This window comes from Parabacteroides hominis, from assembly GCF_014287585.1.
Lineage (GTDB): Bacteria > Bacteroidota > Bacteroidia > Bacteroidales > Tannerellaceae > Parabacteroides > Parabacteroides hominis.
This window is the reverse complement of record NZ_JACOOJ010000030.1, coordinates 1-57671: the sequence shown is the minus strand read 5'-3', so window position 1 is coordinate 57671 and position 57671 is coordinate 1. Positions and strand designations below refer to the sequence as shown.

The following is a 57671-nucleotide window of genomic DNA, read 5'->3' as shown; positions in this document are numbered from 1 at the left end:
ATTGCTACTAAAAGTGCTGCTCCAAGTATACGCTTTTTCATTTTCGTATTTTGTTTTATCTTTTTCGATTCAGTAAATTCCTTATCTTTGCTCATCCTTTTTTGAAGCATCAAGATAGTCGAATGATGTACTGAACTTGCATCATTCTGTTTTGTCTGGTTTATATTACCATCATACACCTCCTTTCTAAGGGGTTTCGGGGAGCTTGCCGTCGTAGTTTCTGAGGCTTTTCAGGCAGGCTCCCTTTCGTTCAATTACTGAACTTGCCCTCTTATTTTTACTTTGACAGGACTTGCTGTGTTACATTTAATTGTGACGATTTCATCGAAGAAGCCTGTGTCTTTCGGTGTCATCCTGACTTCAATACGAAGCCGCTCTCCCGGCTTCGCTGGGCGTTTGTCATAGTTTGCAGTCGTACAACCGCAAGTGGTACTGATATCCAATATGACAAGGGGATTGTCTCCCGTGTTTTCTATTTCAAAAACAGCCGTTTTCTCTTCGGATTTCGAAAATGCGCCGAAGTCTACTTCGCTGTTTATGACTTTTGCCGTCGTTTTGATCCGGTCGCGATCCTGCGATGTTTTCCCGGTAATCTGTTTCAAATATAAATCTTTAACGGCCAAGTTATGCACCGGATTGCCAATCACTTTCACTTTGTTTTCCCGGTCTAACAGGAATGTCTGAAATGTAATATCTTGTGGAAATTTGTTCAACTTGTCCAATCGGCTGTCCCGATCGATACAGACCGGACGGTCGAAGTTGTCGCGTTTCAGGATGTATCGCAACTCTTTGTCGTCTTTCGACTGGAAGACGAAGATGAACGGGATGTTGCTGTTTGTTGTCGAATCGACATGGGCGATCAATTCTTTCCATTTCGGCAGTTGTAATTTGCAACTGGTGCAACCTGTTGAATCGACATAAATCAACACTTTATATTCTGCATCGGGTATCCGGTATTCCACCTGTTCGGTTACGAAACGGGTGAAAGCCATATCCTGCGGAAACACGATCTCTTTTCCTTGCCATTCCTGAACCAGACGGGCAAATTGATCTTTCTTATCTTCTTTACAAGAGGTTAACAAAAAGAATATAGATAATATGTATAACAGTGGTTTCATCTATTGTTATATTTTAAATTCCATGATCGGCTCGTCACTTTCTACACATGTGGCGATGATTGTCTTTGTTTTTTCGTTTATATCGATTCCGTATATGGGTTTATCTAAGGTGTATTTTTGTATGGGATTTCCTTTCAGGTCGAATACATATATATAACGTCCTCCGTCTTCCGGCTTTTCACCTCGTTGGTGAGAAGCTAATTTATCCTTGAAATGTACACCTTGGAATACACTGTAAATGTGTTGGTCTGTGACAACAATATCGCTGAATCCCATAATTCCGGTAGGGAAGCCTTCGCCTTTTACATTTTTAAATTGGGGTTCACCGTTTGGACCGTATAATACGGTATGGGTATTTTCTTTGGTGTTGTATATTTCGATGGATTCTCCTAATTGAGTGACCATTGCCAATATACCATTATGAGGGTTGTAATCAATAAAGCTACGCCATGCCTGGGCCAATGCCGGACGATTTTCCGATGCAAAATCTTTTTCAGAGGGGATTTTACCGATGCTTTTGATAGGTTTACCACTGTAGTCGACTTGCCAGTAGCGGTGTTCGCCTAAATAGTCTGGGATCAGAAAACAGGAGTCTGTAGCATAAAAATCCAATGAACGAATCAGTTTTTTATCTAATGGTATAACTTCCTGTCTTGTTGCCGAGCGGTTTTCAACAGAGATAGCCCAGCGTGATATTTGCATTTTGTTTGCATCGAGGGCATATATTGAATCGGGTGAATTGAATTGAAATGTTTCAGCAGAAAGCATTTCTTCCGGCCCTTCTCCCCGTTTTCCGAAAGAAACGATATGTTTCCAATTAGGGTATGTGAAAGCATGAAAATAGTAATCGGCATTATGCAAATCCATTACAATAGCCATACTGTCTTTAGCCGCTACCCGGAATGGGTAGCGGAAAAGAGCAGTATCCAGTTCGATAACCCGCGCACTTATTGCCTTTTCATTGGGAAAAGTTGAATATCGGGGATAGTAAGTACCGGGGGAATCGGTACAGGAGATTATCGCACTGATACCTATTAATAATATGTATGCAAAACGTTTCATGGTTATTCTAAACTGTACCCTGAAATTTTGTATTCAACATGGTAACCTCGGCAATCAACAGAACCTCTGCCGAAACAATCGGTATTCCCTTCGTCCTCGCCATTGGCCAATGCCTCAATGTTCTGAAATGCCAACTGGTTTAAAGCCATTGTTTCACGGTTGTTCAACAAACAGTAGGCTGCCAATAAACAGCTTACTGTGAAAATCAGTTTTAATAGTGTTTTCTTTTTCATGACTGTATTTTTTTATTTCTGCAAAAGTAATCCATAAGGTCTAAAAACAACTCATGAAATCTGGAAACACTTTGATGTTTCCGCTAAATATTTCCGAAATGTTTCCAGTGTACTGATTCTGATCGCTTATTTTTACTATTTTTGTTCTATAAATGAAGCGGAGATGAAAAAGAACAGGCCAATTATTATTCTTTTAGTAATGCTGATTTTAACAGTGTTGGTTGTGTTTTTGTCTTGTCGGTATGTTACACAAGTCAAAAATGGGCAGATTTTAAAAACTGTTTATCTCTTTAATCTGGCTACTGATAAGGAAAAAGAGCTTACGCAGTCGGAGTTTGTTTCCTTTTCGGAATCAAATGTTAGTCCTTCTTCATCTGTCATTATCGAAACTGAAAAAGGAAAAGCCATATATAAAAGAGATGAGAAGACGGATAGTCTCACATTGTCTCATAGAAGGGAGTGGAATTACCAGATGTACTTAGCCTTTAAAAATCCTAATCGTGCCTTTACCCTTGACAGTCTTTTTCAAGAAGAATTAAAAAATGAGAACATAGTCGCTCAGACTGCTGTCTCTTTTTTCCAAGGTGACAGCCTTGTCAGTTGCTCGAATGAATCATTATGCCAGGCAGGAATTGCTTTAGATCCTCTTGTCTTTGGAGCAGAGCATGATCCGAGGCAAATAAAATTACAGGCGTATGTTCTGTTTCCCTGTTCCTATTTGATTAGTCAGCTGCCTTTAATCTGGGGGTTGATATTATTATGGCTTGTTCCTGTTATATTCATGTATATATGGCAACGGCACAAAAGGGTGGAGTATAAAGTAGTCGTTAATCCTGTTACACCAATACCGGCAATGATCTCTTCGGATGCATCGGAGTGGATAGAGATAGCGCCGGATGTCTTTTTCAATAAGAAAACGAGAGGACTAAAAGACCGGGATCATGAAGTTTGCTTGACGAGAAACCAATCACTCGCTTTTACCTGCTTTTTAGAAGCACCGGATCATACTGTCAGTTACCACGTTTTTTGTAAAGAGGTGTTAGGGCGGCCTTTGAACGAAGATAAATCGACAGAAGAAAATAAGAAGTTGAATCAAGCGATAAGGAAATCTATGGCCCAAACAATTCAGCGTATGCGAAAAGATTTGAAGGATTTTCCGGGGTTGTCAATCGAAAATACTTCCGGTTTGTGTTATCGGCTGAATATTAAAAATTCATTCTCCTAATCCGAGATGCGATCCTAAAGAAGCCTGAGAAACAGGATTTTTTCATTATTTAAAATATATGTTAAAGCATACAATATCCCCTGCTAAAATAAGAATATTAGACACAGGCTTGTATCTCAGCATTTTACCAAACGCCTTGTTTCTTAAAAAATATTACCCCCGCGTGTAATTTGAAAAATATGGGGTAGAAAATCAAAATAGATGCGGTAGAGTTTCGATTTGGACCAATGGGTATTAAGACAAACCGCACAATAAGGGATGGAATGACAATAAGTTTTATTTTTAAGAGAAACCGACCGGACACTGAACCGGTAAAAATACCGGAGAAAGCCTGGGGATATTGTAAAAAACGCCTATAGAAACAAGAAAAAAGCTGTCAAAACCACCTTTCCAAAAGGTCTCTCCAGCAGCGTCAAAAAACATTTCCAGAGGTGTTTTCCGTGAGGTGCGCAGAAAATTTCCGTGGCGACCGTCTTCATTGCTCTGAAGTGCGCAGTTCACCCTGCATGAAGACGGTCGTCATGGCAACGAAGACGGTCGCCAGCGCGATGAAGACGGTCGTCACGGGAAAGGGCTGCCGGATCCCCTGAGACCGGGCTCTTTATACGCTCCATATTCCTGTACCATCCCCAAGCCGGACCCGGATATTCGACTCTCCGGAAGTTAAGGTTTACCGGATTGTCAGGGAAAACAAGATCCGGATTGACAAAAACACATGTACCGGAAACGAACCGCGCAGACGTGCTGCCTGCACGTCACAAAATGTTCCGGCCCGCTTACAAAAAGACACCCCGAAAAGGTTCGGTTTTCGGGGTGAAATAGGAAAAACAGGGGTTATTGTAAAATCCGCATCATCCTTTTCAGAAGATTCCTCCCTTATACATATCGTTGAAGTTCGTATGTTGCCCTTCCAACTTCTGAGCTTCGTCGCCTTCGGGGTTCAGTTCGATGGATTTTTTCAGGTCTTCGAAGGCGCCTTCCTTGTCGCCTTTCAGGTTCTTGGCGCGGCCCCGCTCGGCGTATGCTTTGCCGAAATCGGGTTTCAGGTCGATCGCTTCGTCAAAGAAAGTGATGGCTTCGTCCAGACGTTCCTGCGTGATCAGGAGCTGGCCGACGAGCAGCGTCGCTTCGTCATTGAACGGATTCAGCTCCAACACATTCTGGTAATCGGCCGCAGCAGCGTCGATATTACCCATCGCTTCATGGATACGGCCTCTCAACAGGTAGGACGTTTCTTCTTCCGGAGCCAACACGATTGCTTTTTCCACATCGGGAAGCGCTTCGGTTGCCTGTTTCATCGACAGCAATATCTGGGCACGCATCAGATAGGCATCCGTGAAATCTTCTTTCAGGGTTATCGCTTTCGTCAGGTCGGCAATAGCCCCCAGCGGATCGGAAGTCGTCCGCTTCGCCTTTCCCATCAGGAACCAGGCCAGATGGTTCGCCTCTTCCAGTTCAAGAATATGCCGGCAATCGGCAATCACATCCACATCTTTGTCCAGCATGAAAAGCACGCTCACCCTTGTCAGAAGCGTATTGATATGGTCCGGTTCAAGCTCCACCATGCGGTTCAGCACTTCGAGCGCTTCATCCGCCTTATTCGCCGTCGTATAGGCGGCAACCAGATAAGTCATTGTCTCGAAGTCTTCCTGCAGGTTCAACGCTTCGGTAAAACATTTAATGGCATACGCCACCTGGCCTATTTTCTGGGCGCGCACGCCGTCGTATTTCAGAATATCGAATTTTTTCTGATCGTTCTTGCTTTTTTCTTCTTCGGGCGTCGCAGCCTTGGAGGAAGAGAATAGTGATTTAAAGAAGTTTCCCATGATTTAATTACAAATTGTTTTCAGGGAGGCAAAGATACGAAAAATCCGAACCTTTTTCATATTTTTTATGAAGAATCTATAAGTGAATTTCGGACATTTTTCTAATTTTGTACCAGAATTTTTAACTTGGGAGAGATTGTGCCAGCCACACCAACCGCACGCTTTCCCGTCAATTAATGAGTATGGAAAACTTAGAAACTGGACTTTTGTTAATGGTTGTAGGAATGACCACTGTTTTTGCAATCCTGCTGATCGTTATCAATCTTGGGAAGGGCCTGATCGTACTGGTAAACAAATATGCGCCCGAAGAGACTCTTGTAAAAAAACAAGTAGCAACACAAAGACAAGTGGTTACATCCACACCGGTTGCCGGCATTACGAACCAGACTACCGCCGCTATCGTATCGGCCGTTAGTGTCATGACCGGCGGAAAAGGGAAAGTCGTTAAGATCGAGAAATTATAAGAGTACTTATACATATATTATATCATGAAAAGAGAAATCAAATTTAGTTTGGTCTTCCGTGACATGTGGCAATCTGCCGGAAAATATGTCCCCACCGTAGACCAGCTAACACGGGTAGCGCCAGCCATTATCGAGATGGGCTGCTTCGCCCGCGTAGAGACCAATGGCGGAGGATTCGAACAAGTTAATTTATTATTCGGCGAAAACCCAAACAGAGCCGTACGCGAATGGACGAAACCGTTCCACGAAGCCGGCATACAAACCCACATGCTGGACCGTGCGTTGAACGGCCTGCGCATGAGTCCCGTGCCTGACGACGTTCGCCAGTTATTCTACCAGGTAAAGAAAGCACAGGGAACAGATATCGCCCGTACATTCTGCGGACTGAACGATGTCCGCAACATTGCTCCTTCCATCAAATACGCGAAAGCGGCAGGGATGATCTCGCAATGCTCGTTGTGCATCACCCACTCTCCTATCCATACGGTCGAATACTACACCAAGATGGCAATGGAACTGATCGAACTGGGGGCAGACGAAATCTGCATCAAGGACATGGCCGGCATCGGCCGCCCGCATTCCTTAGGGCAGATCGTCGCGAACATCAAAGCCAAGCATCCGGAAATCCCGGTCCAGTACCACAGCCATGCCGGTCCCGGATTCAACGTGGCTTCGATCCTGGAAGTATGCAACGCCGGTTGCGATTACATCGACGTAGGCATGGAACCGCTTTCATGGGGCACAGGCCATGCGGACTTGCTGACCGTGCAGGCGATGTTGAAAGACGCCGGTTACAAAGTGCCGGAAATCAACATGGAGGCTTATATGAAAGTCCGCAGCCTGATCCAGGAGTTCATGGATGACTTCCTCGGCTTGTACATCAGCCCGAAGAACCGCCTGATGAATTCGTTGCTGATCGGCCCGGGACTGCCGGGCGGCATGATGGGAAGCCTCATGTCCGATCTCGAAAAGAACCTGGAGACAATCAACAAGAGCAATATCAAGAACAACAAGCCGCTCATGAGCCAGGACCAGTTGTTGATCAAGCTGTTCGACGAAGTGGCATACGTCTGGCCGCGCGTCGGCTATCCTCCATTGGTTACGCCGTTCAGCCAGTATGTCAAGAACCTGGCGCTTATGAACGTGATGCAGATGGAAAAAGGGAAAGCCCGCTGGAGCATGATCGCCGACGATATCTGGGACATGATCTTAGGCAAGGCCGGACGCCTGCCGGGACCGTTAGCCCCCGAAATCATCGAAAAAGCGAAAGCCGAAGGACGCAAATTCTTCGAAGGGAACCCGCAGGACAACTATCCTGACGCGCTCGACAAGTATCGCAAACTGATGAACGAGAAGCAATGGGAAACAGGCGAAGACGACGAAGAACTGTTTGAATACGCCATGCACCCGGCACAATACGAAGCCTATCGTTCGGGAAAAGCCAAAGTGGAATTCAAAGCCGACGTAGCCAAGAAAAGATCTGAAAAACAGACGGCTGCACACCCGGCTGCCACTCCTGCCGCATCCGCACCGGCTGCCCCTGCCAGCGTAACAATGGCTATGCCGACAACACCGCAAGTAATGACTGTCGACGTAAACGGTCAAGCCTACAAGGTTACCGTCGCATTCGGAGATACAACAAATGCCGCCCCGGCAGAAACACAGGCTGCTCCTGCTGCCACATCCGCCCCCGCTGCCGCTCCGGCCGGTTCCGGCAAAGAAGTGCTCTCGCCGCTGGAAGGTAAATTCTTCCTGGTGAAAGGAGCTTCCGACACGCCTGTAAAAGTGGGAGATGTCGTAAAGGAAGGCGATGTGCTTTGCTATGTGGAAGCCATGAAGACATATAATGCCGTACGTGCTGAATTCGGCGGGACAGTCACTGCGATCTGCTTAGCTGCCGGTGACGCGGTTTCTGAAGATGACGTATTAATGACGATACAGGAATGAACGAGATATTTCAAAATCTGTATGAGATGACTGCGTTCAGCAATATCATTGCTGAACCGCAGTTTCTGATCATGTATGCCATTGCGTTCATACTGCTTTATTTAGGTATAAAAAAACAGTATGAACCGTTATTGCTCGTACCGATCGCATTCGGCGTGTTGCTTGCCAACTTCCCCGGAGGCGATATGGGTGTGATACAGGCTGACGAAAACGGCCTGATCAACGTGCATGGCGTCATGAAGAACATCTGGGAAATGCCGCTTCATGACATTGCGCATGAGTTGGGGCTGATGAACTTCATCTACTACATGCTGATCAAGACCGGGTTCCTTCCTCCTATCATCTTTATGGGTGTGGGAGCATTGACGGATTTCGGGCCGATGCTGCGCAACCTTCGCTTGTCCATCTTCGGAGCGGCTGCCCAGTTGGGTATTTTCACCGTGCTGCTGGTTGCCATCCTGATGGGATTCACTCCTAAGGAAGCAGCTTCTTTAGGTATTATCGGAGGCGCGGACGGACCGACCGCCATCTTCACGACCATCAAACTGGCTCCGCACCTGTTAGGGCCGATCGCCATTGCCGCTTATTCGTATATGGCGCTGGTTCCGGTCATCATCCCGTTGGTAGTCAAACTGTTTTGTTCGAAGAAAGAACTGTCCATCAATATGAAGGAGCAGGAAAAGAAATACCCGTCCACGACGGAGATCAAGAACCTGCGCGTCCTGAAGATCATCTTCCCGATTGTGGTGACTACGGTCGTGGCCCTGTTCGTCCCGAGCGCGGTTCCTTTGATCGGCATGTTGATGTTCGGTAACCTGGTAAAGGAGATCGGAACCAATACATTCCGCCTGTTCGATGCTGCTTCGAACAGCATTATGAACGCAGCGACCATCTTCTTAGGATTATCGGTCGGTGCAACCATGACGGCCGAAGCATTCCTGAACTTCACGACAATCGGCATCGTGGTCGGAGGCTTCCTTGCGTTCGCCCTTTCCATTGCAGGCGGTATCTTCTTCGTCAAGCTATTCAACCTCTTTACGAAGAAAAAGATCAATCCGCTGATCGGAGCGACCGGGCTGAGCGCCGTACCGATGGCTTCCCGCGTCGCAAATGAAATCGCACTGAAATACGATCCCAAGAACCATGTACTTCAATATTGCATGGCCAGCAACATTTCCGGCGTTATCGGTTCTGCCGTAGCCGCCGGCGTATTGATCTCATTCTTAGGATAATTTCAAACACGGATTATATTCAGGCACGGATTTCACGGATTTACACGGATAAATTTATTTTCTTTCCGCGTTTTCCGTGAAATCCGTGCTTAATTTAACATCTACCTGCAAATTATTTGCTTCCGAATGCTGTAATCCCAAAATATTTACTTTAATTTGTGACTTGATATAGGATACATTTATCCTTTTCTTAAATGCGATTGAATATGAAGGACACTCACGAAGCTAATTTGCCTGTTGAAGAAAACGGCAAATTGGAAGAAACTAAAGCTCCGGAAACAACACCGGAAAACACGGCGGAAGAAGTTGTAACAAACGAAACACCGGATGTCGAAGTTGCAGCAGAAGAAACATCTGAAGCAGAAGTCAAAACAGACGAAGCTGCGGCAGGTGAAGAGACTGTTGCGGCTGCGGGGAAATTGTCGAAAGAAGAAATTCTGGAGAAACTGACCGGTTTGGTCGGAGCGGCAGCAGACGCGACGCGCAACGAGGTGGAAGCACTCAAACAGGCTTATTACAAACTCCACCGGAGCGAAGTGGACGAATTGAAGAAAGCATTCCTTACTGCCGGTGGCGAAGAAAAGGATTTTGTTGCCCCCGAAGATGAAACAGAAAACAAGATCAAAGAACTGCTCAACGTCTACAAAGAAAAACGAGCTGCTATCCTTGCCGAAGAAGAACGGGTTAAGGCAGCCAATTATGCGTTGAAACTCCAACTGATCGACCAGCTGAAAGTTCTGACCGAAAGCCAGGAAGATTTCAACAAACTATATAACGACTTCAAAGACATCCAGCAGAGATGGAAAGAAGTGAAAGCCGTTCCACAGGAGCATGTCAGCGAACTGTGGAAGAACTATCAGATATATAGCGAGAAGTTCTATGACATCATCAAGATAAACAACCAGTTCCGCGATTACGACTTCAAGAAGAACCTGGAGATGAAAACGGCTCTTTGCGAAACCGTTGAGAAACTGCAAACAGAACCGGATGTCGTATCCGCTTTCCACCAACTTCAGAAACTGCACCAGCAATGGCGCGAGATCGGGCCGGTAGCGAAAGACCTGCGCGAAGACCTGTGGACCCGCTTCAAAACAGCCTCCACGCTCATCAACAAACGCCACCAGGAACATTTCGAAGGCCTGAAAGCGAAAGAGCAGGAAAACCTGGAAGCGAAGACTGCGATCTGCGAACAGATAGAAAACATCGATTATGCCGCCCTGAAGTCATTCAGAGATTGGGAAGAAAAGAACAAGGAAGTAATTGCCTTGCAGGACAAATGGAAAACAATCGGCTTCGCCCCGAAGAAATCGAACGTGAAGATATTCGAACGTTTCCGTGCTGCCTGCGACGTTTACTTCAACCGTAAAAGCGAATTCTACAAGAATATAAAGGACGGGATGGAAAAGAATCTCGAACTAAAAAAAGCCTTGTGTGAAAAAGCCGAAGCATTGAAAGACAGTACGGATTGGAAGAGCACGACCGAAAAGATGATCGCTTTACAAAAAGAATGGAAGACGATCGGCTCGGTAGCCCGCAAACATTCCGATGCAGTCTGGAAACGTTTCATCTCGGCTTGCGACTATTTCTTCGAACAAAAGAACAAGAATGTATCTTCGCAAAAGAGCGTGGAACAAACGAACCTAACAGCTAAAAAAGCTTTGATTGAAAAGATCAATGCAATCGACGAAGCTGACCACGACGAAGCACTCGCTACTCTGAAAGGATGTATGGCAGAATGGAATACGATCGGCCACGTTCCTTTCAAAGAGAAAGACCGGATTTACAAGGAGTATCACGAAGCAGTCGACAAACAGTTCGACCGCCTCAAAGTCGACCAGAACGACCGTAAGATGCAGACTTTCCGCAGTAACCTCAACGACATGAGCAGCGGCGAACGGGGCAAAGGCAAACTCTACGGCGAACGGGAAAAACTGATGCGCATGTACGAACGGATGAAGAACGAACTTCAAACTTACGAAAACAACATCGGGTTCCTGAGCATCTCCTCCAAAGGCGGCGGCGGCTTACTCAAAGAGATGGAACGCAAGATCGATAAACTAAAAGACGAAATGGCACTCATTATTAAAAAGATTGATGCCATCGACGAAAACCTCGAATAAAACGGCAAAATTCCGTAAATCGATCGATATATTTTAGGCACGGATTACACGGACTTACACGGAAAAGAAAAGAAATTGATCCGTGTAAATCCGTGTAATCCGTGTCTAAATCATATATATATTATATACATATAGCATGAAACCTAAAATACATTTCTTTAATCCAGGACACGAAACCGCCATACTACAAGGCTCTGAAAATTACACTCCGCCTGCAAACGTGCAAAGGATGATCAGGGAGTTATCCTATCTTCCTGCCTGGTACGCGGACCCGGAGGATTTTGTTTTTACGGAAGAGATCACTTCACCGCGTTTCTTCTCTTTACAACCAAAGGAGTTCAGGCCGTTTGCCAAGCTGATCTCCAGCAAGGAGATCGAAAAGCAGAAGGATAGCCTGCCCGAAATGCAGGCTGCTCCCTGGGGACTTTCTCCGCATAGCCATTCCCTTTTTGAAAAGCTCCGGAAAAGCGGCAACCTGAATCTTGCCATCCCTGAATGGAAAGAAGAATATACCCGGTTGACAAGCCGCCGGACAGCAGCCGAATGTCTGGATAAGATACGGGAACTTCTGCCTGACATGGATGTGCCGGTATCACCTAAATTCTGCAAAAAAGTGAGGGAAGTGGAAAAATACCTGATCCTCCAGAATGCTCCTTTCGTGTTGAAGACTCCCTATTCGTCTTCCGGCAGGGGCTTGCTCTGGTTGCCGGAACGCAAATTGACCGCAAAAGACCGTGCCTGGATCGAAGGGGCGCTGAATAAGCAGGGATGTGTCAGCATAGAATGCGCACTGAACAAATACCAGGATTTCGCGATGGAGTTTTATTCGGACGGGAACGGGAATATACGCTATGAAGGGCTTTCTGTATTCGGAGCAGAAAAGAAAGGGGCTTATTCCGGAAATGTATTGGGCGAACAGACGTATCTGGAAAGTTTCTTTGTTGAAAATTTCGGAGACAAATTCCAGCAATTGAAAGAAGCCGTCGGGGAGGCAATCCGGCAAATATATGGCAATATCTATACCGGTTACCTGGGCGTGGATATGTTGGTCTATCGCAGAAAAGCAGATGGCGAATTCGCCATACATCCCTGTATAGAAGTGAACATGCGCTATACAATGGGGATGGTAGCCTTGCGCATCAGCCAAAAATACCTGGCTCCTAAGGCACGGGGAGATATGAGTATCACATACGAAAGTAAACCGGGGGAAGCCTACGAACGCCACTGCTTCATGAAGAAGGCTTATCCGCTTGAAATGAAAGACGGGAAAATAAGAGAGGGTTACATTTCTCTTTGCCCGGTCACGAAAGAGACTAAATACAGGGCCTACATGCTGGTTTTCTGATTCTGATATTTGCAAGCCGTCTGTACACGGGTGTTTTCGTAGGAGGTTGTGACACAACCTCCTACGGGACCACCATTATTTACAGATTCCTCATCCATATTATACGCCGGAAATCCCCATTTATTCCCTTGTTATCCTAAATTATTCAGAATGTCGACCTTCCCTTCCTTTACCAGGCGGTAGATCATTTCGCCGAACAACGTGTTTACCCAGGCAAACCAGGAACGGGTGAAGTTGCCGGGATCATCCTTATGGAAAGATTCGTGCATGAAGCCTGTCCCGGCATCCGTATCGCGCAACATCTTGACGCATTTGCGGATTTCCTCATTATCGTGGGTCGTGTTGCAACGCATGATGATACTCATCGGCCAGATAAAATCGAAGCCGATATGCGGACCGCCAATGCCTTCGCCGGCTTTTCCCTGGAAGAAATAAGGATTCGCATCGCTAAGCACCAACTTGCGCGTGTTCAGATAAACCGGATCGTCCATATCCACACATCCCAGGTAAGGCAGCGCGAGCAAGCTCGGAACATTGGCATCGTCCATAAAAACATGATTGTGGAAACCATCGGCCTCGAATGCATATACCTTGCCATATTCCGGATGATTGACAATACCGTATTTCTCGACGGCAGCCGCGACTTCGTCCGCCAAAGAATCACAACGGCGGGCAAAATCATTATCGTTTTTGATCTCGCGCATCATCTCTGCCAACTGGCGGAGCGAAGTGATGGCGAACAGGTTCGACGGGATCAGGAAACCGAACAGCGTCGCGTCGTCCGACGGGCGGAAAGAAGATACGATCAGGCCGACCGGATTGACCGGGCTGCCCCAACCGTCGTTCAGCAAGGTGTCGCCCTGGCGGTCTGTCTTGCGTCTGAACTTATACGGACCGAGGTTGTCCTTGCGTTGCTGCTCGATAAATGTTTTGTAGATTGATTTCATCGCCTTATCCCATTCGGCATCGAAAGGAGAAGTGTCGCCTGTCTTCTTCCAGAAATGGTAAGCGAGGCGGATCGGGTAGCAGAGCGAATCGATTTCCCATTTGCGCTCGTGCAGTTCCGGTTTCATGTCCGTAAAGTCGCTTTCCCATTCGCTGCCTGTCGGGCCTTCGTTGAAACCGTTTGCATACGGGTCGATGTTGATGCACCAGGTCTGTCGGTTGATAACGCCGGCAAGCATGGTTTTCACCTTCGGATCGTCGTTGGCAAACTGTATATGTGGGAATACCTGGGCGGAAGAGTCGCGCAACCACATGGCGTGTATGTCGCCGGTCAGCACGAAAGTGTCGGGCTTGCCGTTTACCACCTTATGCTCGCAGGTCGTGTCCAACGTATTGGGGAAACAGTTCTCGAACATCCAGGCAAGCTTCGGGTCTTTCAGCATTGCTTTGGTGGTGGCGATTGCCTTTTCCACTGCTGCGGATGTGAACTGTCGTTTTTCCGGTGCAGGACGTTTGCACACGTATTGCATGGCGGAGGCCGTGCCGATCGCGCCGTTTTCCGTTTTTCCGGCCAGACGGGCGAATGAGTTCTGCCCCACCATCAGGCCAGCCAGCGAGAGGCCACCTGTTTTCAGAAAGTTTCTGCGTGTTGTCATCTTGTTTGCTATTTATTTGATGTTATTGATTTCGGAGAAGAGTTCGACCATGCAGGCATTGTCCAAAAGCCACTTGTGCTCTTTGGTCTTGACGCCCGTCCAGTCGTTGTCGAGGAAACCGTTCGTGTCGCGGGTATGATCCCAGGCATAGCGGGCGTTGTCTGCCATCGTCCGTATGTATGCGGCGTTATGGTCTACTTCGTAGAGAGCCGTCAGGCCGCGCAGCAGGATCACGTTGAACCACGGGCTGGCGGTGTAGAAACGTGTCTCGGTCCCGTCGGCGGCCTTGCGCACTTCGGTGAAGCGTTGGTAAGCGCCTCCGGCTGTTTCCTGCGCGTCTTTCAGGTAAGCTTCGTCGCCCGATTGCTGGTAGAGCAGGACGCCAGCCTGTATCATCTGTCCGCTGTTGTAAGTATATTTCGCCTTGTCCACGCTTCCGTCGAGGCGGACATTGTCCCAGTAAACAAAGTCTTCCGGATCGCGTAGGTTGCTTTTGGTCCAATCGTACGTTTTCTTTGCCTGTTCCAAGTAAGCGTTATCTTTTGTCAGATTATAAAGTTTCATGCAAAGCACGGCAGCCGGTGCATTGGAACAGGTGTTCTTGGATGTCTTCTTTTGCTCGCACCAGTAGATGCCGCCGCCTAACACATCGTCCCATCCGCTATATATATAGGAATAAAGCGCTTTCGCCTTTTCCAGATATTTCTCGTTTTTCGTCAGGGCATACAGGTCGCAGAAGTCGATTGCCAGCCAGTCGTTGTCATCATAAAAGCGGTCGCTCTCCCCGTTGAACATCGGATAGCTCTGGTAGCAGAACGGTTCGCGGGTGTTATCCCAATACCGTTCCAGCCCCGGCAGGATCCGTTCTTCCAGCACTTTCAGGTATTTCTCGTCTCCCGTTGTCTTGTAAAGCGCAATCCCACCCGACAGCATCCCGGAATAGGGCCATAGGAACGACACTTCCTGATTGCGTTTCTGTTCCGAACCTTCCGCCAGATACGTCACCTGGTTGTCGGGATTGGCCGGATAGGTTTCCTGCAGCAAGCCGTATTTCTCGACGTTGTACTTGTTCAGGATGTTGGTAAACATGGAGTCGGCGATCACAAGGTCGCGATCGGCAGAGGAGGATGCCGTCGAAGAATTACAAGACGTTCCCCACAGCAGGCAATTACAAAGAATAATCAGTAATGTCAATTGTTTCATGGTCTAATAGAATATTTTCTTCGCAAAGATACTATTTATTCTATATTGTCACTAAGTCTTGCCCTTACGAACTGAACGGAAGAGTCATTTTTGCATAAAGTCCTTCGAAAAAGAAGAGCTGACCTTGCCTCGTATCGAGTGGCATGTATTTAAGATTCCCCTTTGGGAAAAATAAATTTCCCCGGCGGGCAGTTGCTTGCCGACGATTGTCGGCAGGCCTGCTGACAATCATCGGCAAACTTGCTGACAATTGTGGGCAAACCTGTCGACAATTGTCGGCAGGCAACTTTCTGGTGCAGGAATTTGAATTCTCTGATGTCGAGGCTGAACAAATATTCATTAGCTTCTGTTCTTACATTGCTTTTACATAGACATTTTTGGCAATGCACATGGAGCTCGCACTCCCATAAGTGATGCAAATGTAATAAAAAAGTGTTGCCGTTTGCTGTTTGTGTGGTTAAAAGCATTACTTTTGTGGTTCATAATTAGTTGAAAAGAAAAAGAATGGATAAGATTAGTTACGCACTTGGCTTAAGTATCGGAAATAATTTCCAGAACTCAGGCATTAATAATCTTCAGGTAGAGGATTTTGTAAAAGGTTTGAAGGATGTGCTCAGCGGAGCAGAGCCGGAAATCAGTTACGATGAAGCAAAACAGGTTATGAACGATTACTTCATGAATCTTCAGAAAGAAAGACTGGAGCTTAATAAGAAAGCCGGAGAGGAATTCCTGAATATCAATAAAGGAAAGGCCGGAGTCGTTACGTTACCCAGCGGTTTGCAGTATCAGGTGTTGAAGCAAGGCGAAGGCGCCAAGCCGACTGCTTCCGACAAGGTAAAATGTCATTATCATGGTACATTGATCAACGGAACGGTATTCGACAGTTCTGTACAGCGTGGCGAACCCGCCGTGTTCGGGGTGTCGCAGGTGATCCAAGGATGGGTGGAAGCGTTGCAGTTGATGCCGGTAGGTTCCAAATGGCGCCTTTTCATCCCTTCGAACCTCGCTTACGGCGAGCATGGTGCGGGTGATGCGATCGAACCGAACAGCGCATTGGTTTTCGATGTTGAATTGTTGGACATAGTAAAATAACATAATAGAGAAAAATGAAAAAGATTAGTGTATTGGTTGCTACAGCGATTGTAGCTATGGGTATCACATCATGTGGTGATTCACACAAAAGCGCATCCCTGAAGACTGCCGCAGATAGCGTGAGCTATGCCATCGGTATCAGCACGGGTGCAGGTTACAAAGATAACTTGAAAACTCTGCCGGGCGATCCTGCTAACGTAGACGATCTGATCGCCGGTTTTGTGCAGGCTATCAAAGGCGATTCTTCCGCGATGAAGATGACTCCGCAGGCTGCTCAGGCTTATGTCCAGACTTACTTCATGGAAGCTTCTGCAAGAGATGCTAAAAAGACGAAAGAAGAAGGCGAAAAGTTCCTGGCTGAAAACAAAACAAAGAAAGACATTATCACGACTGAAAGCGGTTTGCAGTATCAGGTTGTAACGGAAGGCACAGGCGCTAAGCCGACTGCCGATGACAAAGTGAAAGTCCACTACACTGGCACTTTGTTGGACGGAACTAAATTCGATAGCACTATGGACCGTGGCGGCGAACCGGCTGAGTTCCCGGTTGGCGGCGTAATCAAAGGCTGGACGGAAATTCTGCAGTTGATGCCGGTAGGTTCTAAATATATCGTCTGGGTTCCTTCCGACTTGGCTTACGGCGAACGTGGCGCAGGACAGGATATCAAACCGAACAGCACACTGAAATTCGAAATCGAATTGCTGGACATCGTAAAAGATAAATAAGAGACAAACTGTCGTTTTATACGATATTAAGCGGGCGAAATATGTTAAATAGCATTTTTCGCCCGCTTTTATTATTTATTTCATACTTTTTTCTTTCACAATGATATAGTATTGAAATTAATTATATACTTTTGATACATTAAATCTAAAAAAGGAAAGTAAAGTAAGCAAGCAATGGAGAAGATAGACAAACTGGACCGGCAGATATTGAACATTATTTCAAAGAATGCCAGGATTCCTTTCAAGGATGTAGCCGAAGAATGTGGCGTTTCGCGCGCAGCTATTCATCAACGGGTACAACGCATGATTGATATGAATGTGATCGTTGGGTCAGGCTATCATATTAATCCGAAGATTTTAGGTTACAACACGTGCACTTATATCGGCGTCAAACTGGAACGCGGTTCGATGTACAAAGACGTGGTTCCTGAATTCGAGAAGATTCCGGAAGTGGTCGAATGTCATTTTACGACCGGGCCGTACACAATGCTGATCAAGTTATACGCACGCGACAATGAACACCTGATGGAGTTGCTGAATACACGGATACAGGAAATTCCGGGTGTGACCGCTACGGAAACGCTTATCTCTTTGCGTCAGAGTGTAAAACGTGAAATCCCTATTTGCGATATTTCCGAATAAGAAAAAATAGAACGTATGGGCCCGGCCTCGAATGAGTCGCCGGGCTTTTTTATATGCCATACAATTTATATTTTTGCAGAAAAAGATAATTGATGATTTATCGGTGTATTTATAGCAACAATGTCTTAGGGTTTACAGCCCTAAGACAAGTCTTGTGCCGCAAGTTCTCTTTTGCCGTCTGCTTCAGCAGACGGATAGATGATTGTTCCGGCTTTGCCGGTTCCTTTGTGGGTTTTAACCCCTTTAAATAGAATATATGGAAAGGGACTGAAGTCCACAGAGGAAGAAGCTTTGCCTCCAGACCTTTTTAACCGTCTGCTGAAGCAGACGGCAAAAGAGAGCCTGCGGCACGTGCCGCAGCCTTGTCTGTTTGCTTACCCATAAATCATCATTTACCCAATAACAATAATAACAATGTCAAAATATCTGTCAATACTGTTTCTCTGTTGTCTTCCGGCCTGGCTATGGGCTGGGGAGAATTATCGCTTTCGCGTCTATCTGAAAGACAAGGGGGACGACGGTTACCGGGTGGAGGAACCGGAAGCCTATCTTTCCAAAGAGGCGATCGAGCGGAGAACGAAAAATGACATTGCCGTGACGGATGCCGACTTCCCCATATCCCGGTCGTATATCGACATGCTGTCTGAAACAGGTGCGACCCCGGTCGTACAAAGCAAGTGGTTTGCGACCGTCGTGGTGGAAAGCCCCGACAGTGCGGTGGCCGAACAATTGCAACAGTTGGCAATTGTCGATTCCGTCAAGTGGATATGGAAAGGGAACCTGCGGGTCCCGGCTGAGGAAAAGGGAGAAGACCGTTTCGTGCCGGAGGATGAACCTCTGCATAATAAATACGGTTATGCTCATAAACAGATCAAGATGCTGAACGGGACTAAATTGCATGAAGCCGGTTTCCGGGGCGAAGGAATGCGGGTGGCAGTGATCGATGCCGGTTTTATGAATGCGGACCGGATGGCGGCTTTCGATTCGCTCAGGTTGTTAGGAACGCATAATGTCGTTTTTCCCGGTAAAAGCGTGTTTGTCGGGGATGACCACGGGACGAAAGTCCTCTCCTGCCTCGCTGCCGATGTTCCGGGTGTGATGGTCGGGACCGCTCCGAAAGCCTCTTACCTGCTACTTAAGAGCGAGGACAGCGATTCCGAATACCCGGTTGAGGAAGACTATTGGACTGCCGCAGTCGAATATGCGGACAGTGCCGGTGTGGACGTGATCTCTTCGTCGCTCGGATATTTTGCTTTTGATGCGGATGAGTTGTCGTACGACCAGGCAGCCCTGGATGGCAAGACCGCCATGATCAGCCGGGCGGCTAACCTGGCTGCCGAAAAAGGGATACTCGTATTTTGCAGTGCCGGTAATGAAGGGAACGGCGATTGGGAAAAGATCACCTTTCCATCGGATGCTGCCGGGATCTTTACGGTCGGTGCGATAGATGAAGATAAAAAGAAAAGCGGTTTCAGCTCCGTAGGCTTTACGGCTGACGGGCGCGTGAAACCGGATGCCGTAGCGTTGGGTACGAGCAGTTGCGTGATAGGTCCGGGCGGCAGTGTCAGGTATGCGAACGGGACCTCTTTTGCCACGCCTATCCTTGCCGGGATGGGAGTTTGCCTCTGGCAATCACTGCCTTGGTTGAATAACAGGGAGGTGATCGAACTGCTGCATCGTTCGTCCAACCAATATAAACATCCGGATACGGAGTTAGGATACGGCATTCCCGATTTCTATAAAGCGTATAAAAAGGAAAGGAAAAATGGGGTACGGACAAAATAATAAGAATCAGGAGCGGCAGGAGTTCTCTTTGCTGGAGCTGAATAATCGGGTGAAAGGGGCTGTCCTGAATGCATTCCCCGAGACGTGCTGGGTGCGTGCCGAGATGAGCGACGTGCGTACGAATGCTGCGTCCGGGCACTGTTATCTGGAGTTTATCGAGAAGAACGCGATAACCGGCCAGTTGGTGGCAAAAGCGCGCGGTTCCATCTGGGCAAAGACTTTCCGGATGTTGAAGCCTTATTTTGAGATGGAAACCGGGCAGATGTTTGCCTCCGGCCTGAAAGTGCTGGTGAAAGTGTCGATCGAGTTTCACGAACTTTACGGGTATAGCCTGACCGTGCTGGATATCGATCCGGCCTATACGTTGGGAGACATGATCCGGAAACGGATGGAAATCATCCGGCAATTGAAGGAAGAGGGCGTTTTCACGCTGAATAAGGAATTGCCGTTGCCAACGTTGCCGAAGCGGATCGCTGTCATCACTTCGCCAACGGCTGCCGGATACGAAGACTTCATTAACCAGTTGGCAAACAACAAGGCCGGCTATCCTTTCTATCCGAAACTGTTTCCGGCTCTTATGCAGGGCGAACGGACGGAAGAGTCCGTGATTGCGGCATTGGACCGGGTGTACCGCTATGCCGACTGTTTCGATGTGGTCGTGATTATCCGGGGCGGTGGCGCTACTTCGGACCTGAATAGTTTCGATTCCTATCTCTTGGCAGCAAATTGCGCACAATTCCCGCTTCCTATTATAACCGGTATCGGGCACGAACGGGATGATACGATCCTGGATATGGTTGCCCACACGCGGATGAAAACGCCGACGGCCGTAGCCGAGTTCCTGGTCGGGCAGATGGACAAAGCTGCCGGGGAGGTGGAAGAGTTGCAACAGGACGTTTGTTCGTTGGCAACCGATATCCTGTCCAGGCAAAAGAACCTCCTTCAGTTGTTGGGAAGCCGCCTTCCTGTCCTGGCGGTAAACCGGATCGAACGGAATCGTTCGCTGCTCCAACGGATAGGCATGCAATTACCGGCGAATGCCCATGCATTTCTGAAGCTACAGGCATCGAAGTTGGATGCGATGCAAGTGCGTTTGGCAAATCGCGCGGAAGCCTGTTTGGCAGAGCGGAACCGCTTTGTCCAGTTGACCGAACAGTTCATCAAGATGGCTTCTCCCGACTATGTATTGAAGCGGGGCTACAGCTTGACGTTAAAGGACGGCAAGATTATTAAACAGGCCGCCGGATTGGAGGCCGGCGAGGAGTTGGTAACCCGTTTTGCGGACGGTGAAGTACACTCGACAGTCCTTGCAGTAAATAAATCATAAATCAAAAATCATAAATCCCATCATGGCAGAAACATATAATGAAGCAGTAGAGAAACTCCGTAAGATCGTCGCCGACATAGAGAACGGCGATCTGGATGTTGACATTCTTTCTGAAAAGGTAAAGGAAGCGACCCGCTTGATCAAATTGTGTAAGGAAAAACTTTACAAGGCCGACGAAGAGGTCAAGAAAGTATTGGAGGAACTGGAGTAATGAAGAAATATGTGCTGATTGTCGCCGGAGGCCGCGGGCTGCGCATGGGAGGCGACTTGCCGAAGCAGTTTATCCCGATGGAAGGAAAGCCTGTCCTGATGCATACGTTGGAGGCTTTTCACCGTTGGGATGCGTCTGCCGGTTTGATCCTGGTGCTCCCGGAAGATCACCAACCTTATTGGAAGATGCTTTGCCGGGAGATCGGTTGTAAGGTTCCGCATCGGATTGCAAACGGAGGCGAAACGCGTTTCCATTCTGTTCGCAACGGATTGAATTTCCTTTCGGATGAGATTGGAAATGCAGCCGGAAGGGATGAAAAGATACTGGTGGCTGTGCATGACGGGGTACGGCCTTTTGTCGCACCTGAAGTTGTCGAGCAATGTTTTGCCGAGGCCGAAGCGTCGGGAGCTGCTATCCCGGTCGTGCCTGTGGTCGATTCTCTCCGCGAGTTTTCCGGCGAGTCCAGTCATCCGGTCGACCGTTCACGTTATCAGGCGGTGCAAACCCCGCAGGTTTTCGATTATGATTTGCTTTTGAAAGCATACGAACAACCTTACTCAGAGTTTTTTACCGACGACGCTTCGGTTGTGGAGGCTTTCGGACATACGGTCAGGACTGTTCCGGGAAACCGGGAAAACATAAAGATTACGACTCCGTTCGATCTGTTGGTGGCAAAGGCGTTACTCGTAAAATAAATATTCGTATATGCTCGATCTCGACAAACGTTCAATCATGTATCTGCCGGGCGTTGGCCCGAAAAAGGCGGAAATATTGCAGAAGGAAGCCGGCATTTCTTCGTATGAAGACTTGCTGTTCTACTTTCCGTACAAATACATTGACCGGAGTCGTTTCTACAAGGTTGCGGAAGTGACCGGGGATATGCCTTATATACAGTTGAAGGGGCGCATCTTGTTTTTCGATACGGTAGGCGAAGGACGTACACGACGGTTGATCGGGAAATTTACGGACGGGACGGGCACGATCGACCTGGTTTGGTTCAAAGGGATCAACTATGTGTTGGACAAGATCAAGACCGGCGTCGATTATATCGTGTTTGGCAAACCGACCGAGTTCGGGCATATCTATAATATTCCCCACCCGGATATAGACTCTCTGGACCAGGCGGATAAGGTTGCCAACGGCTTGACTCCGTTCTATAATACGTCTGAGAAGATGAAGAAGTCGTTCCTCAATTCACGGGCGATCCAGAATTTGCAGTACACTTTGTTGAGCGGTTTGAACTGGACGCTGCCTGAAACGCTCTCTCCGGGTATCTTGAGCCGTATCCGGATGATGTCGTTTCCGGAAGCGATACGGAATGTGCATTTCCCCGAATCGGTCGATAAATTGCGGAAAGCGCAATTGCGCCTGAAGTTTGACGAGTTGTTTTTCATCCAGCTTAATATTCTCCGTACTTCCAACCTGCGCAAGTTGAAGTTGAAAGGGATTGTCTTTCCTTCCGTCGGAGACTATTTCAATACGTTCTATAAAGAATATCTGCCTTTCGAGCTGACGAATGCGCAGAAACGCGTTGTCCGTGAGATTCGTGCCGATATGGGAAGCGGACGGCAGATGAACCGTCTTCTGCAGGGAGATGTGGGAAGCGGGAAGACATTGGTGGCTTTGCTCTCCATGCTGTTGGCGGTAGATAACCATTGCCAGGCCTGCATGATGGCGCCGACGGAGATACTGGCGACTCAGCATTATGCGACAGTCATGGGTTTCCTGAAAGATATGGATATAAAAGTAGCCCTGCTGACCGGCTCGACGAAAAAGAAGGAACGGAATAAGATATTGCCGGCTATCGCGAGCGGTGAAATCCAGATCGTGATCGGGACGCATGCGCTGATCGAAGAGACGGTCGTCTTTTCCTCTCTCGGTCTGGCGATTATAGACGAACAGCACCGCTTCGGAGTGGAACAGCGTTCCCGCCTGTGGACGAAAAATGCGGTCGTCCCGCATGTCTTAGTGATGACCGCGACGCCTATCCCCCGGACGCTTGCCATGACGTTATACGGCGATCTGGATGTCTCGGTGATCGATGAGTTGCCACCCGGACGTAAACCGATCCAGACCGTGCACCGCTATGATAATAAGAAAGCGCAACTTTACGACTTTCTCCGTAAGGAGATCGAACAGGGCCGGCAGATCTATGTCGTTTATCCTTTGATCGAAGGCAGCGAGAAGCTGGATTACAAGAATCTGGAAGAAGGTTTCGAGACATTCAAAGAAGTTTTCCCGGAATATAAAGTATGTATGGTTCACGGAAAGATGAAAGCGGCCGACAAAGATGCGGAAATGCAGAAGTTTATTTCCGGCGAGGCTCAGATATTGATGGCAACGACTGTGATAGAAGTTGGCGTGAACGTGCCGAACGCTTCCGTGATGGTCATCGAAAGCGCCGAACGTTTCGGCCTTTCCCAGTTGCATCAGCTTCGTGGCAGGGTGGGACGTGGAGCGGAGCAGTCATATTGTGTGCTTGTCTCTTCCTATAAGCTGAGCAACGAGACACGCAAACGTCTCGAAATAATGGTGAGCAGCAACAACGGTTTTGAGATCGCCGAGGCCGATCTGCGCCTGCGCGGTCATGGTGACCTGGAAGGAACACGCCAGAGTGGAGAGGGAATAGACCTTAAGATCGCAAACCTGGCAGCCGATGGACAAATCCTTCAGTATGCACGTGATATAGCACAGGATGTTTTGAACGAAGATCCCGATTTATTATCCGAACCTAACCGGATATTGAACGAACGGCTGAAAACTCTCTTTGCAAAGAAGGTAAACTGGGGAATGATCAGTTAATATGTTGTGAAACATGTTTTGTTTTAATTACATGTAAATCAAAGGGTAAAAAGTTTGGTTTTGCTTTTCTTCGGTTTCATTGCGGAAATTTTTCGTTATTGGATTTTGCCGGCTTATCCAAAATTACGAACTTTGACGAGATGACGATGAAATAAACCATTCTATATCATGATTTTTCATCGTGGATTACTGTTGAAAGTGATAAAAATAATGAAGATACGAGCATTACTATTTATTTGTTGTACCACTATTTTGGTATCAGCCGTCGAGGCTAAAGCACAAGAAGACAAAGAGGCTCCGAAGCAAGTTGTATATATTAAGAAGATGGATAAACGTGTCTCCGAATTGATGGCAGACCGTGTAGGCATCCGGAAAAATATGGAATTGAAGGAGCTTGCTACCATTAATGAAAGGGCGATGGAAGCGAAAGAGGATTTGATGTTTCCCGCTGATGAATTATACGGTTCCAACTGGGAAAACCAGTGGGTCGATCCGTTCCGTGGAACTACTGCAAAGGTAAATTTCCCGGATTCGTTTGCAATCGATTGTTCTTCTTTTGTTTATCCGATAGCCATCGATTCGATGGCAAGAATTACTTCCAAATATGGTCCGCGCCGTCGTCGTATGCACCGGGGTATCGACTTGAAAGTTTTAATCGGCGATACGATCCGCGCAGCATTTGACGGTAAAGTTCGTATTAAGAACTTTGAACGCCGTGGATATGGCAATTATTTGGTAATCCGCCATCCGAACGGGCTTGAAACCGTATACGGACATTTATCCAAGGCCCTTGTGCAACCGAACGATATCGTTCATGCCGGTGATCCGATCGCTTTAGGCGGTAACACGGGACGTTCTACCGGTTCTCATCTTCATTTTGAAACCCGCTTCTTAGGACAGGCTATTAATCCGGCTGAAATTATAGATTTCGAAAATGGTGTTCCTCACCAGGATACTTATGTTTTCCATAACGTAAAGATCAACGGGCGCAGAAGCAATATCTATACCTCTTCTTCCGACCGGATGGTTTACCATCGTGTGAAATCAGGTGATACGTTAGGCAAGATTGCCCGGATATACGGAACCAGCGTGAATGAATTGTGCCGTCTGAACGGATTGAAAGGCACGTCTGTTTTGCGAATCGGACAGTCTATTCGTTGCAGTGCCGGTGCGGTCACGTCTTCTAAAGGCGGGAAGTCGAAACCGACTGCTTCTGCAAGCGTAAAGCAAACAGTGAAGACAACCGTTGCGGCCGATGCTGCAGCAGTCGCTTCAATCAACCAGGCTTCCAAAGCCGGGCAGCAAGAGGCTACCCCTGTTTACCATCGCGTGAAATCAGGTGACACGTTGGGCGCCATTGCCGCTAAATATGGTACGACAGTCTCAAAGCTATGTGAATTGAATGGAATTACAAAAACTACAATTCTGAAATTGGGTCGTGCGCTTCGTTGTTCATAATTAAGATTTAGTAAATACGATAATAAAGGGCTGTCCGTTGTGTACGGATGGCTCTTTTTATTTCCGGCTAAAGTAGCCTCTCTTTTGGTCAGGTATGGATTTATCCGTATCTTTGTACGGATGTAAATGCTAAGAAAGTATGGCTGATACGAAGGAACAATTCGAGAAAGTAATATCCCAATGCCGGGAACTGTTTGAAAAGAAGTTGAAAGATTACGGTCCCTCGTGGCGGATCATGCGTCCGCAGTCGCTGACCGACCAGATATTTATTAAAGCAAACCGGATTCGCAGCCTTGAGATAAAAGGTGTGAGCATGGTGGATGAAGGTATCCGTCCTGAGTTTGTCGCAATCGTGAACTATGGGGTTATCGGCCTGATACAATTGGCAAAAGGATTTGCCGATACGACTGATATAAGCAATGAAGAGGCGCTGGCCTTGTACGATAAATACATCACGGAAACCAAAGAACTGATGTATGCGAAGAACCATGATTACGGTGAGGCATGGCGCGGCATGCGTATCAGTTCCTATACGGATCTGATCCTGATGAAACTCTATCGTACGAAGCAGATCGAGAGCCACGGAGGCAAGACGATCGTGTCCGAAGGCGTCGATGCCAACTATATGGACATGATCAACTATGCTTTATTCGGCCTGATCAAGCTGGAATATGGTGAAGAAGCAGTTGATAATTGAAAGATAAAAGTTGAAAGTTAAGTGAAGAGTAAAGATGCCGTTTTAAAGATATTGGCAGAATTGTGCCGCTTGCTGATCGGGGTTGTATTTATCTTCTCCGGCTTTGTCAAGGCGGTCGATCCGGTGGGAGGGGCGATCAAGATCGGTGAATACCTGGCTTCCTTCGGACTGGATATGCTGCAACCTTTTACGGTACTGTTGTCTTTCAACCTTTCGGCAATCGAGTTTGCGCTCGGTGTCTGCATGTTGTTGGGGGTGTACCGACGGTATGTATCTTTCCTTGTCTTGGTGTTTATGGCGTTTATGACGCCGCTTACCTTATATCTGGCCCTTTTCGATCCCGTATCGGATTGCGGCTGTTTCGGGGACGCGCTGGTGATCTCCAATTGGGAAACGTTCTTTAAAAATATCATACTCTCTCTTGCCGCTATTGTTACGTTTATTTATAACCAGCGTTTGTTCCAGTGCTTTACCTTCCGGGTGTATTGGTTTGTCGCTTTGTATGCCTACCTGTTCGGTGTCGGTTTCGCTTATTATAATTACAATCACCTGCCTGTAATCGATTTCCGTCCGTATAAGATCGGTGCGAATATACCGCAGTTGATGGAGATGCCCGAAGGGGCTCCGCAGGATGAATACAAGTACACGTTCGTGTATGAAAAAGACGGCGTGAAGAAAGAGTTCTCGCTTGAAGACTATCCGGCAAACGATAGTAGCTGGACGTTCGTGGATTCGAAAACGGAATTGGTCAAGAAAGGCTATCAGCCTCCTGTTGCCGCTTTCAATATTTACAATGGAGAGGGCGATGATGTGACGGACGAAATCATCGGAAATCCCGGCCCTGTTTTGCTGCTTGTCGCTCCGAAGCTGGAAGAGGCGGACGACGAGCAAATGGATGAGATCAACGGCGTGTATGATTATGCACTCGAACATGATATCCCGTTCTATTGCGTGACGGGCTCTTCGCCGGAAGCGATCGATGCCTGGAGCGACAATACCGGAGCCGAATATCCTTTCCGGATGGCCGACGAAGTGCTGCTTAAGACGATTATCCGTTCCAACCCCGGCCTGGTGCTGCTGAAAGGCGGTACGATACTGGGTAAATGGCATTACAACGATATTCCGGCTGAGGAAGATGTCAAGGCGGTTATGGATCGCTGCTTAGACGAGAGCAATATAAAAAGTAAAGAAGATGGGGCCCTCGCAACCAACCTATTGACTTTTACCGTACCTTTGCTGCTCGTTTGGATGTATGACCTGCTGCGTTTCAGGCGCAAACGGAAAGAAAAGAAATAACTATTTGTATTACATATTTAATTAATTAAGTCATGAGAAAGAATATTGTTGCAGGAAACTGGAAGATGAACACTACCCTTCCTGAAGGTCTTGCTTTGGCAAAAGGCTTGGACGAAGCTCTTAAAGGTAAAACTCCTAACTGTGATGTGATCATCGGTACTCCGTTCACTCACTTGGCAAGCGTTGCTGCTGCTATCGACACGAATAAGATCGGTGTTGCTGCTGAAAACTGCGCAGACAAGGAAAAAGGAGCTTACACCGGCGAAGTTTCTGCTGCTATGGTTGCTTCTACAGGTGCAAAATATGTGATCTTAGGCCACTCTGAAAGACGTGCTTACTATCACGAAACTCCGGAAATCCTGAAAACAAAGGTTGAATTGGCTCTGGCTAACGGTCTGACTCCGATCTTCTGTATCGGTGAAGTTCTGGAAGAAAGAGAAGCCGGCAAGCATTTCGAAGTTGTAGATGCTCAGATCAAGGGATCTTTGTTCGACCTGTCTGCTGAAGACTTCGCTAAGATCGTTCTGGCTTACGAACCGGTTTGGGCTATTGGTACAGGTAAAACTGCTACATCCGACCAGGCTGAAGAAATCCACGCTCATATCCGTGCCACTCTGGCTGCTAAATATGGTCAGGAAATTGCCGACAACTGCACAATCCTTTACGGTGGTAGCTGTAACGCAGGCAACGCTAAGGAATTGTTCTCCAAACCGAATGTAGACGGTGGTCTGATCGGTGGCGCTTCTCTGGCTGTCGATAAGTTCATGCCGATTATTGAAGCATTTGATAAATAAGTTGAAAGATGAAAGGTAAAAGGTGAAGGTTGTTTCGGCTTTCAGCCGATTCGTGATTTTCACTCTTTTACCTTTCAATTTTCAACTTTCAATTTTCAACTGATATGAAACGACTATCTTGTATCCTTTCTTTATGTATGTTGCTTGGCGCATCTGCTTTGTCTGCTCAGACGGCTGGCGATGGACAGGCGGAAGACATCATTGACGCCTTGCAGGAAAGAGTTCCCGGAAAAGGGACTGTTGTGGTGCGCGGGCCGGATGCTCTTCGTAACATGCTCGGTAAACGTTTGCATGGCGAGGGGGTGGAAAAGACTGATAGCACAGCCTTTCTGAAAATACAAGGCTATCGTACACAAGTGTTTTCCGGTAATAACCAGCGTAAATCTAAAGATGAAGCTTTCCGGAAAGAAAAAGAAATTAAGGAACTTTTCCCTGATGTCCCGACTTATGTGACGTACAATGCTCCGTTCTGGCGTCTGCGTATCGGTGATTTTCGTTCACACGAAGAGGCTTTTCACATGCAACGTCTCCTGATGGATGCATTCCCGGCCTATAAGAAAGAAATGTACATCGTAAGGGAAGAAGTAAAAATCCCATTGAATTGAAATGAGTGAAGAAGTAAACGAGAAGACTTTGCTGGCCCGCGAAGAACTGGCCGGCCATTATAAAAGTATTATCAATCTGCTTGGTGAAGATGTAGACCGTGAAGGTCTGTTGAAAACGCCCGAACGTGTAGCCAAGGCTATGCAGTTCCTGACCAAAGGGTATCGTGAAGACCCGGCTGCCGTGCTTCGCGGCGCCATGTTCAAGGAAGAAGACTACAAACAGATGGTGATTGTAAAGGATATCGATTTCTTTTCTCTTTGTGAGCATCACATGTTGCCCTTCTTCGGAAAGGCCCATGTCGCCTATATCCCTAAAAAATATATTACAGGGTTGAGCAAGATTCCCCGTGTCGTGGATATCTTCGCCCGCCGTCTTCAGATCCAGGAACGATTGACCATGCAGATCAAAGACTGCATTCAGGAAACACTCGATCCGTTAGGCGTGATGGTCGTGATCGAGGCACAACATATGTGTATGCAGATGCGTGGTGTCGAGAAACAAAACTCCCTGACCACGACCTCCGACTTCACCGGATTCTTCCAGCAAGCCAAAACGCGCGAAGAATTTATGAATCTGATCAAACATAACCGGTAATACCCTGGTCACACCCGTTTGTATTTTCCAGAGTACTTTTTCTTCTTTTATCGTGTAATATTATCTCTTTGCATGCGACTAATAAGATAAAACGATGAGAGAATGAAAGCTACTCAACAACAGGAAAAAGAGTTCATCGCACTTGTGGAGGAATACAAACAGGTCATTTACAAGGTCTGCTATGTCTATGCGACGGATGCCGACCACCTGAATGACCTTTATCAGGAAGTCGTGATCAATTTGTGGAAAGCTTACCCTCGCTTCCGGGGCGATTGTAAGTCGTCTACCTGGGTCTATCGTATAGGCCTGAATACCTGTATTTCCTTTTTCCGCCGTTCGAAACGAAGACCTGAAGTGGTCCCGATCTCAGTCGATCTGGAAGCATTTGCAGAGGACAGCGACAAGACGGCCCAACTCCGTGAACTCTATCGGATGATCAACAAACTCGGCCAGCTCGAACGTGCACTGATTCTGCTTTGGCTTGAGGAAAGGAGCTATCAGGAGATAGCCGAGATCATCGGTATTTCCAAGAACAACGTGGCAGTCAAACTCAATCGTATTCGTGAGAAATTAAAAGCAATGTCGAATAGTTAAAAGTTACGGATATGGAATTGGAAGAATTAAAAGCGGGCTGGAGTATTTTGAATGAACAGCTTGCAAAGAGCGAAATGTTGAACAAAAGGATCATCAAAGAGATGATAACCAACCGGACACAATCGGCTTATGAACGGCTGTTCCGTTTTGATTTGTTCGGATTGATACTGGTGTTGGGGATTTGTGTCATGTTTCCCGTATTGGCTGCTACTGGTAAAATAGTCTTGAAGCCGCTCTCCTTCGCTTTGCTGGAAGGCTCTATAGTTATCGGCTTTTTTATGCAACTTTTTTTCATTTCTCTCCTTCTCCGGTTCGATATGGAGAAAAAGAAAATCTACGAACTGACTAAATTGGTATTAGCCTATAAGCTATGGATGAAGAGGAACACAGTTATTGGTTCCTGGATTGGCATGGCGGCCCTTATCGCGTTCCTGTTCATCGAAAAAACCCAGCTTGTCGGTAACTGGGAAGTCCGTTTGGCAGGAGTGTTTATATTGGCTTCCGTCATAATGTTTTTTCAAACCCGTTTTTACCTGAAAAATATTTGTGCAATAGAGAAAGGCCTGGCTGAATTGAAGGAGTTCGAAGAAGAACCGGATCAGAACAGGTCGGTATGAGTGCCGGTGTCGGTCATAACCAAGATAAGCTCCGTATCGTTTTGTTGCCATATCAAGAGCCAATCGCCTTTGATATGGCATTCCCATAACCCTTCATAGCTTCCGCTAAGTTTATGCGGACGGTAGCGTTCGGGAAGGGTTCCGGTTGCTTGCAATAGGTCGATTACTTCTTGCAGTAAAGTTAGGTTGTACCCTCTTTTTTTACAGGTTTTAAGGTCTTTCTTAAAACTGTTAGCATATTCTAGTTCGTACCTCATCCTAATATTTGTTTGAACATATCTTCTGCATTTTTAGCTTTATGCACCCGTCCAGCCTTGATATCGTCCAAACCCTTTTGGATTCCTGATTTCTTCTTGCCGATACTCCAACCAAACTTCTTTGCCAGTTCTTTCAGCAAAGCCATATCCATTTCCGGAAGAGATAGTTCTACTTTTTTGATAGCTGTGTCCATATTCTTAAGTATTTAATATATTGTATAGACAAAGTTAGTGAATTTCTTTGTATCAGCAAATTAAAGTCAATTAAACCGTTTACCTGCATATTCTGTCCACTTTATTCTGTGTCATATTTGGGGCTGTCAAATTTTAATGCGGGATACCCTATCCTTTTTATCCCCTAAACCTGGGGGATATGTTGTATAAATGGTATTGTTTTGTTCTGTAACCCATATATTTTGGAAAATTGTGGACATTTTTTCTTGTCGATTCGGAAAACATATAGGGTATCGGCAATTCCCAAAAAGCCGTCAGTCTCTCTTTTGCCGTCTGCTGAAGCAGACGGTTTAAAAGATTTAGAGGCAAAGCCTCTTCCTCTGTGGACTTCAGGCCCTTTTCATAATTTATTATATTTAAAGGGTTTAAAAACCCACAGAGGAACCGGCAAAGCCGGAATAATCATCTCCGTCTGCTGAAGCAGACGGCAAAAGAGAGCCTGCGGTATGAGGAAAGCCTCGTCTTAGGGCTGCCCGACAGGACATGAACCACAATGATAGATTAAAAAAACAACTATCATAAATCAGCTGTTTAACCATCATCTTAGCCGTTTTATCCGAAATAGATGCTCTCCGAAAGTGTTAAAAGCGGAACGTTTCCAGGAAAGCATAAACCTTTTCTGCCGGGACAAGGTACTTTTTAAACAAAAAGACGTTAGATTTTTCCTCAAAATGACCGTATCAGGGCCATTTACACCTCCATCTGGAGGGTCTTGAGACCCGGGTCTGCAGGTGTCCGACACCCGGATCTCAACAAACAAAGACAACTATTCTTCTGAAAATGAACTATATGGCACGCGCAAAAAAGATACTGTATCTATGATAGTATGATAGTTGAAAAGCCATCCATCATGCCTACTATCATACCACACAAGCGTTGATATTCAAAAATACAAAAAGTAAACCATGATAGTATGACAGTTATTTTCGATTCTCTTCCGATTTTTGAATGATTTCCGGTGTATTTTACACCAATCCGGGATTACGTGCAACAATTCCTGTCCTGCATGCATCTATATAATAGTAACAACTTTAATGCTATGCTTATGAAAACGATTTTACTATCCATGATTCTATTTACCTTTTGTCTTCTTTCTTGTACAAATGAGGATGACAGAAATTTCGGGAAAGATACTCCGCGCTATGATATTCCTCTTTCGACCAAGTCGGGCGAGATCAATACGCAGGTACAAAAGTTCTCCTTCGATCTCTATCGGGAGGTTGCCAAGACTGAAAAAGAAGAGAACTTTTGTCTCTCCCCTCTGAGTGCCAGCCTCTGTCTGGGTATGATCATGAACGGTGCGGACGGCGATACCTATGCGGAAATGCAGAAAACCCTCGGATTCGAAGGTTTCACCAATCAACAGATCAACGAGTATGTACAGATGATGCAAACCGAACTTCCCAAGCTGGACGGTCGGACGATCTTCACGAATGCTAACAGCCTTTGGATAAGAAACGGCTACACGCTGCTTCCCGAATTTATCCAAACCAACAAGACCTACTACGATGCGGAAGTCTGCAACGAGCCTTTCGACAACAGCACGCTGGAAAAGATCAACAGTTGGTGCAACAAGAAAACGAACGGGCTGATACCGGAGATCATCAACGGGATACCCGACGATATAATCAGTTACCTCATCAACGCCATCTACTTCAAAGGCATCTGGACGAACGAGTTCAAAAAGTCCGACACCAAAGACGAACCGTTCTACATGGCAAACGGGCAGACCATACAGGTTCCGACCATGAAACAGACACAAAGCAACAACTTCTTTGCCGACGAGGAAATCATGGCTGTCGAGTTGCCTTATGGAAACGGAGCATTCAGCATGTTTCTCTTTATACCGGCTGACCCGGATAAAAAGAGTATAGACGATATAATTAAGGGGCTGGATCAGGAGACATGGCAGAAATGGAATGAACAATTACATACAAGCACAATGACGATCCATCTTCCACGTTTTCTGATCAAGACAGAAAAGGACTTAATCGAGACCCTAAATAGCCTCGGTATCAAAGATGCTTTCAATGATTATTCTGCCAACTTCACAAAGATGTCCATTACAAAGGGACTCTACATCGGGCTTCTTAAACAGAAAACCTATATCGAGCTAAACGAATCCGGTACGGAAGCGGCCGCCGTTACAATAGGAGGAATGACATCAGAGAGTGCATTCCCTTCCCAACCTACCGAAATCCGCTTCGACCACCCCTTCGGCTATGTACTGAAAGAAAAAAGTACGGGTGCGATCCTTTTTGCAGGCAAAGTTGGGAAGCCGGAATGATTTTTCTTTTCTATATTTGTGAGGAATATAGAACAACTGCCTTATGAAAAAGAAATTAGTCGTACTGACCGGCGCCGGGATGAGTGCCGAGAGTGGTATTTCGACTTTCCGCGACTCGGACGGGCTGTGGGAGAAATACCGGGTGGAAGATGTGGCAACCCCGGAAGGCTTTGCTGCCGATCCGGAGCTGGTACTCAATTTTTACAACCAGCGACGCCGGGAGTTATTGAACACGAAACCCAACGCCGGGCATATCGGGCTTGCCGACCTGGAAAAAGAGTTCGACGTCCATATCATTACCCAGAACATCGACAACCTGCACGAGCGGGCGGGAAGCAGCCATGTGGTTCATCTGCACGGCGAGCTGATGAAAGCCTGTTCCGTGCGCGACTTGAATACGACTTATGATATTTCGCCCGAAGACCCCGACCTGCATATCGGGGACAAAGACCCTCACGGGGCACAACTCCGCCCCTTCATCGTCTGGTTCGGCGAGGCGGTCCCGATGATCGACCCGGCGATCCGCTTGGTGGAAGACTGTGACATCTTCGTGGTGATCGGGACTTCGCTCAACGTGTATCCGGCAGCCGGACTGCTGAACTACGTGCGTCGCGGCCAGCCGATCTACCTCATCGACCCGAAAGAGGTGAAAGCCTATCGCAACGATATCCGTTTCATCCGGAAAGGGGCATCGGAAGGGGTAAAAGAATTGAAGGAATTATTACTGCAAAATCATTAATACGTTCTTAAAATCACTTACATAATAGAAACACTTCGGGGCATTTCTATTACTTTTGCAAAGTAAACACATAGAATAAGTATTATTGAGAATGGAGCATAATCCGACGAAGATTCCTTCGCCCTTACTTTCCCTGGTTCCCATACTTGTTTTGGTAACCCTCTTGTTTGTGACAATACGCACATTCGGCAGTGATGCCCTCAGCGGCGGCAGCCAGATCGTGCTGCTTACCGCCACAGCCGTCTGCTGCCTGATCGCCATGACCTACAGCAAAGTACGCTGGAAGGCGTTGGAGTTGGCGATGATCAACAATATCACCGGTGTCGCGACAGCTCTGATCATCCTGCTGATCATCGGGGCGTTGTCCGGCAGCTGGATGATCAGCGGTGTCGTCCCTACCCTGATTTATTACGGGATGCAGATCATTCATCCCAGTTTCTTCCTGGCATCGACCTGCATCATCTGTGCGGTCGTCTCGGTCATGACGGGAAGTTCATGGACCACCATCGCCACGATCGGGATCGCCCTCTTAGGTATCGGACAGGCACAAGGCTTCTCCGACGGATGGATCGCCGGGGCGATCATTTCGGGCGCCTATTTCGGGGACAAGATATCCCCGCTTTCCGACACGACGATCCTTGCCTCATCGGTAACAGACACGCCTCTGTTCAAGCATATCCGGTATATGATGATCACGACGGTCCCCTCATTGCTGATCACGCTCGTCATCTTCACAGTAGCCGGGCTTTCGCACGAGGCGACGGCGACGGACCAGATCGAACAGTGCTCGATCGCCCTGGACAACACATTCCATATCACGCCGTGGCTGCTGATCGTTCCGGTCGTCACCGGCATCCTGATTGCCAAAAGGGTTCCGTCGATCATCACGCTGTTCATCTCGGCGGCGTTGGCAGGCGTGTTCGCGCTGATCTTCCAGCCACACCTGTTGCAAGAGATTTCCGGTTTACCGGTGGAAAATATCCAATCCGATTTCAAAGGCCTGCTCATGACATTCTACGGCAGCACGGGCATAGAGACCGGCAATCCGGAACTGAACAGCTTAGTCGCCACGCGAGGGATGTCGGGCATGATGAACACGATCTGGCTGATCCTCTGCGCCATGTGCTTCGGCGGTGCGATGGCGGCAAGCGGGATGTTAGGCAGCATCACCTCCGTTTTCCTGCGCTTTATGAAGCGGACGGTCGGGATGGTCGCATCGACGGTGGCATCGGGCCTGTTCCTCAACATCTGCACGGCCGACCAGTATATTTCCATCATCCTGACCGGAAATATGTTCAAGGATATTTATGAAAAGAAAGGATATGAAAGCCGCCTGCTGAGCCGCACGGTAGAAGACTCGGTCACCGTCACTTCCGTGCTGATCCCGTGGAACACCTGCGGTATGACACAGGCTACGATCCTCGGAGTGGCGACATTCACCTACCTCCCCTATTGTTTCTTTAATCTAATCAGCCCGTTGATGAGCATCACGATTGCCGCGATCGGGTTCAAAATAAAAAGGAAAAATGAAAAAGCTGAAAGTGTCGTTGCTGGCTAAGGTTGTCATTGCCATCGCAGCCGGTGTTGTGTTCGGGCAGTTCCTGCCCGGCGGGATCGCCCGCATCTTTGTTACGTTTAATTCTTTGTTCGGCAACTTCCTGTCGTTCTCGATCCCGCTTATTATCTTAGGGTTGGTGACGCCGGCTATCGGTGATCTGGGCAAAGGGGCCGGCAGGTTGCTGGCATTGACCGCACTGATCGCGTATGGTTCGACTATCTTTTCCGGTTTCTTCACCTATTTCAGCAGTTCGGCGATCTTCCCGCACATCCTTCCGGTCAACGCTGAGTTGACGGCGATGGAGAACCCCGAAGACTTCATGTTGCAGCCCTATTTCACAGTTGCCATGCCGCCTTTGATGGATGTGATGACGGCGTTGCTGCTTTCGTTCACCATCGGGCTCGGCCTGTCCTACATAAACGGGGGGACTTTGAGGGAAGCCTTTTCCGACTTCCAGAAAATCATCGTCAAACTGATCGAGGCGGTTATCATCCCTTTGTTGCCGCTCCATATCTTCGGTATCTTCCTGAACATGACGGTGAGCGGGCAGGTCATGAGTGTGATCACCATGTTCCTGAAAGTGATAATCGTGATATTTGTCCTGCATGTGTTGCTGCTTCTCATCCAGTTTACCATCGCCGGCAGTGTGAGCGGAAAGAACCCGCTACGGTTGCTGAAGAATATGCTTCCGGCTTATGCCACCGCGTTGGGGACGCAGTCCTCAGCCGCCACCATCCCTGTGACATTGGCACAGGCGGTCAAGAACGGGGTGCGGGAAAACATCGCGATCTTCGTCGTCCCTCTCTGCGCCACCATCCATCTGTCGGGCAGCACGATGAAGATCACGGCTTGCGCGATGGCGATCATGTACATGTCGGGCGAGCCTGTCACTTTCACCGCCCTTGCCGGGTTTATCATGATGCTGGGCGTCACGATGGTCGCTGCTCCGGGTGTACCGGGCGGGGCTATTATGGCCGCGCTGGGGTTGCTGCAAAGCATGTTAGGGTTCAACGAGACCTTGCAGGCATTGATGATCGCCCTCTATATCGCGATGGATAGCTTCGGGACCGCCTGCAATGTGACGGGCGACGGGGCGATTGCGGTCGTGGTGGACAAGATCGCCGGCAAGCAGAAGGCCGGGACGATTCAGTCGTCGATATGATATTTCGCCCTCGGGTCGTTACCCCGCCATCCTCTCCTCCATTCGATAGGCTGGCGGCCGGCCAAACGGCGAAACCAACGGGCGAAACCGTTGACAGCGGGGAAGTTCATCCACGTGCCGATCTCACTACTGCTCATTTTCGTCTTTTCCAGCAATTCTTTGGCCATGAGTACCAAATAACGATCACGCCACACCTCGAAATTCATCCCTGTCATCACCCGGTAGAAGCCATTCAGGTCGCGCAACGGGATGCCAAGCCGGGCGGCATAGAAATCGCAGGTCTGGTGGCGATGGCGATGCAGCAAGTCGACAGCGGCATCGATCACCTCGTTGCCCGACAGATAACGGCCAGGGCGTTCCGGAGCGACTTTGCCGCGCCATAAATCTTCTTCAGACGGTTTATAACTACGAAGTACACTCAGATACAAGTCTTCAGGGAGAATCTTCTTGAACATATCAAAAGAATTTAAGGTAAATAATGGAACAATAGCTCGCCAACAGACGCAGATGCGCTACTATTCATATAAACAAGTGCCTTTATGTACAAAGAGGAACTATCTACCATCCCAATAGCTCTTTTTCGTACACAAGTAATCTATCATAAACAAATTCCAGCGCATTTACATCCACATACGAGCTATCGAGCGGCCCGCCAGCCCTAAATTGCCCATCCGTTAGAGTTCGCATAGCCTTTCGACTCCTTTTTCCCGCATCATTGTAGCTGCGATATGCGCACAGGCATAAGCATCGGCCATAGCATGGTGGTGATAGGTCAGATCGTACCCGCAATGGGCGGCGACGGTCTGCAACTGGTGGTTGACGAGGAAAGGATACATCCGCCTGGACAGGCGGCAGGTGCAATAGAACTGGTATTTGGGATAGGCGAGGTCATAGGCTTCATGGGCAGCCCGCAGGCAACCTTCGTCGAAGGGGCTGTTATGAGCGACCAACGGGATATCCCGTAATTTACCGGCAATCCCGGCCCATGCTTCCTCAAAGTCCGGCGAATCGATCGTGTCCTGCATGGTTATGCCGTGAACGGCAGTGGTAAACCGGGTGTAGAAGTTCGGATACGGACGGACCAGCGTGTAAATAGAGTCGACCACCTTATTGTCTTCAATAATCGCAATCCCGATACTGCATATACTGCTTCGTTTCCCATTGGCTGTCTCAAAGTCGATTGCGGCAAAACGTTCCATATTCTAATTGAAAGTTGAATATTAATTGATTTTATAAATGCTGGTTTGTCTGTTACTTTTGGCTTGATCTTTTGCCGTCTGCTTCAGCAGACGGATAGATGATTGCTCCGGCTTTGCCGGTTCCTCTGTGGGTTTTAACCCCTTTAAATACAATAGATCGAAGGGGTTGAAGCCCACAGAGGAGGAGGCTTTGCCTCCAGACCTTTTAAACCGTCTGCTGAAGCAGACGGCAAAAGAGAGGCAGTTTAAGCCTTGGCTTTCCGGTTACTTTGGGGCCAAGCCAAAAGTAAATTATTTAGAGAAATCTCTCGGTGCAGGCACTCCCGGAAGCGGTTTACGGTTCCGGAGTTCTTTCATCACCTCCTGGATGGCGCGGTCGAGCTGTTGGTCTTCGCCGTTCCATTCTTTGACAGGATCGTTATCGATCAGGATATCGGGATCGACACCATGATTTTCGATAATCCAGCTACCTGTCTTCGGATCATAGCTGGTGAAGAAAGGCACGCGGATGTCCGTTCCGTCCATATAAGGCAACGAGCCGCTGATACCGACGATACCGCCCCATGTACGCGTTCCGATCAGTTTGCCTAATCCCAGCGCGCGGAAGCCCCACGGGAAGAGGTCGCCATCGGATGCCGAATACTTATTAATCAAGCATACTTTCGGACCGACCTGCACGGCATCGGGAACAGTTCCGATACGGGCGGAACCGCGACGCATCGTCAGGCGGTACGGTTCGCGGGAGAGGCGTTCGAGGATCATCGGCGAAACATTGCCGCCGCCATTGGCACGGTCGTCGATAATCAGACCTTCTTTATCGAGCTGCGGATAGAAATAGCGGGAGAATTCGTTCAGTCCTTCCGGTCCCATATCCGGGATATAGATATAGCCGATCTTGCCGTTCGACGCTTTGTCGACTTTCTTGATATTATCCTGCACCCAGTTATAGTGATACAGGGAATATTCCTCTTCCAGCGGACTGATCACGATCTTGCGCGCCCCCGCCAACTGCGGTTTGCTGTTCAGCGAAATCTCCGTCGGGACATCCGCCTTGCCGACCAACAACGAATACATATCTTTCACACTGTTTGTCGGCACACCGTCGATCGCCACGATAAACTCGCCAGCCTTCGCCTCAATGCCCGGCTCCGTCAGCGGAGAACGCAACGACTTGCTCCAGGAAGCGCCCGGCAGAATCTTTTCCAGACGGAAGAAACCGCTCTTGTCACGGGAGATCTCGGCTCCTAACAGCCCCGTTTTAATCCGGCCGGGACGTTCCGTCTCACCCGGATTCACATACGCATGGCCACAATTCAGCTCGCCGATCATCTCGCCGATGATGTAGTTCAAGTCCAGACGAGTCTTGGCATACGGGACGAGCACCTCGTATTTTGCCTTGATCGCATTCCAATCCACCCCGTGCATATTCGCCAGGTAGAAACCGTCGCGGTAAGCCCGCCATGCTTCATCGAAAATCTGCGCCCATTCCTTCGGGTAATCGACCGTGATCTTCATGTTCGACAGGTTCACCGGATCGCTCAGGTCTGCTTTTCCCGAAGGGATATCCGTCACATAAATATCATCGCCCTTAAAGAAGAACGCTTTCTTGCTGCCGGCTTCGACACCCATCTGGGCGCCATCGGCAACCACATCCTCTTTCTGCTTTTTCAGATCGTACACTTTCGTGCCGCCGCGTCCCCAGTAATAAACTTTATTCCCATCCGAGTAGAAGTTGCCATAATAGGAAGGGCTCACCGGCAGTTTGACGATGCGGTCCGTAATACCGTCGAAGTCGATCTTGACAACCGGAGCGGCAGCTTCTTCTTTCCCAGTCTCCTCCTTCTTTGCCGGAGCGTTTTTCTTCGCTTCATCTTTGGCCACGGCAACCTCCGCGTCCTTTTCCATAAAAGGAGAAGGAGTGTCTTTGGAAAGCAGTGCGAGATAAACCCCGTACATATTATTATAGACATGGTTCCATTCCAGCGATCCGTAGGTCGGATTGAAATCGCGGGCGGATGCAAAGACCAGATATTTGCCATCCGTGCTGAAGACCGGGGAAGAGGAGTTATACCATTTATCCGTAACCGGATATTCTTTCTTGCCGGCAAGATTGTAAACATAAACAATGCTGTACTCGTTATCCCCGGTACGGGTATAAGTCAGCCATTGGTTATCCGGCGAGAAGGTCACGCCACGCGGTTCGCCCATCGGGTCCTGCAACAAGGTTGTCACCTCTTTGGAAGCGACATCCAGCAGGTTCAGGCGGTTCTTGCGGTCTGTATAAACGATCTTTTTAGAATCCGGACTCCATTCGAATCCGCGGATATAGGTGTCGTTATTCTTAGTCAGCCGGACAGGTTCGCCGCCAGTGGCATCCTGCATATAGAGTTCCGTCTCTCCGGTTGCATCCGAAATATAGACAATGAATCTGCCGTCGGGCGACCATTGCGCATCGCGGTCATGCGCTCCCGGCGAACGGGTGATGTTCTTTGTCACCCCCTTCTCCACCGGCAGGTTGAACACTTCGCCACGGGCAGTCACCACTAAGCGTTCACCGTCGGGCGACAGGCTGGCTTCGGTAATATAGCCGGCTCCGTCCTTGATTTCGCTACGGGCATAGATATTGTCGGAAGCCAGGGTGATGTTTACCTTTTCCGGCTTCTTGCTCCCTGCATCCATCTTATAGATATAGCCGCCGTTCTCGAAGACGATCATATTACCGTTTGCGCTTGGGAACTTCACGTCGTATTCGGTAAAGTCGGTGACCTTGTCCGTCTGTTTGGTCTTCGTATTATAAACGAAGATATTCATTGTCCGGTCGCGGTCGGAAAGAAAGAAGATTTCGTCGCCGATCCACATCGGGATAATGTCCTGGGCGGGATTGTCCGTAATGTTTTCGACTGTCTTCTTGTCTGAATTGTAGATCCAGACATCGTCCGCCATCCCTCCTTTGTAGTATTTCCAGGTACGGAACTCACGCATGACGCGGTTATAAGCCAACTGTTTGCCATCAGGGGAATAGCTGCAGAACCCGCCTTCGGGAAGCGGAATGGCTTCGGACAAGCCTCCCTCCTTATCCACCGTGAACAGCTTCCCGCTGAAGCCGTCGCTGATGCGGTTGCGGTACACGATCCGGTTGCCGTCAGGCGTCCAGGTCATCACGATGTTGTTCGGCCCCATGCGATCGCCCAGGTCATCCCGGCTGTTCGTTGCCGTATAGGTCACACGCAGCGGTTCCCCGCCCGCCACCGGCATGGTATACACTTCGGTATTACCATCGTATTGCCCGGTGAATGCAATCGTTTTGCCGTCCGGTGAAAAACGGGGAAACATTTCGTATCCCACATGCGAAGTCAGACGCCCGGCTTCGCCACCCGTAGCCGGAACCTTGTAGAGGTCGCCCGCATACGAGAAAACAATCTCATTGCCGTTCGTAGCCGGGAAACGCAACAGACGCGCTTCGTCCGCCGCCGTCAACAGTGAAGGGGCGCCAGCCAGAACCAATAAAGAAAAGATAAGTTTCTTCTTCATACCTATTATCGTTTAGTCTACCGACAAAGGTAAAAAAAGTAAAGCTCAAAGTATATTCCTGCGCAGATATTCCTTTATTTTCCACCATAATAATTGCCGTTTCGCGACAAAAAGAGACCAGCCGGACAACATCCTCCCCGTTTTCTTATAAAATTCAAGATTGCAAACCGATATGCACTGCCGGTCCATACTCGAAGCGGAAAACAAACAGAAGCGACCGTCCCTCAACAGAATGCCCAAAGTGTCCTTCCCCCGGACAAAACCGACGATATCCGTAAAATTAATAATGCCTACTGATGAAAAAGAAAACGAAGACTCCTTGAACTCCACATGATGCAGGACAACATAAGGCCGCAATTGCCAAAAGAGTTCAGTAATATTGACAGGATCAAGTTTTTCCAAAAGAGATAGCAACCATTGCTCCTGAAGATTTGAGATAGATAAAGGTAATTCCATATTTGCTTAAATTCGACCTGAAAAAATCCCATATATCCAACAATTCCCAAATTGGATGGTTATTATAAAGAAACGTGGGAATTAACAACATACACTCGATTAAGGACCTCGAATAACCTATAACTAGTTGTATGCGATAATTACCCACGTTTTTTATCTTGAATACGCAAGTGCATAAACACCCACCTTGCATGACAAGAAAAAACGCGAACAAAATTCACATACTATCCACTAGTTATTCAGAAATTTCGAGGTTTCAATCAAGAGATAATATATAAACTTTCGTGTTCACCACCAAAGTCGTACCGGCGATAACGCTTTATCGGGCTTACTGTACGCGACAAAGATAAACAGAAGATTCAAAAAACCGATATTCCTCCTTCCTTTTTTCAAGGTTCTTTAGAAAAAACACAGAAAAAGCCGGCTACGAACGGAATATCATCTATTCCATCGTAGCCGGCCACTTTTTAACTAATACCTACTTACTATATCGTTTAACCTCCGAATATAGAGATTAATAATAACCTTCATTCTGTTCTTCGCTGAGTTCGCCGACAGGGTTCAAACGGTCGATGTGTTTCTGCGGGATAGGACGAAGTTTGTGATACGGTTTGATGTAGATTGCATCCGGATTGTATTTCTTCACCCAGTCGTACAGCAGTTCACAGCGTACCAGGTCTTCCCAACGGTTGGTTTCTCCCAGCAATTCACGTCCGCGTTCGTTCAGGATAAATTCGATAAAATCGCCTTGCAGGTCGGCGGGGGAGACTTTCAGTGCGTCATACGTGCTCTGCGTATCGTTCACTCCACCTTCGAAAAGCCAGATCTGCTGGTCTTTCTGTTCACCTTCGGACCAGGCGGCACGCTTGCGGATCACATTGATATACCCGGCAGCCTTGTCGAAATCCCCTTTACGGCCGGCAGCTTCCGCAGCCAACAGATACGTTTCACCCAAACGCATACGTACCCATTCGCGAGAGCCCTTTTCTTCGGATACGGAAGGACGGTTCGGGTCGAGATATTTCACCAGTGACGGGAAATAACGGATCGAGTGCATTTCGCGGGGGAAATAAGAATACGTATAGTTGGCACGGAACTTACGCATATCATTGCTGTTCGATTCGTATCCGGTCTTTTCCATCGTATAATAAATAGCTGTATCGCCATGCTGGAATTTCAGCTGGCCGGTAACCTGTCCTTTTGAAGGATCCGGATTGAAGTAGACAGTTCCATCATAAGACAGAGATTCCCAGGCGGGTAACGTATTTACGTTATTGGCATAATATACCCACTTGAAACTCTTGTAGAAACGTGAGTCGTGCAGGCGGTCGTACAGATCATCCATCGTCTTCTTGGTAGCCACATGGCGGCGGTACGGGCGGCCGTTGGCAATGTCGCGCAACATACCCGGCTGGTCTTCATACCAGGAGAGCCAATAGAGGTGCTGCCTGTTACCATCACCGTTAAACATCGGCTCGGTCGTGAACTGGACGGCAAACACGACTTCGGAATTTCCCTGGTTACTGATATCCCACAGGGAAGAGAAGTTTTCCTGAAGGGCAAAAGCACCACTGTTGATCACTTTCTCGGCATAGTACAACGTACTGTCTATATCGGTCGCTTTCTGCCCACGAGGATCGCTGACGGCGCTACCGCGAGTCAGATATACTTTGGACAACAGATGAGCAGCCGAATAGCAGGTAGCGCGGCCTTTGGTCGCAACCTTTTCAGGCAGATTTTCCACTGCATTGCGCAAATCGCTTATAATCAGACTATAGATATCGGCCACCGGAGCGCGTTTGAAGCTCGTACGGATGTCAAAACTACCTTCGGTAACCAGAGGAATGCGTCCGAATTGCTGTACCAGGTCGAAATAGAGGTAAGCACGGATAAACTGCATTTCCGCATAGCTCTGCGCTTTTACATTCTCAAGCAAATCCTGTGAATCCAGGATCTTCTGCATGGCGATATTGGCATCGCTGATTCCCTTGTAGTGGTTTTGCCACATCTCATACAAAATACCGTCGTCCGGGTTCAACTGCGTTGCATATTTATTGTAGGACTCGCGGTTATTGCCATCTTCACCTTCCGTAAACAGGTCTGTACCCAATTCGGTCAATACATCGAAACGTTCGCCGCCGACTCCCCAGCGGAGGAAACCGTAAGCCGCCGTAATGGCTGCATTTACCCCGGCTTCCGTTTCATAATAATCGTACGACATCACCGGAGCGTCGTCTTCGCTTAACCAGCTGCTGCAACCTGATGTAGAAAGCGTCAGGCCAGCCAGCATATAGTAATATATAGATTTCATTTTCATTCTTTATTTATAAGATTAAAATTACAAAGTCAAGTTTATACCAAAAATCCAGGAGCTGACACTCGGAGTACCGAAACCGCTACCGTCCGTTTTAGGATTACCGGCATCGTCCACTTTAGCAGCTTCCGGATCGATACCCGTGTAATTGGTAAAAATAAACGGGTTCTGCGCGGTAAAGTAAACACGCATTTTCTCAACCAGGAATTTCTTGGTCAGATTCTTCGGCAACGTATATCCCATCGTCATTGTCTTTACACGCAGGAAGTCCGCCTTTTCATAATAAGTGGATGTAATGTAGATCGGACGCTCTTCGTCGATACTCGGACGAGGATAAGCGTTCGTCGGGTTGTTCGGTGTCCAGTAGTCCACTTTCACACCTCCGTTACGTCCGCAATGTTCCACCGCATAAATATCGTTGTACAGCATAGCACCGAAACTTGCATACAAAAAGACCGACAGGTCGAAACCTTTATAATTGAAGGTGTTCACCATACTGGCAATCAGTTTCGGACGCGGGTTACCCAGAATCTGCTTATCGGCATCCGTAATCTTATAGTCGCCGTTCACATCCTGTATCTTGATATCGCCCGGAGCGAAGTCCGTGCCGTTGGCGGCGAATTTCGCCATCTCGGCAAGATCGGATTCAGAGTTCTGCCAGATCCCTACTTTCCGGTAGTCATAGTGGACATTCACCGGCTGGCCGATAAACCATTTGCTACCGATATCGTCGTTCTTGCCATTATACAATTCAACGATTTCTTCCTTGTTCGAAGACAACATCAAATCAGTTGTCCACTGGAAGTCTTTCGTATTGATGTTCATAGAGTTGATAGAAACTTCTATACCTTTATTGCGTGTCTTGCCCACATTCGAAAGCACGTCCGGGAAACCGGAAACAACCGGCAACTGGCGTTTCAGCAACAGATCATGCGTGTTCTGCATATACAAGTCGATCGTACCGTTGATACGTCCTCTCAAAACTCCGAAATCGATACCCAAGTTCCACTGGTCCGTCGTTTCCCAAGTCAACAGGCTGTTCGCCATCGCGTTCGGAGCATACCCGATCGTTCCGGACGCACCGTTATCGAACGGGTAGCGGATCAATGACAAAGTACCTTTTGTCTGGTAAGGGTCTACAGCCGAGTTACCGGTCTTACCGAAACCGAGTCTCAGTTTCAGGTTATCCAACCATCCGGATGTACTCGACATGAAAGATTCTTCATTGATGCGCCATGCCAATGCGGCAGAAGGGAAAAGCACCCATTTGTGTCCGTCGGCCAAACGGGAAGAACCGTCGTAACGGGCTGAAACCGTCAACAGGTAACGTCCCAAATAGTTATAATTGATACGTCCCATGAAGGAAGCCATATTCCATTTGACCATCGAGCTGCCGATCGTGTTGGTCACCAATCCCGATCCCAGATCATAATACATCAGGTTATCCGCCGGCAGGTTCTCCATTGCGACATTCACGTTTTCCTTTTTATCTTCCTGGATGGACTGCAACAGAGTCACGCCCAATGTGTGTTTGTCGTTGAACGTCTTATCGTAGAAAAGCATGTTTTCCAGGGTAAACATCGTGTACTTGTCTACGGCATTTCTTGCGTATGAAGTACCCATACCGCGGTTGCTCGTTTTTGCGGATCTGAACTCGTAATCCTGTACCGTGCGGGCGTCGACACCTAAATTGGAACGGAATTTCAAGCCGTCGACCGGTAGTTTGATATCCAAAGAATAGCTACCTAAGTAACGGGTAGTCTTCAACGGACGGTCCACAGCCCCCGGAACAAGATCCATCATCGTATTATATACATTATAAGAACCCGGCAACGGAATAATCTCGCCGTTTTCATCCCACAACTGTGCCAACGGGCTTAAGCGCCAGCCACCGGCAAGTCCGGCTCCGCGTTGCTGGATGGCATGCGAGTATTGTGTCTGCGCCCCGATCTTCACATATTTGTTGATCTCGTGGTTCAGGTTCAAACGGATCGAATAGCGTTCGTAATCTTCATCTTTGAAGATACCGTTATTCTTATTGTAGGTAGCAGAAGCCAGGAAATTCGTCCGTTCGCCACCTCCGCGGATACTCAATTGGTGGTCAGTCACCATACCGGTGCGGGTCACATGATCCATATAGCGGGTCGTACGCACACGAGACGGATAGTAAACGCCATCGTCACCCCAACCCATCATGACCGATTCCATGATCGACGGGTCGCGTGTGAATCCCGGACAGACCATATCCTGGTCCCTTGAAGCCACATCCGAGTTGTAGCGGATCGAATTATTGCTCGTATTGCGATAAGACTCGCGCGTATATTCGGCATATTCCGGACCGTCCCAGAAGTCAAGCTGGTTCAGGATTGTCTGTGCTCCGACATATCCGTTATAATCGATCTGCGTCTTGCCTGATTTACCTTGCTTGGTGGTGATCAGGATAACACCGTTCGCACCACGGGCACCATAGATAGCCGTTGCCGACGCGTCTTTCAACACTTCCATAGATTCGATATCCGACGGGCTGATTTCGCCGATACCTCCTGTAACGGGAACACCGTCGATCACATACAACGGATCGTTGCTTGCCGTGATCGAACGTTTACCACGGATCATCACGCTCGGAGTCGAACCCGGCGACCAGTTGGAGTTGGAAACGACAACACCCGGAATACGTCCCTGCAATGCTTCCGATGCCGTGGAAGTCGGAACAGCCGAAATCTTGGATGCGTTTACGGAAGCGACCGATCCGGTCAAGTCTCTTTTCTTCACCGTACCATAACCGACCACGATTACTTCATCCAAACCTTGCGCATCCTCTTTCATCAGGATGTCAAACGTATTCTTGTTGTCGACCTTTACTTCCATCGGCAAAAAACCGATATAGGATATTTCCAACATTTCCCCCGGAGCCGCCTCCAAAGAGAAGTTACCATCCATGTCCGAGATGGTCCCGTTGGTCGTTCCCTTGACTACGATATTCGCCCCGGCTACCGGAAAGCCTGTCTCGTCGGTAATCACACCGGATATTTTCTTGGCTTTTTGCTGTTTCACGGGAGCCTGCGCTTCGGCTTTGACGATGACGATCGTCTTGTTGCTCACCTTGTAGGAAAGGCCGTGCTTTTCGAGTACCTGGGACAGGATATCCTTTAACGGGCGATTGGAAGCGGAAACGACCACATCAGGATTCTCGCTCAGGATGATATCCCGGTAAACGACTGAAAAAGAAGACTGCGCCTCCAGATTCTTAAAAAACTCTTTCAATGTGACATTCTGCAAATTCATTGACATTGTTTGCGAAATGTCCTGTGCGTACATGGTTGTACACAAAAACAGGAGTGCTGCACTCCGAAATACTTTCTTCATGACTATGATAAATAGACTTAAGTTAGAATTAAACAATTGATTTTTAAAAACACTTTTTCTTAGATTTCACCTTTTCATCTCATAAGCTTATTTTATTTTTAATTGATTAGACTTATTAATCGTTACATTGTTTCCTGTGATCTCATAATTAAACCCGTACTGGTATTTCAGAGCCTCCATGACATACGGGAGTTGTTCGTCCTTGAATGAACCGGAAATCAGGTCGTTCGCAATCTCCGGGCAGAGCAGGTCGATATGCACTCCATACCATCTTTCGATCTTATGGAACACCGAGCCTAACTTTTCCGATTCGAATACCAGATGATTTTGCGTCCAAGCTGTTTCTTTTACATTGTCTGTATTGTGAAAACTGATTTTCCCGTTATTTTTCGAATAGATCGCTTTCTGAGACGGCTTCAGGATAAAACTTTCAGAAGGCGACTTAGAGTCGTAGAGGCGCACGGAACCTTCAATCAAGGAAGTCTCTACAAAGTCGTTATCCTCATACGAATAGACATTGAAGCAAGTCCCTAACACTTCGATATTCAGGTTACCGACCTGCACGACAAACGGATGTTTCTCATCTTTGGAAACCCGGAAGTAGCCTTCGCCCTTCAAACGGGCGACACGCTTGCCATTGACATAGGCATAAGACAAAGAACTTTCCGAATTCAATTTGACAGAGCTCTTATCCGGCAATGTCAACTGCACTTTATCCCCTGCCGGAACTTCCGCCAAGAAAGAAATGTTCTCATTTTGCAATTCATGCAAAAGAGAAAAGTTCCACGCCGTAACGGACAAGACGGCAATCACAGCCACCGCCGCCACGACACGGGACCAGCGAATGGACGTTTTAGGAGGGTTTATCTGCAAACGGAGTCTCCGATGAATTTCCCGCTTACGACCGGCTTCCATTGGCGGATAAACAGTATTCTCATTCCAAAACGATTCCATCCTTTCGGATAGTTCCTGATCCGAAAGATGATTCAAGGACTTCTTGAAGTCCCCGAAATCTTCCTGATTGGTCTTTCCGCTTAAGAATTGAGAATATAATTTATTAAATAAATCGGTCATAATTTGTCGATTGTTTATAGTTACACGAAGAAGTACCTAAAAAGTACCAGGCGTTCTCATATGTTCTAAAGCATATTTCCTGTTTCATGCTGAGGAAACTTTTGTTTCATGCTGAGGAAACTTTTGTTTCATGCCGGTGAAAATAAATTTTCCCCTGCATGAAAATTTATTTTCACCGGCATGGAATAACTGAAAAAATTCAGGGAATCACTTGAGAAGCAGAGAGTGTTTTCCGATTTTCCTATATGAGAAGGGTAAAAAGAAAATTATATTTCCGGAGTTCCTCACGCAGAATCTTTAACGCGGCGGACAAATGATTCTTTACCGTCTGCTCGGAAATATCCGAAAGGGTAGCTATTTCGGCATTGCTCATTCCCTCCTCACGGCTCATTTCAAAGATGTTCCGCTGTGCGGGAGTCAGTTTTTGCTTGGCGATCGCTAACTTGTCGACAAAGTCATCGTAATATATTTTTTCAACGGAAGTGTTATCCAACAAGTTCTCGTCTTCACAAAAGCGAATGTAATCTTCAAAATCCGGACGGTTGATCTGTTGGCGGAAAACGTCGATCACATGGTTCTTGGCAATCGTGAACAACATGGATTTGAAGGAACCCTCGACAGACAAGGAGGCACGCATGTTCCACAGCTTGAGAAACGTCTCCTGCACGATATCTTCAGCCTGGACAACGGACTTCGTATGCAGCAAGGCGAAACCGTACAAAGAATCCGCGTACATATTATATAATGTATCGAACGCTTCATATGAGCCTCGTTTAAGTTTTTCTATAGTATCGCTATGTATCGATATTTCCCGCATATTCACCCTCACTTTGAGTTCGTAAAGATAGAAATAAACTACTAAACGGCTACTATTAAGTTTATTTCTATCTTTTTTTATAATAATGCCGTATCTTTATGCCCATAAAAACGCGAAGCATGAAATCATTATTCATCCTGACTTCAGCACTGCTATTTACGACAAACGTGCTGGCCGAAAACGATCCGCTATGGATGCGCTATCCGGCAATCTCACCGAACGGGGAGACGATCGCTTTTACCTACAAAGGCGATATCTACACTGTTCCGGCAAACGGTGGCAAAGCTACCCAGTTAACAACCCATCCGGCTCATGACACACGCCCGGTCTGGTCGCCCGACGGCAGCAAGATCGCGTTCACATCAGACCGTAACGGTAATTTCGACATCTTTGTGATGGACAAGGAAGGAGGCAGCCCGAAGCAGCTGACCACCCACTCCGCAAACGAATATCCGGAAACGTTCAGCGATGCGAAACATCTCCTCTACTCGGCTGCGATCCAGCAGGATGCGAAAGACAGCCAGTTCCCGTCCGGACAATTCCCGCAGATCTATGAGGCCAGTCTCGACGGAGGCCGCCCGGTTCTCTATTCTTCTCTGGCTATGGAATGCTTGGCATTGAATAAACAAGGCGACAAATTGTTGTATCAGGACAAGAAAGGCTATGAGGACCCCTGGCGCAAACACCACCAGTCATCCATCACGCGCGACATCTGGCTGTGCACGCTCGGTCCGGAACGTACTTTCCAAAAGATCACTTCCTTCAAGGGAGAAGACCGCAACCCGGTATGGACGGCGGACGGTTCTTCCTTCTACTACCTGAGCGAGGAAAAAGGAAGTTTCAATATATTCAAGAACGACCTGACGGGCAAGAACAGCCGGCAGGTAACCAACCACACGACTCACCCCGTCCGCTTCCTGACTTCCGATAACAGCGGCAACCTCTGTTACGGGTATGACGGCGGGATCTATACGGTCAAAGAAGGCGCGCAGCCTAAGAAAGTGGATGTCCGGATCATTTCGGACAAGGTGGAAAACGACCTGATCCACCAGCTTAAGACAAGCGGGGCTACCGATATCGCTGTTTCTCCAAATGGAAAGGAAGTCGCCTTTATCGTGCGCGGCGATGTGTATGTGACCTCGGTCGATTATGAAACGACCAAGCAGATCACCAACACGCCGCAGCAGGAACGCGACCTCGATTTCAGCCCTGACGGACGCTCATTGGTTTACTCTGCCGAACGGGGCGAAACCTGGGGAGTTTATCAGAGCAGCTTGGTACGCAAGGATGACAAATATTTCACCTATGCACAGGAATTGAAGGAAGAGCCGTTAGTAGTAACCTCGCAGACCTCTTTCCAGCCGATGTATTCGCCGGACGGAAAAGAAGTCGCTTTCCTGGAAAACCGTACGACGCTGCGCGTGATCGACTTGAAGAGCAAACAGGTTCGCACGGTCTTAGATGGCAAATATAACTATTCGTATGCCGATGGTGACCAGTATTACCAATGGTCGCCCGACAGCAAATGGTTCTTAGCCAAATATATCGCTATCGGAGGATGGAACAATACGGACATCGTACTGGTTAAAGCGGACGGCAGCGGTGAAATGACCAACCTGACCGAAAGCGGCTATTCCGACAACAATGCCAAATGGGTGCTGGATGGAAAGGCGATGATCTGGTCGTCCGACCGTGCCGGCTACCGCAGTCATGGCAGCTGGGGAGCGGAAGATGATATTTACATCATGTTCTTCGATGGCGAAGCCTATGATAAGTTCCGCCTCACCAAAGAGGAACAAGCATTGTTGGACGATGAAAAAGAGGACAAAGACAAAGATAAGGACGACAAGGATAGCAAGAAAAACAAGGATAAGGATAAAGACAGCGACAAGAAGAAGGACGAAAAAGACGACAAACCGGTCGAACCGCTTAAATTCGACTTGGCAAACCGCAAAGACCGCATCATGCGCCTGACCGTCAACTCGTCATTCTTAGGCGATGCCGTCCTGACTCCGAAGGGCGACAAGCTGTACTATTGCGCCGCATTCGAAGACGGTTACGACCTGTGGGAACACAACTTCAAGGAGAACACCACCAAACTGTTGATCAAAGGCGTTGGCGGCGGAACGATGTTCCCCGACAAGAAAGGCGAAAACATCTTCCTCGTTTCGAGAGGCCAGTTGAAGAAGATCGAGATCAAGGACAGCAAAACGAAACCGATCGCATTCAAAGCCGAATTTTCGTATCGTCCGGCGAAAGAGCGCGAATATATCTTCCACCACACCTGGCGCCAGGTATTGGACAAGTTCTATGATCCGAAAATACACGGCATCGACTGGGCGGGATATGAAAAGGCATACGAAAAGTTCCTCCCGCATATCAACAACAATTACGATTTCGCAGAAATGCTTTCTGAAATGTTGGGCGAACTGAACGGTTCACATACCGGCGCACGCTACCGCTCCGCTTCTTCCGCTCCGGCAACTGCCAGCTTGGGCGCTTTCTATGACAACAGCTATACGGGCGACGGATTGAAGATCGAAGAGATCATTGCCAAAGGTCCGTTGACAAAAGCCGACACCAAGATCAAACCGGGCTGCATCATCGAAAAGATAGACGGCACGGGCATCAAAGGTGGTGAAGATTATTATCCGTTATTAAACGGCAAGGCCGGCAAAAAGGTGTTGCTGTCCGTTTACAACCCGGCAACCAAAGAGCGTTTCGAAGAGCAGGTGAAACCGATTACCTACGGCGCACAGTCCGATTTGCTTTACAAGCGTTGGGTCGAACAGAAGCGCCAGATGGTCGACAAGCTGTCGAACGGAAAGATCGGATATGTACATGTCAAGGGCATGAACAGCGAAAGTTTCCGCGATACCTATTCCGAACTGTTAGGCCGTTGCCGCGAGAAGGAGGCCGTGATTGTCGATACACGCCATAACGGTGGCGGTTGGCTGCACGAGGACCTGGCAATCTTGCTGAGCGGCGAGTTGTATGCCAAATTCACTCCGCGCGGACAGTTCATCGGTAACGATCCGTTCAACAGATGGCTGAAACCGTCCTGCGTGCTGATGTGCGAAGACAACTATTCGAACGCCCACGGTTTCCCCTGGACGTATAAGACGTTGAAAATCGGCAAACTGATCGGTGCTCCCGTACCGGGCACGATGACTGCCGTATGGTGGGAATCCCAGATCGACCCGTCGATTGTCTTCGGCATCCCGCAAGTCGGCATGCAAGACATGCAAGGACGCTACCTTGAAAACCAGCAACTCGAACCGGACATCGAAGTCTACAACTCCCCCGAATCACAGCTAAAAGGCGAAGACCATCAGCTGGAAGAGGCAGTAAAGGAGATGTTGAAAGAGGTAAGTAAGAAATAATTATACGGAAGGAGGTGTCTTCTGCGTGCTTTTTAGCATCCTGACGCACCTCCTTCTTTGAACAGTATCGACTCGTCCTCCACCGACCCGATCCCCGCAAACTGTCCAAGATAGGTGTCAACTTTAGCAAGGAGACCCGGAATATTGAGAAGTGGGTGGTGGAATAAAACAAACCTAAAACGAGCAGAAGAACGACACGAAGAATGGAACCGTAAAATCTACTATAATCCCATGAAAAATTGAAATGAAAACAAGGTCTTTGCCCGAATAGCGAGTGATGATCGGCAAAGTCGTATCCATAGTCGTGGCGCCTCCGGCACAGATAGGAGACAATCTGCCGAAATATTTGACAAATAGAGGCGCACCGAGAAGAGCCATAATCTCGCGCATGATATTTGCCATCAAAGCGATCGTCCCTAATTCAGTGGCGAGCTGGACACCCAAAGAAGGCTCCTTCAACTGGGTAATCAGGATAGACGAAAGAGAGTAATAAGCAAAACCGCTCCCTACCGCCAGGCAGTCAAAAACACTCCACTCGGTAAGCAACAGGCTGACCAATGCTGAAAAGACCAGCGTCCCGGCAATCGTGGCAAAAGGGACCAAAAGCAGTTTCGGGCGGATACTGCCGAGAATCTCCTTTAGCTTCTTATCACTGCCGATACTAAGCCCGACCTGAAACATCAGCAGGTATAAGACATATACCGTAATGTCGTTTTCAATGACGACATCGGGCAACCAACCGCTCCATCCCAACAGGCAACCGAGCGCAAAGAATCCTACAACAATCAGGCTTCCTTTCATCCGTGGCTCCTTTCTTTAAAAAACAGGTGGTAGACTCCCCAGCCGGCCAGCACGCTCCCCGCCGTACCAGCTAAGGCAATCAGAAAAGCCTGGCCGCCTAACGTGGCAAGGTTATCGACAATTTCCTTATTCGCACCCACGGATATTCCCAAGAGGAAAAGAAGCAAAAGGATCGTGTAAGAAATAGGTTTGCCGATCTTTTGCAAAAGTTCGATTTTGCGCAAAAGATAGCCTGCGGCAATACCCGCGAACATAATACCAATGACAGTGAACATAGATAAAAAACAGATTATCGAGCTTGGACAACTTTAACTATTTTAGTGAATGTTACAGGGATCACCATACCCTCCGAATTTGCTTTCCCGGTCAGTTTATTCTTGTCTTCCTGTTTGAAGGTCAATGAGACGTAGCTTCCGTCCACATCGAAATTACACTTATATGTATCGTTTTCCTTCTTGATTTCATTAACGGTCATTTCCGTACCGCTGATCGTGAAAACGGCAGACAGTTTTTCACCGGTTTTCTTGATCTGGCAGGTTCCTTCCTGATAGCCGTAAGGAGCATCAGGGGCAGAGTAGTTCCACAAACCGACAACCATGCCGGGAGTAAATTTCTGCGCACAAAGTGATAAACACATCATCATACAAAAAAGCGTTGCAAATACTTTTCCCATATTCGTCTTCATAATAAAATAGGATTAAATTAGACTTAGCGCTTCAAAGATAAGCATTATCAAATATAAATGAAGCAGTCAGGATAAGAATAAATAGAATAACGGACAAAAAAGCGGGAGCGGCTAAGGCGGAAAAGAACAGATGTTGCCGTTTCTTCCTGCGGGTAAGGGCAATGTTTATTGTCGGACTCGCGACCTAACGGGGAGAGGTTGCAATTTTCACGGAGTTTTTTTCGAAGAGAAGTAGGATATACGCGTATATTGTTCTTTTTCATTATATTTGTAAAGTCAAAAATAATAATTTATTCGTTTTGGAGATAAAACACAGATAATATAACATGAAGAAAACAATCTTATTCCTTCAGGCTGCGGCGTTCGGGCTTTTGGCAGCTTGTAGCCAACCATCCGGCGAAGAACAACTACGCGATGAGATCCAGTATGTGAACCCATTTATCGGAACGGGGTTTCACGGGCATACCTTTCCCGGAGCTACCCGTCCGTTTGCTCTTGTACAGGTCAGCCCCGATACGCATATCATGGGCTGGGATGCCAGTAGCGGATATCATTATGATGATAACCAGATATATGCTTTCAGCCATACGCACCTGTCGGGTACGGGTATCGGCGACTTGGGAGATGTGGCGATCCTGCCTTTCTCCGGTGGCGACTCGATAAAACCGGTAGCGACCTTCAAAAAGGAGACAGAGAAGGCGACGCCGGGATATTATGCGGTGCGTCTCGACAATTTCGGAATTAATGTGGAGCTAACCAGTACGGATCGTGTCGGATTCCATAAATACACGTACGATAATCCGAAGGACCGCCGTGTCCTTCTCGATCTCGGCCATGTACTGCAACCGAACTGGGGGCATAAGTTGGTGGGGAACGAATATCTTTTTGTAAACGATTCGACTGTGGAAGGAACTGTCAAGACGCAAGGATGGGCACATTTCCATTCCGTCTCTTACCGCATCACATTCTCGGAACCGATCGAAACGCTATACCAGTATATCGACGGGAATTTGCGAAAGGATTCGCTCTTCTTGCGTCTCAACACGCCGGACGACCTGAAATTCCATTATAAATTTGCGGAGAGCAACAAACCGCTGTATGTGAAAGTGGCTATCTCCCCGGTCGATACCGACGGAGCGGAAAAGAACATGCTGGCTGAACTGCCGGGATGGGATTTCGAGGCTACACGAGCCGAATCTGCACATATCTGGAACAAGGCTTTAAACGATATCCAGATTGAAAGTTCCGATCCGAAAGTGATGGTAAACTTCTACACGGCCCTCTACCACACGATGATCGCACCTTATGCTTATCAGGATGTGGACGGACGTTACTTAGGTATGGACAAGAAGGTGCACCGGGCGGAACCGGGTTATGTGAACTATTCCGTCTTCTCGCTCTGGGACACTTTCCGCGCCCTGCATCCGTTGATGACGATCATCCAACCGGAACGGGCTGCCGACTGGGGGAAAGTGCTTGTGCAAGGGTATAAAGAAGGGGGAATCCTGCCGAAATGGCCGTTGGCTTCCAGCTATACAGGTTGCATGGTAGGCTATCCGGCTGTTTCCGTGCTGGCAGACTTAGCGACTAAAGACCTGGCGGAAGGCGACCTGAATGTTTGGGCCGAAGCAGGAGCCCGATCTTCTGTCTACCGGGACGATCTGGCTGAGAAGTTCAAAGGAACGCGTGAACTGGATTTGATCACCCGTCATCCTTATTATAAGGAAAAGTACGGCTTTGTTCCGGCCGACTCGGTTCCCGAATCTGTTTCCTGGGGATTGGAAATGGCCTACTATGACTGGTGTATCTCCCAGATCGCCGCTAAAGCGGGCAATACGGAACTGGCTAAAGAGTATGCGGCAAAGGCCGAATATTACAAGCGCTATTTAGACCCGGAAACCAAGATGATGCGCGGGGTGATGGGTGACGGTTCTTTCCGCACACCGTTCAACCCTCGTTATTCTTCCCATATGAAGAGCGATTATACCGAAGGAAATGCTTTTCAGTGGAGTTTCTTTGTACCGCATGATATGGACAACTTCATCGCGACGATCGGCGGTAAGAAGGAACTGGAAACACGTCTGGACACGTTGTTCACTACCTCTTCCCAAGTTGACGGCGAAGAAGCCTCCGGTGATATCACTGGCCTGATCGGCCAATATGCGCACGGCAATGAGCCAAGCCATCACATGGCTTATCTCTATAACTGGACGGATGCTCCCTGGAAAGGGCAGGAACGCCTGGATCAGATCATGCAGAATTTCTACACCAACGAGCCGGACGGCATCATCGGGAATGAGGACTGCGGACAGATGTCTGCCTGGTATGTAATGAGCGCGTTAGGTTTCTATCAAGTCGCTCCGGGCATTCCGGTCTATACATTGGGCCGCCCGATGATCGACAAAGCGCTTATTCATGTAAAAGGCGGCATATTCGAAATCCTGGTAAAAAACAACAGTGCAGCCAACAAATACATCAAAGAAGTTAAACTGAACGGAAAGACCCTCGACACCCCGTTTATCAGCCACAACGATATCATAAAAGGCGGCAAGCTGGAGTTTATCATGACCGATCAACCGATAAAGTAAATTCATGTAAAGAAACATAAAAACAAAGGGCGAATCAGTACACTGGTTCGCCCTTTGTTTTATATTTGTCCCTAAACAATTAAATTAAAAAGTTATGCTACTTACAACAACCAACACGATTGAAGGAAAAGAAATTACCCAGTACTTCGGAATCGTATCCGGTGAAACGATCATCGGAGCAAATGTATTCAAAGACTTCTTCGCAGGCATCCGGGATATTGTCGGAGGACGGGCAGGTTCCTACGAAAGCGTATTACGCGAAGCAAAAGAAACCGCCTTGAAAGAAATGAGCGACCATGCGGCACAGATGGGGGCAAACGCTGTAATCGCCGTAGATCTGGACTACGAGACTGTCGGAGGAAGTGGAAGCATGCTGATGGTTACTGCCGCAGGAACTGCTGTACGCTACCGATAATCCCGAAAATGAAATATACGAAAAAAGCCGACTCAAAACTGAATCGGCTTTCTTCTCGAGCTTTCGCTCTCTCTAAAACGGCGGCTATCTACTCTCCCACTTTTACGCAGTACCATCGACGTGGTTGGGCTTAACTTCTCTGTTCGGAATGGGAAGAGGTGGATCCCCAACGCTATAACCACCTTAATT

General features: G+C 47.9%; 48 protein-coding genes, 1 rRNA gene and 2 pseudogenes (1 of these 51 running past the window's edge). 30 read left to right on the top strand and 21 right to left on the bottom strand.

Annotation, left to right across the window (positions count from 1 at the left end; all coding sequences use genetic code 11):
- From H8S65_RS15120 to H8S65_RS15105, 4 genes are all read right to left on the bottom strand, one after another.
- Positions 1-95 carry the 5' end (the start) of an NVEALA domain-containing protein gene (locus H8S65_RS15120; protein ID WP_436277883.1) on the bottom strand. The gene continues 214 nt to the left of window position 1, outside the view, so only the first 95 of its 309 coding nucleotides appear in the window; the start codon lies at positions 93-95; its stop codon lies off the left edge, out of view.
- Positions 96-254: 159 nt separating this feature from the next.
- Positions 255-1118, bottom strand: a complete 864-nt coding sequence (locus tag H8S65_RS15115; protein ID WP_186930737.1) for a DUF1573 domain-containing protein — start codon at positions 1116-1118, stop codon at positions 255-257.
- A 6-nt stretch (positions 1119-1124) separates the two neighbouring features.
- The gene (locus tag H8S65_RS15110) at positions 1125-2180 is read right to left on the bottom strand and encodes a BF3164 family lipoprotein (RefSeq protein WP_186930736.1); all 1056 of its coding nucleotides are present in this window, start codon (positions 2178-2180) and stop codon (positions 1125-1127) included.
- Between the two features lie 2 nt (positions 2181-2182).
- Positions 2183-2413: an NVEALA domain-containing protein gene (locus H8S65_RS15105; RefSeq protein ID WP_186930735.1), complete on the bottom strand. Its 231-nt coding sequence runs from the start codon at positions 2411-2413 to the stop codon at positions 2183-2185.
- Between the two features lie 163 nt (positions 2414-2576).
- Between H8S65_RS15105 and H8S65_RS15100 the strand changes: the two genes are divergently transcribed.
- Entirely contained in the window at positions 2577-3638 is a 1062-nt protein-coding gene (locus tag H8S65_RS15100) for a hypothetical protein (RefSeq protein WP_186930734.1), read from the top strand.
- 860 nt (positions 3639-4498) lie between these two features.
- Here the strand turns inward: H8S65_RS15100 and H8S65_RS15095 are convergent.
- Positions 4499-5464 carry a tetratricopeptide repeat protein gene (locus tag H8S65_RS15095; protein WP_186930733.1) on the bottom strand — a complete coding sequence of 322 codons (966 nt, stop codon included), beginning with the start codon at positions 5462-5464 and terminating at the stop codon, positions 4499-4501.
- A gap of 182 nt (positions 5465-5646) precedes the next feature.
- Between H8S65_RS15095 and H8S65_RS15090 the strand changes: the two genes are divergently transcribed.
- From H8S65_RS15090 to H8S65_RS15070, 6 genes and pseudogenes are all read left to right on the top strand, one after another.
- Entirely contained in the window at positions 5647-5928 is a 282-nt protein-coding gene (locus tag H8S65_RS15090; protein WP_186930732.1) for an OadG family protein, read from the top strand.
- 24 nt (positions 5929-5952) lie between these two features.
- Positions 5953-7485: pseudogene (locus H8S65_RS15085) on the top strand (hydroxymethylglutaryl-CoA lyase-like TIM-barrel protein); the annotation flags it as partial.
- A gap of 21 nt (positions 7486-7506) precedes the next feature.
- A pseudogene (locus tag H8S65_RS21405) lies at positions 7507-7875 on the top strand (acetyl-CoA carboxylase biotin carboxyl carrier protein); the annotation flags it as partial.
- The gene (locus H8S65_RS15080) at positions 7872-9107 is read left to right on the top strand and encodes a sodium ion-translocating decarboxylase subunit beta (protein WP_186930730.1); all 1236 of its coding nucleotides are present in this window, start codon (positions 7872-7874) and stop codon (positions 9105-9107) included. The pseudogene H8S65_RS21405 and the gene H8S65_RS15080, both read left to right, overlap by 4 nt.
- A gap of 206 nt (positions 9108-9313) precedes the next feature.
- Positions 9314-11227, top strand: a complete 1914-nt coding sequence (locus H8S65_RS15075) for a DUF349 domain-containing protein (RefSeq protein WP_186930729.1) — start codon at positions 9314-9316, stop codon at positions 11225-11227.
- A gap of 136 nt (positions 11228-11363) precedes the next feature.
- Positions 11364-12572 carry a hypothetical protein gene (locus tag H8S65_RS15070; protein WP_186930728.1) on the top strand — a complete coding sequence of 403 codons (1209 nt, stop codon included), beginning with the start codon at positions 11364-11366 and terminating at the stop codon, positions 12570-12572.
- Between the two features lie 131 nt (positions 12573-12703).
- On the opposite strand, the gene H8S65_RS15065 is transcribed toward H8S65_RS15070, so the two are convergent.
- Together H8S65_RS15065 and H8S65_RS15060 are read right to left on the bottom strand one after the other, a co-directional pair.
- Positions 12704-14173 carry a glycoside hydrolase family 125 protein gene (locus H8S65_RS15065; RefSeq protein WP_186930727.1) on the bottom strand — a complete coding sequence of 490 codons (1470 nt, stop codon included), beginning with the start codon at positions 14171-14173 and terminating at the stop codon, positions 12704-12706.
- Positions 14174-14185: 12 nt separating this feature from the next.
- Positions 14186-15376: a glycoside hydrolase family 76 protein gene (locus tag H8S65_RS15060; RefSeq protein ID WP_186930726.1), complete on the bottom strand. Its 1191-nt coding sequence runs from the start codon at positions 15374-15376 to the stop codon at positions 14186-14188.
- A 504-nt stretch (positions 15377-15880) separates the two neighbouring features.
- Here H8S65_RS15060 and bamJ (H8S65_RS15055) point away from each other — a divergent pair.
- The 16 genes from bamJ (H8S65_RS15055) (at position 15881) to H8S65_RS14980 (ending at position 30616) form a co-directional block, all read left to right on the top strand.
- A complete protein-coding gene (bamJ, locus tag H8S65_RS15055; RefSeq protein ID WP_186930725.1) occupies positions 15881-16468 on the top strand; it encodes a BamJ family beta-barrel-assembly machinery protein in 588 nt (195 codons plus the stop codon).
- Positions 16469-16482: 14 nt separating this feature from the next.
- Entirely contained in the window at positions 16483-17193 is a 711-nt protein-coding gene (gene bamJ, locus H8S65_RS15050; RefSeq protein WP_186930724.1) for a BamJ family beta-barrel-assembly machinery protein, read from the top strand.
- A 174-nt stretch (positions 17194-17367) separates the two neighbouring features.
- On the top strand, positions 17368-17835 hold the full coding sequence (locus H8S65_RS15045; protein ID WP_186930723.1) for an Lrp/AsnC family transcriptional regulator: 468 nt from the start codon (positions 17368-17370) through the stop codon (positions 17833-17835).
- A 414-nt stretch (positions 17836-18249) separates the two neighbouring features.
- Positions 18250-19620: a S8 family peptidase gene (locus tag H8S65_RS15040; RefSeq protein WP_186930722.1), complete on the top strand. Its 1371-nt coding sequence runs from the start codon at positions 18250-18252 to the stop codon at positions 19618-19620.
- Positions 19601-20947 carry an exodeoxyribonuclease VII large subunit gene (xseA, locus tag H8S65_RS15035; protein ID WP_186930721.1) on the top strand — a complete coding sequence of 449 codons (1347 nt, stop codon included), beginning with the start codon at positions 19601-19603 and terminating at the stop codon, positions 20945-20947. Before H8S65_RS15040 ends, xseA begins: the two co-directional genes overlap by 20 nt.
- Before the next feature lie 22 nt (positions 20948-20969).
- Entirely contained in the window at positions 20970-21158 is a 189-nt protein-coding gene (xseB, locus tag H8S65_RS15030; RefSeq protein WP_005640546.1) for an exodeoxyribonuclease VII small subunit, read from the top strand.
- A complete protein-coding gene (locus tag H8S65_RS15025) occupies positions 21158-21853 on the top strand; it encodes a 2-C-methyl-D-erythritol 4-phosphate cytidylyltransferase (RefSeq protein WP_186930720.1) in 696 nt (231 codons plus the stop codon). Before xseB ends, H8S65_RS15025 begins: the two co-directional genes overlap by 1 nt.
- Before the next feature lie 10 nt (positions 21854-21863).
- Entirely contained in the window at positions 21864-23960 is a 2097-nt protein-coding gene (gene recG / locus H8S65_RS15020; RefSeq protein ID WP_186930719.1) for an ATP-dependent DNA helicase RecG, read from the top strand.
- Between the two features lie 210 nt (positions 23961-24170).
- Entirely contained in the window at positions 24171-25418 is a 1248-nt protein-coding gene (locus tag H8S65_RS15015) for a peptidoglycan DD-metalloendopeptidase family protein (protein WP_186930718.1), read from the top strand.
- A 139-nt stretch (positions 25419-25557) separates the two neighbouring features.
- The gene (locus H8S65_RS15010) at positions 25558-26115 is read left to right on the top strand and encodes a DUF1599 domain-containing protein (protein ID WP_186930717.1); all 558 of its coding nucleotides are present in this window, start codon (positions 25558-25560) and stop codon (positions 26113-26115) included.
- Between the two features lie 21 nt (positions 26116-26136).
- Positions 26137-27411: a BT_3928 family protein gene (locus H8S65_RS15005; RefSeq protein WP_186930716.1), complete on the top strand. Its 1275-nt coding sequence runs from the start codon at positions 26137-26139 to the stop codon at positions 27409-27411.
- Positions 27412-27443: 32 nt separating this feature from the next.
- Positions 27444-28205 (top strand): triose-phosphate isomerase, encoded by a 762-nt coding sequence (gene tpiA / locus H8S65_RS15000; protein ID WP_186930715.1) that lies wholly within the window; start codon positions 27444-27446, stop codon positions 28203-28205.
- Between the two features lie 104 nt (positions 28206-28309).
- Positions 28310-28810 carry an SPOR domain-containing protein gene (locus tag H8S65_RS14995; protein ID WP_186930714.1) on the top strand — a complete coding sequence of 167 codons (501 nt, stop codon included), beginning with the start codon at positions 28310-28312 and terminating at the stop codon, positions 28808-28810.
- Position 28811: 1 nt separating this feature from the next.
- On the top strand, positions 28812-29405 hold the full coding sequence (gene folE / locus H8S65_RS14990; protein WP_186930713.1) for a GTP cyclohydrolase I FolE: 594 nt from the start codon (positions 28812-28814) through the stop codon (positions 29403-29405).
- Positions 29406-29507: 102 nt separating this feature from the next.
- Positions 29508-29999, top strand: coding sequence for an RNA polymerase sigma factor (locus H8S65_RS14985; protein ID WP_186930712.1), 492 nt, complete (start codon positions 29508-29510; stop codon positions 29997-29999).
- An 11-nt stretch (positions 30000-30010) separates the two neighbouring features.
- A complete protein-coding gene (locus H8S65_RS14980; RefSeq protein WP_186930711.1) occupies positions 30011-30616 on the top strand; it encodes a hypothetical protein in 606 nt (201 codons plus the stop codon).
- On the opposite strand, the gene H8S65_RS14975 is transcribed toward H8S65_RS14980, so the two are convergent.
- A complete protein-coding gene (locus tag H8S65_RS14975; protein WP_186930710.1) occupies positions 30598-30873 on the bottom strand; it encodes a type II toxin-antitoxin system YafQ family toxin in 276 nt (91 codons plus the stop codon). The two genes, H8S65_RS14980 and H8S65_RS14975, sit on opposite strands and share 19 nt — an antisense overlap.
- The gene (locus H8S65_RS14970) at positions 30870-31067 is read right to left on the bottom strand and encodes a hypothetical protein (protein ID WP_186930709.1); all 198 of its coding nucleotides are present in this window, start codon (positions 31065-31067) and stop codon (positions 30870-30872) included. Before H8S65_RS14970 ends, H8S65_RS14975 begins: the two co-directional genes overlap by 4 nt.
- A gap of 1085 nt (positions 31068-32152) precedes the next feature.
- Here H8S65_RS14970 and H8S65_RS14965 point away from each other — a divergent pair.
- From H8S65_RS14965 to H8S65_RS14950, 4 genes are all read left to right on the top strand, one after another.
- Positions 32153-33394 carry a serpin family protein gene (locus H8S65_RS14965; RefSeq protein ID WP_186930708.1) on the top strand — a complete coding sequence of 414 codons (1242 nt, stop codon included), beginning with the start codon at positions 32153-32155 and terminating at the stop codon, positions 33392-33394.
- 43 nt (positions 33395-33437) lie between these two features.
- The gene (locus H8S65_RS14960) at positions 33438-34133 is read left to right on the top strand and encodes an SIR2 family NAD-dependent protein deacylase (protein WP_186930707.1); all 696 of its coding nucleotides are present in this window, start codon (positions 33438-33440) and stop codon (positions 34131-34133) included.
- Positions 34134-34224: 91 nt separating this feature from the next.
- Positions 34225-35691 carry a Na+/H+ antiporter NhaC gene (gene nhaC / locus H8S65_RS14955; RefSeq protein WP_186930706.1) on the top strand — a complete coding sequence of 489 codons (1467 nt, stop codon included), beginning with the start codon at positions 34225-34227 and terminating at the stop codon, positions 35689-35691.
- The gene (locus tag H8S65_RS14950; protein ID WP_186930705.1) at positions 35660-36853 is read left to right on the top strand and encodes a dicarboxylate/amino acid:cation symporter; all 1194 of its coding nucleotides are present in this window, start codon (positions 35660-35662) and stop codon (positions 36851-36853) included. The genes nhaC and H8S65_RS14950 overlap by 32 nt, the downstream gene beginning before the upstream one ends.
- On the opposite strand, the gene H8S65_RS14945 is transcribed toward H8S65_RS14950, so the two are convergent.
- From H8S65_RS14945 to H8S65_RS14910, 8 genes are all read right to left on the bottom strand, one after another.
- On the bottom strand, positions 36838-37308 hold the full coding sequence (locus H8S65_RS14945) for a helix-turn-helix domain-containing protein (protein ID WP_186930704.1): 471 nt from the start codon (positions 37306-37308) through the stop codon (positions 36838-36840). The genes H8S65_RS14950 and H8S65_RS14945 overlap by 16 nt on opposite strands.
- 219 nt (positions 37309-37527) lie before the next feature.
- Positions 37528-38052 carry a 3'-5' exonuclease gene (locus H8S65_RS14940; protein ID WP_186930703.1) on the bottom strand — a complete coding sequence of 175 codons (525 nt, stop codon included), beginning with the start codon at positions 38050-38052 and terminating at the stop codon, positions 37528-37530.
- A 291-nt stretch (positions 38053-38343) separates the two neighbouring features.
- Positions 38344-41583, bottom strand: a complete 3240-nt coding sequence (locus H8S65_RS14935) for a S41 family peptidase (protein WP_186930702.1) — start codon at positions 41581-41583, stop codon at positions 38344-38346.
- A gap of 45 nt (positions 41584-41628) precedes the next feature.
- Positions 41629-42039: a hypothetical protein gene (locus H8S65_RS14930; RefSeq protein ID WP_186930701.1), complete on the bottom strand. Its 411-nt coding sequence runs from the start codon at positions 42037-42039 to the stop codon at positions 41629-41631.
- Positions 42040-42553: 514 nt separating this feature from the next.
- Entirely contained in the window at positions 42554-44356 is a 1803-nt protein-coding gene (locus H8S65_RS14925; RefSeq protein WP_186930700.1) for a RagB/SusD family nutrient uptake outer membrane protein, read from the bottom strand.
- A 21-nt stretch (positions 44357-44377) separates the two neighbouring features.
- Complete coding sequence (locus H8S65_RS14920) at positions 44378-47719, bottom strand: TonB-dependent receptor (RefSeq protein ID WP_186930699.1); 3342 nt, start codon at positions 47717-47719, stop codon at positions 44378-44380.
- A gap of 87 nt (positions 47720-47806) precedes the next feature.
- Entirely contained in the window at positions 47807-48793 is a 987-nt protein-coding gene (locus tag H8S65_RS14915) for a FecR family protein (protein ID WP_186930698.1), read from the bottom strand.
- 241 nt (positions 48794-49034) lie between these two features.
- Positions 49035-49610, bottom strand: a complete 576-nt coding sequence (locus tag H8S65_RS14910) for an RNA polymerase sigma factor (protein ID WP_186930697.1) — start codon at positions 49608-49610, stop codon at positions 49035-49037.
- A gap of 119 nt (positions 49611-49729) precedes the next feature.
- On the opposite strand from H8S65_RS14910, the gene H8S65_RS14905 reads away from it, so the two are divergent.
- Positions 49730-52993: a S41 family peptidase gene (locus H8S65_RS14905; RefSeq protein ID WP_186930696.1), complete on the top strand. Its 3264-nt coding sequence runs from the start codon at positions 49730-49732 to the stop codon at positions 52991-52993.
- Between the two features lie 174 nt (positions 52994-53167).
- Here H8S65_RS14905 and H8S65_RS14900 read toward each other — a convergent pair whose 3' ends face one another.
- Genes H8S65_RS14900 through H8S65_RS14890 form a run of 3 tightly spaced genes read right to left on the bottom strand, consistent with a single transcriptional unit; the run spans position 53168 to position 54479 of the window.
- Entirely contained in the window at positions 53168-53794 is a 627-nt protein-coding gene (locus H8S65_RS14900; RefSeq protein ID WP_186930695.1) for a LysO family transporter, read from the bottom strand.
- Positions 53791-54069, bottom strand: a complete 279-nt coding sequence (locus H8S65_RS14895; RefSeq protein ID WP_186930694.1) for a LysO family transporter — start codon at positions 54067-54069, stop codon at positions 53791-53793. Before H8S65_RS14895 ends, H8S65_RS14900 begins: the two co-directional genes overlap by 4 nt.
- Positions 54070-54083: 14 nt before the next feature.
- A complete protein-coding gene (locus tag H8S65_RS14890) occupies positions 54084-54479 on the bottom strand; it encodes a hypothetical protein (protein ID WP_186930693.1) in 396 nt (131 codons plus the stop codon).
- Between the two features lie 326 nt (positions 54480-54805).
- Between H8S65_RS14890 and H8S65_RS14885 the strand changes: the two genes are divergently transcribed.
- Together H8S65_RS14885 and H8S65_RS14880 are read left to right on the top strand one after the other, a co-directional pair.
- Positions 54806-57067: a GH92 family glycosyl hydrolase gene (locus H8S65_RS14885; protein WP_186930692.1), complete on the top strand. Its 2262-nt coding sequence runs from the start codon at positions 54806-54808 to the stop codon at positions 57065-57067.
- Positions 57068-57161: 94 nt separating this feature from the next.
- The gene (locus H8S65_RS14880) at positions 57162-57482 is read left to right on the top strand and encodes a heavy metal-binding domain-containing protein (RefSeq protein WP_186930691.1); all 321 of its coding nucleotides are present in this window, start codon (positions 57162-57164) and stop codon (positions 57480-57482) included.
- A gap of 75 nt (positions 57483-57557) precedes the next feature.
- Here H8S65_RS14880 and rrf read toward each other — a convergent pair.
- Positions 57558-57668, bottom strand: a 5S ribosomal RNA gene (gene rrf, locus H8S65_RS14875).
- Positions 57669-57671: the final 3 nt, after the last annotated feature.

Excerpts from the sequence above, each read along its gene's own strand:
- H8S65_RS14910 (WP_186930697.1), bottom strand. The coding sequence starts at position 49,610 with ATGCGGGAAATATCGATACATAGCGATACTATAGAAAAACTTAAACGA.
- H8S65_RS14900 (WP_186930695.1), bottom strand. The coding sequence starts at position 53,794 with ATGAAAGGAAGCCTGATTGTTGTAGGATTCTTTGCGCTCGGTTGCCTG.
- recG (WP_186930719.1), top strand. The coding sequence starts at position 21,864 with ATGCTCGATCTCGACAAACGTTCAATCATGTATCTGCCGGGCGTTGGC.
- H8S65_RS14995 (WP_186930714.1), top strand. The coding sequence starts at position 28,310 with ATGAAACGACTATCTTGTATCCTTTCTTTATGTATGTTGCTTGGCGCA.
- H8S65_RS15015 (WP_186930718.1), top strand. The coding sequence starts at position 24,171 with ATGAAGATACGAGCATTACTATTTATTTGTTGTACCACTATTTTGGTA.
- H8S65_RS15025 (WP_186930720.1), top strand. The coding sequence starts at position 21,158 with ATGAAGAAATATGTGCTGATTGTCGCCGGAGGCCGCGGGCTGCGCATG.
- H8S65_RS14975 (WP_186930710.1), bottom strand. The coding sequence starts at position 30,873 with ATGAGGTACGAACTAGAATATGCTAACAGTTTTAAGAAAGACCTTAAA.
- xseB (WP_005640546.1), top strand. The coding sequence starts at position 20,970 with ATGGCAGAAACATATAATGAAGCAGTAGAGAAACTCCGTAAGATCGTC.
- H8S65_RS15070 (WP_186930728.1), top strand. The coding sequence starts at position 11,364 with ATGAAACCTAAAATACATTTCTTTAATCCAGGACACGAAACCGCCATA.
- H8S65_RS14925 (WP_186930700.1), bottom strand. The coding sequence starts at position 44,356 with ATGAAAATGAAATCTATATATTACTATATGCTGGCTGGCCTGACGCTT.
- H8S65_RS15065 (WP_186930727.1), bottom strand. The coding sequence starts at position 14,173 with ATGACAACACGCAGAAACTTTCTGAAAACAGGTGGCCTCTCGCTGGCT.
- H8S65_RS14915 (WP_186930698.1), bottom strand. The coding sequence starts at position 48,793 with ATGACCGATTTATTTAATAAATTATATTCTCAATTCTTAAGCGGAAAG.
- H8S65_RS15080 (WP_186930730.1), top strand. The coding sequence starts at position 7,872 with ATGAACGAGATATTTCAAAATCTGTATGAGATGACTGCGTTCAGCAAT.
- tpiA (WP_186930715.1), top strand. The coding sequence starts at position 27,444 with ATGAGAAAGAATATTGTTGCAGGAAACTGGAAGATGAACACTACCCTT.
- H8S65_RS14885 (WP_186930692.1), top strand. The coding sequence starts at position 54,806 with ATGAAGAAAACAATCTTATTCCTTCAGGCTGCGGCGTTCGGGCTTTTG.
- H8S65_RS14905 (WP_186930696.1), top strand. The coding sequence starts at position 49,730 with ATGAAATCATTATTCATCCTGACTTCAGCACTGCTATTTACGACAAAC.
- H8S65_RS14985 (WP_186930712.1), top strand. The coding sequence starts at position 29,508 with ATGAAAGCTACTCAACAACAGGAAAAAGAGTTCATCGCACTTGTGGAG.
- bamJ (WP_186930724.1), top strand. The coding sequence starts at position 16,483 with ATGAAAAAGATTAGTGTATTGGTTGCTACAGCGATTGTAGCTATGGGT.
- H8S65_RS14965 (WP_186930708.1), top strand. The coding sequence starts at position 32,153 with ATGAAAACGATTTTACTATCCATGATTCTATTTACCTTTTGTCTTCTT.
- H8S65_RS15095 (WP_186930733.1), bottom strand. The coding sequence starts at position 5,464 with ATGGGAAACTTCTTTAAATCACTATTCTCTTCCTCCAAGGCTGCGACG.
- H8S65_RS14895 (WP_186930694.1), bottom strand. The coding sequence starts at position 54,069 with ATGTTCACTGTCATTGGTATTATGTTCGCGGGTATTGCCGCAGGCTAT.
- H8S65_RS14880 (WP_186930691.1), top strand. The coding sequence starts at position 57,162 with ATGCTACTTACAACAACCAACACGATTGAAGGAAAAGAAATTACCCAG.
- H8S65_RS15040 (WP_186930722.1), top strand. The coding sequence starts at position 18,250 with ATGTCAAAATATCTGTCAATACTGTTTCTCTGTTGTCTTCCGGCCTGG.
- bamJ (WP_186930725.1), top strand. The coding sequence starts at position 15,881 with ATGGATAAGATTAGTTACGCACTTGGCTTAAGTATCGGAAATAATTTC.
- H8S65_RS15075 (WP_186930729.1), top strand. The coding sequence starts at position 9,314 with ATGAAGGACACTCACGAAGCTAATTTGCCTGTTGAAGAAAACGGCAAA.
- H8S65_RS15115 (WP_186930737.1), bottom strand. The coding sequence starts at position 1,118 with ATGAAACCACTGTTATACATATTATCTATATTCTTTTTGTTAACCTCT.
- H8S65_RS14980 (WP_186930711.1), top strand. The coding sequence starts at position 30,011 with ATGGAATTGGAAGAATTAAAAGCGGGCTGGAGTATTTTGAATGAACAG.
- H8S65_RS14960 (WP_186930707.1), top strand. The coding sequence starts at position 33,438 with ATGAAAAAGAAATTAGTCGTACTGACCGGCGCCGGGATGAGTGCCGAG.
- H8S65_RS14945 (WP_186930704.1), bottom strand. The coding sequence starts at position 37,308 with ATGTTCAAGAAGATTCTCCCTGAAGACTTGTATCTGAGTGTACTTCGT.
- nhaC (WP_186930706.1), top strand. The coding sequence starts at position 34,225 with ATGGAGCATAATCCGACGAAGATTCCTTCGCCCTTACTTTCCCTGGTT.
- H8S65_RS14970 (WP_186930709.1), bottom strand. The coding sequence starts at position 31,067 with ATGGACACAGCTATCAAAAAAGTAGAACTATCTCTTCCGGAAATGGAT.
- H8S65_RS14940 (WP_186930703.1), bottom strand. The coding sequence starts at position 38,052 with ATGGAACGTTTTGCCGCAATCGACTTTGAGACAGCCAATGGGAAACGA.
- H8S65_RS14920 (WP_186930699.1), bottom strand. The coding sequence starts at position 47,719 with ATGAAGAAAGTATTTCGGAGTGCAGCACTCCTGTTTTTGTGTACAACC.
- H8S65_RS15105 (WP_186930735.1), bottom strand. The coding sequence starts at position 2,413 with ATGAAAAAGAAAACACTATTAAAACTGATTTTCACAGTAAGCTGTTTA.
- H8S65_RS15060 (WP_186930726.1), bottom strand. The coding sequence starts at position 15,376 with ATGAAACAATTGACATTACTGATTATTCTTTGTAATTGCCTGCTGTGG.
- H8S65_RS15100 (WP_186930734.1), top strand. The coding sequence starts at position 2,577 with ATGAAAAAGAACAGGCCAATTATTATTCTTTTAGTAATGCTGATTTTA.
- H8S65_RS15010 (WP_186930717.1), top strand. The coding sequence starts at position 25,558 with ATGGCTGATACGAAGGAACAATTCGAGAAAGTAATATCCCAATGCCGG.
- H8S65_RS15090 (WP_186930732.1), top strand. The coding sequence starts at position 5,647 with ATGGAAAACTTAGAAACTGGACTTTTGTTAATGGTTGTAGGAATGACC.
- folE (WP_186930713.1), top strand. The coding sequence starts at position 28,812 with ATGAGTGAAGAAGTAAACGAGAAGACTTTGCTGGCCCGCGAAGAACTG.
- H8S65_RS15110 (WP_186930736.1), bottom strand. The coding sequence starts at position 2,180 with ATGAAACGTTTTGCATACATATTATTAATAGGTATCAGTGCGATAATC.
- H8S65_RS14890 (WP_186930693.1), bottom strand. The coding sequence starts at position 54,479 with ATGAAGACGAATATGGGAAAAGTATTTGCAACGCTTTTTTGTATGATG.
- xseA (WP_186930721.1), top strand. The coding sequence starts at position 19,601 with ATGGGGTACGGACAAAATAATAAGAATCAGGAGCGGCAGGAGTTCTCT.
- H8S65_RS15045 (WP_186930723.1), top strand. The coding sequence starts at position 17,368 with ATGGAGAAGATAGACAAACTGGACCGGCAGATATTGAACATTATTTCA.
- H8S65_RS14930 (WP_186930701.1), bottom strand. The coding sequence starts at position 42,039 with ATGGAATTACCTTTATCTATCTCAAATCTTCAGGAGCAATGGTTGCTA.
- H8S65_RS14935 (WP_186930702.1), bottom strand. The coding sequence starts at position 41,583 with ATGAAGAAGAAACTTATCTTTTCTTTATTGGTTCTGGCTGGCGCCCCT.
- H8S65_RS14950 (WP_186930705.1), top strand. The coding sequence starts at position 35,660 with ATGAAAAAGCTGAAAGTGTCGTTGCTGGCTAAGGTTGTCATTGCCATC.